Origin of the sequence: Nocardiopsis sp. NPDC050513, from assembly GCF_044457925.1 — a bacterium.
Taxonomy (GTDB): domain Bacteria; phylum Actinomycetota; class Actinomycetes; order Streptosporangiales; family Streptosporangiaceae; genus Nocardiopsis.
The window spans coordinates 1-56,251 of record NZ_JBITHK010000014.1; the positions used below are offsets into that span (position 1 = coordinate 1).

A 56,251-nucleotide genomic window follows, 5' to 3' on the forward strand; every position below is an offset into this window, starting at 1 on the left:
GGGGGGGGGGGGGGGGGGGGGGGGGGGGGGGGGGGGGGGGGGGGGGGGGGGGGGGTTTTTGGGGGGGGGGGGGGGGGGGGGGGCCCGCGGGGCCCCCCCCCCCCCCGGCCCGGGCGGCGGGCCGGGGCCCGCCGCCCGCGTCAGAGATCGATTCCGACGATGTCCTCCGGACGCACCGGAGCGTGCGTGAGCGGACGTCCGGTCGCGTTCCGGACCGCGGCCACGATCGCCGGGGTCGAGGACAGGGTCGGCGGCTCACCCGCGCCGCGCAGCCCGTACGGGGCGCGGGGGTCGGGGTGCTCCAGGACGTCGATCCGCATCGGCGGGGTGTCCAGGATCGTCGGGATCAGGTAGTCCGTGAACGAGGGGTTCCGGATCACACTGTCCTTGACCTGGATCTCCTCCATCAGCGCCAGACCCAGCCCCTGGGTGGAGGCGCCCTGGATCTGACCGGCCAGCTGCTGCGGGTGCAGCACCTTGCCGACGTCCTGCACCGCGTCCAGGGCCACGACCTTCACCAGGCCGAGTTCCACGTCCACGTCCACCACGGCGCGGTGCACGCACATGCCGAACTGGGTGTGGGAGGAGCCCTGGCCCAGGACCGGGTCGATCATCTCGGTCGGACGGTGGTGGTGCTCCCGGGTCTCCTCGACGACCCTGCCGCCGCTCGCGGACTCGCCGAGCAGGTCGGCCAGCGACGCCAGCACGCCGTCGGTCGCCGAGACCAGCTTGCCGCCCACCAGGGACAGGTCCGCGCCGTGGCGGTCGACCGGGACCACACCGCGCTCGCGGGCGATCGCGAACACCGACTCGCGCACCGCCTCGCAGGCCATCTTCACCGCGCCACCGGTCATGTACGACTGGCGGGACGCGGAGGAGGAGCCCGCCGAACCCACCTGGGTGTCGGACGGGTTGATGACCACCTTCTCCACGCCCAGCTCGCTGCGCGCGATCTGGCCCTTGACGGTGACCAGACCCTGGCCGACCTCCGCGGCCGCCGTGTGCACGAGCACCACCGGCTCCCCGGCCACGATCTCCATCCGTACGCGCGCCGTGGAGTAGTCGTCGAAGCCCTCGGAGAAGCACAGGTTCTTCAGACCCACGCCGTAGCCCACACCGCGCACGACGCCCTCGCCGTGCGTGGTCCCGGCCACCCCGCCCGGCAGGGTGCGCAGGTCCGCCGGGTCGGGCAGCTCGGAGCGGTCGACGGGCATCGGCAGGTCACGGGCGCGCTGGAGCATCTCCGCCATCGGCAGCGGGCTGTGCATCTCCTGGCCCGTGATGATCCGGGAGCCCTGCGACATGGCGTTCTTGATGCGCAGATCCACCGGGTGCATGCCCAGCTTCTCCGCGAGCTTGTCCATCTGCGACTCGTAGCCGAAGCAGGCCTGGACCGCGCCGAAACCGCGCATCGCGCCGCACGGCGGGTTGGTGGTGTACACCCCGTAGGCGTCCACGAGCACGTTCGGCACCTCGTAGGGGCCGATGCCCAGCGAGGAGGCCACACCCACCACGGCGGGCGTCGCCGAGGCGTAGGCGCCGCCGTCCACGATGATCTCCAGCGTGGCGTACAGCAGCGTTCCGTCGGCCTTGGCGCCGTGCTCGAACCGCATCTTGGCCGGGTGCCGGTGCACGTGGCCGTAGAAGGACTCCTCGCGGTTGTACACGATCTTGACCGGCTTGCCGGTGTGCAGGGCGAGCATGGCGCCGTGGATCTGCATCGACAGGTCCTCGCGACCGCCGAAGGCGCCGCCGACCCCCGCCATGGTCATCCGCACCTTGTCCTCGGGCAGGCCGAGGCAGGGAACGATCTGCCAGAGGTCGTTGTGCAGCCACTGGGTGGCGACGTAGAGGTGGACGCCGCCGTCCTCCTCGGGCACGGCCAGGCCGGACTCGGGGCCCAGGAACGCCTGGTCCTGCATGCCGACCTCGTACTCGGTCTCCACGACCGCGTCGGCCTGGGCGCGCAGCGCCTCCAGGACGCCCCGCTCCCGGTCCCCGTTCCCCGCCGCGTCCCGGAACTCTCCGGTGCGGATGGGCTGGTAGCGGACCCGGTTGCCGGACTGGTGGTACTCCTCGTGGATCTTGAGGCTGCCCTCCTCGTGGACCAGCGGGTACTCCGGGTCGAGCGCGGCCCGGCGCGAGTCGCTGACCGGGGGCAGGACCTCGTAGTCGACCTTGATCCGCTCCAGGGCGCGGCGCGCGGTCTCCGGGTGGTCGGCGGCCACGAGGGCCACGGGCTCGCCCTTGTAGCGCACCTTGCCGTAGGCCAGCACCGGCTGGTCCTTGTACTCCAGGCCGTAGCGCTTGGCTCCGGGGACGTCCTCGTGCGTGAGCACGGCCTCCACCCCGGGGACCTTGAGCGCCTCGGTGATGTCGATGCCCAGGATCCTGGCGTGCGGGTGGGGGCTGCGCAGGGTCATCCCCCACAGCATGTCCTCCATCCACATGTCCGAGGAGTAGGCGAACTCCCCGGTCACCTTCAGGGTGCCGTCGGGGCGGCGCGGGCTGGTGCCCAACCCGTCCCTGGTGGTGCTGGACAGATTCGTGACCGTCGTGGTGGTCGTCGCCATCTAGAGGCTCGCCTCCTGAACCAGGGCGCGGTGTGCCGCGCGACCGCGCGCGGCCGCGGTGTCGGCGGACAGGGTGCGGAGCTGGCCGCGGTCGACGACGGTGTTCCCGCCGACGAGGAGCCGCTCCAGGGGAGGGGTGGGGCCGAAGATCGCCGCCACCACCGGGTCGTCGATCACGTCGTGGCCGAAGCCGTCCACCCGCCACAGGGCGATGTCGGCGACCTTGCCCACAGTGATCGAACCGAGTTCGGCGTCGCGGCCGAGGACACGGGCGCCGCCCAGGGTCGCCATCTCCAGCGACTGGCGGGCGCTCAGCGCCTGCGGGCCCTTGCGGGCGCGGGCCATGAGCAGCGCCTGGTGCATCTCGCCGGCCAGGCCGGTGAGCTCGCTGGAGGCCGGGCCGTCCACGCCCAGGCCCACCCGGGCCCCCGCCTCCAGCAGCTCGGTCACCCGGCAGATCCCCGCGCCCAGACGGGCGTTGGAGGTCGGGCAGTGCGCGATGCCGGTGCCGGTGGCGGCGATGCGGGCGATCGCGGCGTCGGACAGGTGCACCGCGTGGGCGAACCACACGTCCTCACCGAGCCAGCCGAGCTTCTCCGCGTACTCGACGGGGGTGCAGCCGAACTCGGCCTGGCACTTCTCCTCCTCGTCGAGGGTCTCGGCCAGGTGGGTGTGCAGCCGTACTCCCTTGGAGCGGGCCAGCTCGGCGGCGCCGACCATCAGCTCCCGGCTCACCGAGAACGGCGAGCACGGAGCCGCTGCCACGCGGGTCATCGACTCGGGCGAGGCGTCGTGGTGGGCGTCGATCGCCGCCGCGGTGCCCTCCAGGGCGCCGTCGGTGGTCTCCACGACGCTGTCCGGCGGCAGCCCGCCCGCGCTGTGTCCGCGGTCCATCGACCCGCGGGCCAGGTCCAGCCGGATGCCCACCTCGCGGGCGGCCTCCACCTCGGCGGCCACGATGTCGCCGCGGCCCGAGGGGTAGATGTAGTGGTGGTCCGAGGCGGTCGTGCACCCGGACAGCGCCAGGTGGGCCAGGCCGGCGGCCGTCGTTCCCGCCACCACCTCGGCGTCCAGCCGGTGCCAGATCTCGTAGGAACCCACCAGCCACTCGAAGAGCGTGCCGTCGGCGAACAGCCCCTGCGTGGCCCACTGGTACAGGTGGTTGTGCGTGTTGACCAGACCCGGAGTGGCCAGGCACCCGCGGCCGTCGATCCGCTCCGCGCCCGCGGCCTCGGGGGCCGGGCCCGCGCCGACCGCGCTGATCCGGCCGTCGGCGACCACGATGTGGCCGTCGGCGTACTCCGCGCCGTCCACCGTGACGACGTGGGCGCCCTCGATGACGATCGTGCGGCTCATGCGCTGCTCCCGGAGGCCGCCCGGCGCTCGGCGGCCAGGTGCACCGCGTCGATGATCTTCTCGTAGCCCGTGCAGCGGCACAGGTTGCCCGCGAGCGCCTCGCGGATCTCGGCGTCGTTCGGGGCGGGCTTGCCCGCGCCCACCGTGCGCTCCAGCAGGTCGTCGGTCTGCACCAGCAGACCCGGCGTGCAGAAACCGCACTGGACGGCGCCCGCCTCGACGAACGCGTCCTGGACCGTCCCGAGCTTCTTGTCCGAACCCTTGCCCGACTCCTCGGCCAGGCCCTCGACGGTCCGGATCCGGCGGCCCTCGGCCTGCCCGGCGGCGATCATGCACGAGCACGCCGTGACGCCGTCGAAGTAGACCGTGCAGGAACCGCACTCGCCCTGCTCACACGCGTTCTTGCTGCCCGGGAGGCCCAGCCGCTCGCGGAGCACGTACAGCAGGCTCTCGCCCGGCCAGACGTTCTCGGCGGTCATGTCCTCGCCGTTGACGTTGAGGTTCACGCGCATCGCGTGGCTCCCTTCCGGTATTCGGTGACCGACCAGCTCAGCGCGCGACGCGCCATGACCGCCATCGAATGCTTGCGGTAGTCGGCGCTGCCCCGCTGGTCGTCGATGGGGCGGGCGGCCGAGGCGACGAGCTCGCCGAAGCGGCGCACGGTGGCCTCCGACGGAACCGACGCGTTCTCCCAGTCGAACTCGGCGGCCAGGAACTCCTCCGCCGCCTCGGAGCGCATCGGGGTCGGCCCGACCGAGCCCAGGCCCGTGCCCACCGTCCGGTTCTCCGCGTCCAGGGACAGGGAGAAGCCCGCGACCGAGATCACCATCGCGTTGCGGGTGCCGATCTTGAGGAACTGCTGCGGGCCCTTGGGCTCGGGCAGCAGGACCGCGGTGATCAGCTCGTCGGACCGCAGGGCGGTCGTACGGAACGACAGGTAGAAGTCGCGTGCGGCGACCGTGCGGCGGCCGCGCACCGACGCGAGTTCGATCACCGCGTCGGTGGCGAGCAGCGGCGGGTGGGTGTCACCGGCGGGGGAGGCGCCCCCGAGGTTGCCGCCGACCGTGCCCCGGTTGCGGATCTGCGGGGAGGCGACCGTCCGGGAGGCCTTGGCCAGGCCCGGGGCCTGCTTCTGCAGGTTCTCGATGATCCGGGTGTAGGGCACGCCCGCGCCGAGGCGGGTGTACTCGCCGTCCGGGCCCCACTCGGCCAGCTCGGGGATCCGGGCCAGGTCGATCAGGACGTCGGGACGGTGCTTGTCGAAGTTGAGTTCCACCATGACGTCGGTGCCGCCCATGATGGGCACCCCGTCAGGATGGGCGCTCTTGGCCTCGAGCGCCTCCTCCACAGTGGAGGGACTCAGGAATTCCATACTTGTCCTCGTTGCTCGCCACGGAGTTGGTTGGACGTCGGAAGGTGTGCACAACTCCTGGGTAATCCGGTAGTGATGTGAAGTACACCACCGACGCGACGCGGCCTACTAGCACGTAAAGACATGAACCGTCAGTGAAACGGGCCACTATCGTTGGGATCTTCCTACAAGTAACGTCTGCGCGAACACTTCACATCCCCCCGGTGACCGCCAGACGGTGCCACTGAGCAGGAAGATCACGTACCGTCCACTGGGACCAGCCGCCCCACAAGCAACAGAGGATCGTTCATGCAGATCAGTGAGCTGCTCGCCGTCAAGAGACTGCACCTGCGGTTCCTGACCGGAGCCGAGCACGCCCACCGCACCGTGCGGTGGTTCTACACCACCGATCTGCTCGAACCGGCCCGGTACCTGCGCGGTGGAGAGTTCATACTCACCGGCATGATGTGGCGTACCCGCCCAGAGGACTCCGAGACATTCGTGTCCTCGATCGCCAGCGCCGGGGCGGTCGCCCTCGGCGCGGGCACGGCCCTGAGCGACATCCCGCCCGACCTGGTCGAGGCCTGCCGCGCCCACGACATCCCCCTCGTCGAGGTGCCCTCCGAGACGTCCTTCGGCGCGGTCACCGAGGAGGTCCTGCGGGCCCTGACCCAGCACCGGTTCACCACCATCTCCGAGACCCGCGACCGGCACCGCCGCGTCATGGCCGAGGTGGCCGCCGGAGCCGACTTCGCCGAGGCCTTCGCCGGGGCCGCCACCCAGGCCGGGATCACCGCCTGGGTCATCTCCTCCACCGGGCGCCGCGTCGCCTCCTCCGGCACGCCGCTGTCGCCGGACGCCAGTGAGTGGCTCGCCGCCAAGGCGCTCACCTGGCCGACCTTTCCCCGCACCGTGCGCCTGCCGAGCGGCGACGGCACCGTGGTCACCGTCCTGCCGGTGCAGACCAAGGAGTCCCACCCCCTGGCCACCTGGCTGCTCGTGTGCGCGGGCGACCAGGCCGCCTGGACCGAGGAGGAGCACGAGTCGGTCGCCGAACTGGTCTCCGTCGCCGTCCTGGCGCGCAGCCGGACCGAGGAGCGCGCCCTGACCGACGCCCGCCACCTGGAGGGCCTGCCCCGGCTCCTGGCCGCCCAGCGCTTCGACGAGGCCGCCGCCCTCATGAGCGGACTCGGTCCCGAGGAGGACTTCTCCGTGCTCGGCCGCGTCGTGGTCAGGGCCGTCATGATGCCCGAACCCCGCATCCCCGACCTGACCAGGCGCGTGCTGACCGAACTCGTCGCCGACTGGCCCGGCGCCGTCGTCACCGGCGACACCGACTCCCTGGCCGTGGTCCCGGTGCCCGAGGGGGGCGACGCCCGCCGCGGCGGCGAGGAGATCCGCGCCGGCCTCGTGCGCAGGGCCCGCGTCCTGGAGGGCGGGCTGCTGGACTACCGCATCGCGATCGGCCTCAGCTCGGCCGCCCACGGCGTGTCCGAGCTGCGCGGCGGGGCCGTGGAGGCCCGCCACGCCCGACGCCTGGCCGAGCTGCGCGGCGGACGGTCCAGGGTGATCGCGGGCGCGGAGATCGACTCCCACGAACTGCTGCTCGCCTCGGTCCCCGAGGAGGTGCAGTCCTCCTACCGCGAACGCCTGCTGGGCCCGCTGCTCGCCTACGACCGCGACCACCGCTCCGAGCTCGTCTCCACCCTGGAACAGTTCCTGGAGCACTCCGGCTCCTGGCAGCGCTGCGCGGCGGCCATGCACGTGCACGTCAACACCCTGCGCTACCGGATCGGCCGCGTCGAGGAACTCACCGGACGCGATCTGAGCAGCCTGGAGCACCGCGTCGACCTGTTCCTGGCGCTCAAACTGCGCGACTGAGCGCGTCGGGTCGGGTTCTGTCACCGTGCACCGCTAGGGTCCGCGCGATGAGTACCGAACCCGCACGCACCACGATCGCCGACGCCGACCTGTCCGGCGTCGACCGCGACGGCCTCCCCGACGCGTGGACGTTCGTCCGCTGCGACCTCACCGAGGCGGACCTGCGCGACGCCGACCTCGTCGACGCCGTGTTCACCGACTGCCGGCTCGACGGCGCCCGGCTCGACCGCGCGCTCCTGGACGGAGCCCGCTTCGAGGGAGGCAGCGCCGCGGGGGCCTCGTTCGCGCACGTGGACGGCCCCGACACCCGCTTCGGGAAGGTGGACCTGGCCAACACCCGCTGGCAGGGCGCACTGCTCACCGACGCGGAGTTCACCGGGTGCCGGCTGACCGGCGCCGCGCTCACCTCCCTGCGCGGCGTCGGGTACGCCTTCGCGCACTGCAACCTCATGCTCGCCCGCTGCAAGGGCGTCGACCTGCGCGGCCGGACCCTGGAGGGGCTGCGACTGGACGAGGCCGACCTGACCGGCGCCGACCTGCGCCAGACGGTGTGGGTCGAGTCCCGGCTGCGCGGCGCCCACCTGGCCGGCGCACGGTTCGCCGGGGCCGACCTGCGCGGAGCGGACCTGGGGGAGCTCACCCTGGACCAGGCCGGAAACCTGCGCGGGGCCGCTGTCGGCCCGGCGCAGGCCGGGTCGATCCTGGCCGCCCTGGGCATCACCGTCGTCGCGGACTGAGGCGAGGTGAGCGCGTGCCCTGGAGGAAACTCCGACGGGCCGCCTCCGGACGGGTCCTCAGGCGTTGCGGTGCAGCCGCCGCAACGCCAACACGACCTGCAGACGCAGCCTCCCCGGTACGTCGCGCACCGACCAGCCGAGGATCCGTTCGGCCCGCCCCACGCCCTCCTGGAGCGTGGAGTGGTGCACCCCCAAGGCGGTCGCGGCCGCCCGCAGACTGGGCGCGCCCGCGAGCGCGTCCAGCTCCTCCAGCAACGCGACGCCCTCCCGCCCCACCCGTTCCAGGGCGACCACGTCGGGCACGGGCTTCCAGTCCCGGCCGACGGCGTCCGCGAGCAGCAGGAGGCCGCCCAACTCCTCGGCGCGGACCACCCGCGGCCCGGGATCGGCCCCCGTGCCCTCGGCGGTGAACCGCACCGCCCGCACCGCGTCCTCCCACGACTCCGGCAGATCCGCCGGGACCACGGTCGGGCCGATTCCCGCGCGATCGGGCCCGTCCGCGGACGCCTCCGACGCCACGACCCGCGCCGCGCCGCCGTGCACGGCCACCGCTCGCACCCGGGCACGGGCGTCGAACCCCAACCGCCGTGCCGCGCGCAGTCGCACCGGCTCGGCCACCCGCGGGTCGACCGCCGTCCGCGCGAGCGGCTCCCGGCCCTGCCCCACGGGCGAGGACAGCTCCAGGCGGGTGCGCAGGGCGGCCGACGCCCGCTCCAGGACCATCGCCTCGACCGGGCCCGGCGCACCGGAGCGCTCGATCCACAGCGTCGCGCCCCCCGAGCCGACACGGAGCGAGCACCAGGACGGATCGGGACCGGACGCCGTCCACTCCACGGCGCCGTCGGGCGCCACACGCAGCGCCACCCCGCGCGACCGGTCCACGAACCCGGCGGGCGCACCGGTCAGCACGGCCGCGCCGCGCACGATCGCCTCCACGCCCGCGCCCGCCAGGGCGTCGAAGTAGGAGATCACCCTGACGGCCTCACCGGCCTCGGGGTCCAGCGCCGTGACCCTGCCCACCAGCTCTCTCATACACCCATTCTGCGGGACCGGCCGCCCACGGATCAGGCGCCCATGGTCCGGCGCAGCCACGGCAGCCGCTGCGCCGCGGCGGACCGGCTGATCGCCGCCTGCGGCGCGAACGTGTCGAAGCCGTGGAAGGCGCCCGGCCACACGTGCAGCTCCGCCACCCCACCCGCCTTCCAGATCCGGGAGGCGTACTCCACGACCTCGTCGCGGAACGTCTCGGCCGAGCCCACGTCCAGGAAGGCCGGGGGCAGTCCCGACAGGTCCTCGGCACGGGCCGGAGCCGCGTGGAACGACACGTCCGGCCCGCCCGCGGCGTCGCCGAGCAGCGCGCCCCACCCCGTCGCGTTGGAGACCCGGTCCCAGACGCCCACGCCGACCATCTGGTGGGCGGAGACCGAGTCGTTGCGGTCGTCCAGCATCGGGTAGAGCAGGAGCTGACCGATCAGGCGCGGCCCGCCGCGGTCGCGCGCCAGCAGCGCGGTGGCGGCCGCCAGGCCGCCGCCCGCGCTGGCCCCGCCGACCACCACGCGCTCGGGGTCGATCCCCAGCTTCTCCGCGTTCTCGACCACCCACACCAGACCGGCGTAGCAGTCCTCCACGGGCGCGGGGTGCGGGTTCTCCGGAGCCAGACGGTAGTCCACCGACACCAGGGCCGCCCCCAGCTCGCGGGCCGCTTCCAGCAGACCGGAGATCTCCCGGCCCCGATGGGTGCCCAGCATCATCCCGCCGCCGTGGATCCAGTACAGGACACCGGTGGGGGAGGGCGATCCGGTGGGCCGCCACACGATCAGGGGCACGGCCGGAGCCCCCTCGGGCCCGGGCGCCTCATGGGCCTCCTCGCTGAAGGCCCCCTCCAGGGTCAGGTCGTCGGGAACGGAGGCGGCCGCCTCCTGGGCCGCCGCCTCCTTCAGCACGGGGACCATCTCGGGAGTGATGGTGGCGGGGACGTTCTCGTTGACCACCGTCAGGGCGGCGCCCAGCTCGGGGTCGAAGGGCGGACGGGCAGGGGACGTCATGGGGACCTCCGAACGTCGGTGCGCATGGTGTGCCGCCATTGTGTGCCGCCGGACCCGGTGGGGACAGCGCCGTGTGGCGGGGTACCGCCGCCACACGGCGGGTCACCGCTACCGGCGCAGGGCGTCGGCGATCACGACCGGAACCTCCGGCAGCCCCTCCTCACCGTCCTCCGCCCACCAGACGCACTCCTGGAGCACCCGCACCAGGGTCCACCTCCGGGCGCGGGCGCGGTCCAGGCCCGCCGCGTCGGTCAGCAGGTCGAACCGGCGGCGCGTGGCGCGGCGGACGTCACCGGAGGCCACCGCCTCCTCCCACCGGTCGTGCAGGGCGGGCATCAGTTCGAACCCCGGATCGCCCGCCAGGGGCTCGGGGTCGATCGCCAGCCACGCCCCCCGGTCCGATCCGGGCCTGGGCGCCAGCACGTTCTCGTAGTGCAGGTCCCAGTGCAGGAGCCGGTCGCCCGGCTCGGTCGCCGCCTCCCGCGCCCGAGCGGCCAGATCGGCCAGCAGCGCGCGATCGCCGCCCGAACGGGCGGACGCCAGCCGGTCCGCGCGCTCCGCCAGGTCCAGGGTCACCGGACCCAGGCCGGGCAGACCCGCCGGGGCGGGGTGGGCGTTCAACCGCGACAGCAGCGTCCCGATGACGGTCAGCGCCTCGGTGAGCTCCACCCCCAGCAGCGACCGCGAGGGGTCGAGGGCCTCCAGCAGCATCGCCCCGGTGCACGGATCGTGGTCGAGCAGCCGGACGGCGCCGTCACCGTCCCAGGCGCGCAGCGCGACCGGCTCGCCGCCGGTCTCCTCGTCCACCGGCTGCACCTTGAGCACGGCCGGAGAGCCGTCGGCGCGCCGGACGGGCAGGGCGAGCCCCACCATGCCGTGCATGGCCGCGCCGTCGGGGCGCAGCCCCCACCGGTCGCACTGGCGTGCGGTCACCCCCGGCAGGGCGGCCGTCCACTCCGGCCCGAAGTTGCGGGTGACGCTCTCGGCGAGCGCCGCGGGCACGGCGACGGGCGGTGTGGTCTCGTTCATGTCGGTCGTCTCCTTCGTCGTGGATGGGGTTCCTGGACGAAGGAGCGCGGCGGGGCACGTGCCTAGGGCATACCGAACACCTCGGGATCGTCGACGCGGTCTCCCGCCGATCCTACGCGGCGCCACCGCGGTTCGCCCGGGCCTCCGGCTCAACCGGGCTGGGGGATCGCGCCGCCTCCGTAGACCAGCGACCACGGACGCCCGTCCGTCCCGCCGCCGAGGGGCGCCACCGGATCGGCGCCACCGGCGGGCTCGGCCAGAACCCGCGCGGCCACCCGCGCGAACACCGACGCCGCCGGGTGCGCGCCCCGCTCGGGCCGCACCGCCTCCGTGCGCTGGTGCAACGGCGCCCCCGCCAGGGGACGCCACGCCAGCCGCGGCTCCCGCGCGGCCAGGGCCTCCGCCGCCAGCGCCACACCCCGGCCCGCCAGCACCAGCCCCGACAGGAACTCCGTGCCCTCGGCCTCGTGCACCCTCGGCGGCACCCACCCGTGCTCTCGGCACACCGCCAGGACCCGCTCGAACCACTCCGGGGCCTCGGCACGGGAGGCCACCACCAGATCCGATCCCGCCAGGTCCGCCAGCTCCAACCGACCCGCGCGCGCCAGCGGAGCGCCGCGCGGCACCGCCGCGCCCACCTCCACCCGGCGCACCGGCTCGCTCACCAGCCCCGACCCGTCGAAGGGGGCCGTCACCAAGCCCGTGTCCACCGACCCCTCACCCAGCGCCCGCACCACCTCGGCGCCGGTCATCGCGCCCACGTCCACGGTCACGTCGGGCACCTCCCCGGCCATCCCGTCCAACAGCCCCCGCAACGCCACCGCAGACGTCCCCGGCGGCACGCCCACCCGCAGCGTCGCCACCCCGCCGTCGCGCACCCGCCGCATCGTCTCCCGCAGCCGCGCCTCCCCGGCGACCACCTCACGCGCCTGGTCGACCAGCAACCGCCCCGCGGGGGTCAACCGCACACGGCGGCGCGACCGGTCGAACAGGGTGACCCCCAGCTCCGCCTCCAACCGCCGTACCGACTGGCTGAGGGCGGGCTGGGCGATCCCCAGCTCCACGGCCGCGTCCCCGAAATGCCCCTCCCGCGCGACCACCAGGAAGTACCGCAGATGACGTCCCAGATCCACGGAGGCGACCCTACCGGCGTCGCACGACTACCGTGAGCCGGTGAGCACCACCGACACACCCGCACCCCGCGTGCACGCCCGGGAGATCGACGGAGCCGCCGAGACGGCCCACCGCGCCGACGAGCCCGTCGTCCTCGCCTCGGTCGCCAAGATCCTCATCGTCCTGGAGTTCGCCCGCCAGGCCGCGACCGGCCGCCTCGACCCCGCCGAACGCGTCGTCGCACGCCGCGAACACCGCCTCGGCGGCACCGGCACAGCGGACTTCGCCGACGACGTCGAGCTCTCCCTGCGCGACTGCGCGTCCCTGGCCATGACCGTCAGCGACAACACCGCCGCCGACCTCATCGTCGACCGCGTCGGCGTCGAACCCGTCCAGCTGCTGGCCACCGAGCTCGGGCTCACCCGCACCCGCTTCACCGGCGGACCCCGCAGCCTTCTGCACACCCTCCTGGCCGACGACCCCGAGTCCCTCCACACCCCGCGCGACTACGACCCCGCCCGCGCCACCTCCGCCACCCCGCGCGACCTCACCCGCCTGCTGAGCCTGATCTGGACCGACCGGGCCGCCCCGCCCGACGCCTGCGCCTTCGTCCGCGCCCTCATGGCCCGCCAGCTCGTCCGCGCCCGCATCGCCTCGGGCTTCCCGCCCGCCGTCCGCGTCAGCGCCAAGTCCGGCACCCTCCCCGGCCTGCGCCAGGAGGCGGGCGTGGTCGAGTACCCCGACGGGCGGCGCTACGCGGTGGCCGTGTCCGCCACCGTCACCGACCCCGGTCTCCCACCCCTGGAGATCGACCTCGCACTCGGCCGCGCCGCGCGCCAGGCGGTCGACCGCCTCCGTGACCACCCCGTCTGACCTGTGCCGATAAGCGAACGGCTGGCACCGTGCGGGCGCCGGTTATTGGACGCCCCCGCGCGGGCCGTGGTCGACTGTGCGCCGCCGAACGACCACCACGGACGAGGAGACGGCATGACCATCGCACGACGGGGATTCCTGCGCGGCACCGTCGCGGGCACCGCCCTCACATCCCTGCTCGCCGCCCAGGGCTCCGCCCACGCGGCCGCCACGACCGCGGCGCCCGCCCGCCCCGCGTCGGGCTCCGGCCGGGGGCCGACCCTGCGCTGGCTGGGCACCAGCGGGTGGCGCGTCGACCTGCCCGAGCGCACCATCCTGGTCGACCCCTACCTCACCCGGTTCCCGACCGGCCTGTTCCAGGAGGGGCGCGAGTTCGACTCCGCCACCCCGCTCACGGTCGACGCCGCCACGGTGGACGAGCACACCGCCGGCATCGGCGAGGACGATGTCATCCTGGTCACCCACACCCACTGGGACCACTTCTCCGACGTACCGCACATCGCCACCGCCACCGGCGCCCGCGTCCTGGGCACCCTCACCACCTACCACGTCGCCCAGGCGATGGGCGTGCCCGCCGCACAGCTGTCCCCGGTCCGCGGCGGGGAGGTGCTGGACTTCGGCGGCGACGTCGTCGAGGTGGTCCGCTCCCTGCACAGCCGCAACGGCCGCTACTCCGTCCTCTTCCCCGGCATCCGCGTCGGCGTCCCGGAGGCCCCGGCCACCATCGCCGACCTGCCCGAGGGCGACACGCTGGCCTTCCAACTCAACCCCGCCTCGGGACCCTCGGTCTTCTTCATGGGCGCCAGCGACTTCGACGCCCGGGCGGTCTCCGGCCTGTCCCCGGACGTGGCCATGGTCGCCATGCCCTCGACCTCCAGCACCCACGAGTACGTGCCCCGTCTGCTGGAGGCCCTGGACCTGCCCCGCACGGTGGTGCCGATCCACTGGGACGACTTCGAGCGCGAGCTGACCAACCCGCCCGTCGACGGCACGGGGTCGGGCATGAGCGTCGCGGACTTCTCCGACCTGGTGCGCCGCGTCTCACCCCGATCCCGCGTCGTCGTGCCCGAGTACCTCGTCCCGTACACCTTCGGCTAGGGGTCTCAGGAGGCGACGGGCGCGGGACGGCGGGCCAGCGCCTCGACGATCCCCTCCAGCGCGGGCTTGGGCCGGTAGTCCTCGCCGAAGGGGGTCGCCGCCGTGTACCCGGGGAACCACTCGGGGATCCACGAGTGGCCGTCGGTGACCCCCCACACCGTCACCCCCACGCACCCGGCCACGTCCAGGCAGGCCTCGACCACGCGGCGGTACTCCGCGGCCTGGTCGGCCAGCTCCGCGTCGGTGGCCGGCTCGGGCACGCGCACGTCCAGCTCGGTGACGGCCACCTCCAGACCCAGGCCGGTGAACCGCCGCATGGTCCCGGCCAGGTCCTCGGGCACCTGGCCGTGCACGAAGTGGCTCTGGAATCCGATCCCGTGCAGCGGCACCCCCCGCTCCACCAGGTCCTCGGCCAGCGCGTACAGCGCGTCGGCCTTGGCGCCGCCGTCCTCGATCCCGAACTCGTTGATGTACAGCCGCGCCCCGGGGTCCGCCTCGTGCGCGGCCCACAGCGCCTCGGCGATGTAGTCCTGTCCCAGGACCCCGTACCAGAGGTTCTCCCGCAGCTGCGCACCCTCGTCCGCGAACGGCTCGTTGACCACGTCCCAGGCCGTGATCCGCCCCTCGTACCGCCCCACCAGCTCCCCGACGTGCTCGCGCATGATCTGCCGCAGCTCCTGCGGCCCGAACGACCCCCCCGCCAGCCACGCGGGCTGCTGGTTGTGCCACAGCAGCGTGTGGCCCCGCACGTCGAGGCCGTTGCGCTCGGCGAAGTCCATCACCGTGTCCGGACCGCTCCAGTCGAACTCGCCCCGTTCGGGCTGCACGGAGTCCCACTTCATCGTGTTCTCCGCGGTCACCGACGTGTAGTTGGCGGTGACCACGTCCCGGTAGCCGCCGTCCCACAGCAGCGGCTCGACCGCCACGGCCACGCCCAGGTCCACACCGTGCTCCGCCGCCAGGGCCGGGACCTCGCCCTGAGGCGCCTCGTCCTCGGGCAGAGCCACGGCCAGGGCCGCCGCCACCACCAGCACCGCCGAGCAGCCCGCGACCGCGGCCAGCGCCACCGCGCCTCCCCGTGAGCCGAACCGCCGCCGGACGGCCCCGCCCCCCGTGCCCCCCGGCACGGCTACCGCGAACCGGTCGTGACGGGGAAGGCCGACAGCGCCCGCACCGACAGCGTCGGCCGCCGGGTGGGCAGGGCGGCGGGTCTGAGGCCGGGCACCCGTTCGGCGAGGGCCCGCAGGGCGACCTGGCCCTCCAGGCGGGCCAGCGGCGCGCCCAGGCAGTAGTGGGCGCCGCTGGAGAAGGACAGGTGGTCGGCCGCGTCGGCCCGGGTGACGTCGAACCGGTCGGGGTCGGCGAACCGGGCCGGGTCGCGGTTGGCCGACCCGATCAGGCACACCACCTGCTCCCCGCGCGCCACCGGTTCCCCGAGGACGTCCGTGTCCTCCCGGGCCCACCGCGAGGTCACCTGGACGGGGGAGTCGAAGCGCAGGATCTCCTCGACGGCGTCCTCGGCCAGACCGGGGTCGGCGACCAGCCGCTCCCACTGGTCCCGGTGGCGCAGCAGGGCCATCACCCCGTTGCCGACGAGGTTCACCGTCGTCTCGAACCCGGCGACCAGCAGCAGGCGGCACATCGCGGACAGCTCGTCGGACGAGAGCCCGCCGCCGTCGTGCTCGGCGACCAGCGCCGACAGCACGTCCTCACGCGGGTGGGCGCGCCGCTCGTCCGCCATCCGCGCGAACATCGCGTCGAGCTCCTCGGTGGCCGCGCGGATCTCCCGGAGCTGGCGTGCCGACCGCGCCCCGTCCAGGGCGGTCCCGATCACCGTGCCGATCCGCACGAACGCGTCGTCGTCGGTCTCGGAGACCCCCAGGAGCCGGGAGATGACGGCGATCGGCAGCGGCTGGGCGTAGTCGCGCATGAGGTCGAAGTCGCTCCGCTCCAGCGCCGAGTCCAGCAGCGCCTCGGCGATCTTCTCGATCTCGGTGCGGTACCCGGCCACACGGCGCGGCGCGAACGCCGGGCGCGCCGTCTTGCGCAGGCGGGTGTGGTCGGGCGGGTCCCTCTGGAGGAAGGACAGGTCCATCACGTCGTACTGCTCCTGCGGTACGAAGCCCTCCGGGGCCTCGACGCCGAAGGCCCGGTCGGCCAGGACGTGCGCCACGGTCGCGTGCGCGTGCGCGACGCGAAAGCCCAGGCGGGTCCTGGCGAACGGGCCGCCGGCACGCAGCCGGGCGTAGGTGGGGTACGGGTTCTCCCGCCAGGGCCAGTGCAGGAGACGGCTGAAGTGGTCGCCGGTCTGCGCGGCCGACCACGACAGGGCGGTGGCGGCGCGCACACGGGCGTCGAAACGGAGGGAGTCGAGCTTGCGCATGGCAGGTTTCCTCTCGTGACGTACACGACACTAGGCGCGAGGGGCCGTGTCTCTCACCCACCCCCGGGAAAGTGGCCGAACGCGGACGCGGGGGAACTCCGCCGCCGCCCCGGTCGTTGCCGCACCAGCACGGACCGGAACCGTCGGCCGTGCCCGGTTCCCGACCCGTCCCCGGCCCTCGCGCCCCCCTCTAGACTGGGGCCTCCGTGAGCGGCAGAGTCGGAGGTTGAGGACGTTGGGTGCCTTGGACAGCAACGACCCGGAGCGCATCGGTCGCTACCGGTTGATCAGCCGCCTGGGCGCCGGAGGCATGGGGCAGGTCTACCTGGGCCGCTCCGCCGGCGGCCGGGCCGTCGCGATCAAGCGCATCCACCCCCACATGGCCGCCGACGCCTCCTTCCGCCAGCGCTTCGCCCGTGAGGTCACGGCCGCCCGGCAGGTCAGCGGCGCCTTCACCGCTCCCGTCATCGACGCCGGCCCCGAGGACGAGGTGCCCTGGCTGGTCACCTCCTACGTTCCCTCCCTGCCGCTGGACGAGGCCGTGCGCGACCACGGCCCGCTGCCCGAGGCCAGCGTCCGCGTGCTGGCCGCCGGGCTGGCCGAGGCGCTCGCCGAGATCCACCGGGTCGGCCTCATCCACCGCGACCTCAAGCCCGGCAACGTGCTGCTGGCCGAGGACGGCCCCCGGGTCATCGACTTCGGCATCGCGCGCGCCACCGACGGCACCGCCGCCACCCAGTCGGTGATCGGCACCCCGGGCTTCATGAGCCCCGAACAGGTGGAGGGCAAGCCGCTGACGCCCGCCAGCGACCTGTTCGCCTACGGCGCGGTGCTGGCCTTCGCCGCCACCGGCGCCGGACCCTTCGGCGAGGGCGGCATGCCGACGATGGTCATGCGGATCATCAGCGCCGAGCCCGACCTGTCGGCGGTCCCCGAATCGCTGCGCCACCTGGTCGCCGCCTGCCTGTCCAAGGACCCCGCGGGCCGCCCCGGCCCCGGCGAGATCCTCGACCACCTCGGCGACGTGCACGCCGGATCGACCTGGCTGCCCCCGGCCGTCGCGGCGGGGGTCCGCGACCGCGTCGGCGCCGTGAACCAGGCCCTGTCCGCGCCCGGCGGCGCCGGGGCCACCGGAGGCCACCAGCGCACCGAGGTGCTGGGCGCGGGCGGCGCCGCGGGCGCGTTCGGCGACGACCAGGCCACCCGGATCGCTCCGCCCGCGGCGTCCGACGGCGGGGACGCCACGGCCGTGTACGGACAGCAGGGCCACCAGCCCACCCAGCACCTGCCCTCCGCCCCGCCGCCCGCGAGCCCGCCGACCGCCCACTACGGCCAGGGAGCGCACGCCCAGCCGCCCACCGCCCGATTCGACCGACCCGCCGCGCCCGCCCGCGGACAGGGCGGGGCGGGAGACGACGACCCCTACGCCGACCTGTACGGCGGCCACCGCCACGGCACCGACGCCCGTCAGCTCCAGCAGGCCCACGAACGGGCCCAGCGCGAGCGCGAGCGCGCCGAGCAGGAGCACCGGCGTCAGCAGGAGCTGCAGCGGCAGCAGGTCGAGTACCACCAGCAGGAGCAGCGCCGCCAGCACGAGGAACGCCAGCGGCAGCAGCAGGAGGCGCGCCGCCAGAGGGAGGCCGAGGACGCCCACCGCGAGCGCGTGCGCGCCGAACGGCACGCCGCCCAGCGGGCCCAGACCGAGGCCCGCACCGCCAACCAGCCGGGGGTGTGGGGGTTCGTCAAGCTGCTGCCGCTGCTGGTGCTGCCGCTCGTGCAGATCCCGGTCGGCTACGGCGCGGCGCTGGCGTGGTCGTGGTTCACCACCGAGACCGACGTCTGGACGGGCGCGCCCTACTCCTTCGAGCCGCTGAGCATGGACGCGTTCTGGCACGCGACCATGCTCGGGTACTTCCTGTTCAACAACCTGATCTCCGCGGAGTACCTGGTCCGGTCGCTGCGGACGTCCTTCGTCACCGGGTCGGTGCTCGCCCTGGCCGCGATCGCGGCCACCAACGGCCTGCTGTACAGCTTCGGTTTCTGGGGCTGACCGGCCCGAGCCGGGCGGGGAGGCGGGGACCCGGGCCGGGGAAGAGGCCCGGGTCCCGCGCGGTTCAGTGCGCGGCCGTGCCGACGCGGCCCTCGGAGATCTCCGTGACGCGGTGGTGCACGGGCCTACTGGGGGCGATCGCCGAGCAGGTGGTCGCGCACTCCGGGCCCTCCTCGGCGGTCACCGACACCGTGTAGACCCCGCCGCCGTGGCCCAGAGTCACGCGCACGTCGGTGTCGGTGTACTCCTCGTCGAGGTGGGTCACCGCGTCCACGCCCACCGTCCCCAGCCGGGACCGCAGTGCGGCGTCGGCGGCCTGGACGGCGGAGGAGTCGGTGCACCGGCCGCGGTAGTTGTCGGGGACGACGTCGCCGCGCTCGAAGGCGGTCACCGTGCGCACGGCCGACTCCGGGTCCAGTCGGCCGAAGTAATGGCCCTGGGGGAGCGCCACCAGGTTGGCGGCGAACCGGTCGCCGCCGACGTGGGTGGTCTCCCACACCTCGGCGCGGCCCCCGGCCAGCGCGGCGGCCACGGGACGCCCCAGCACCGCGCAGCACGGGTCCTTCTTGGCGTGCGTGCACACCAGGTACAGCGCGTGCTCGACGGGCACGCCGAAGTCCGGCGGCTCGGGCTTCTCCACGGCGGTGACGTCGTACTCCAGCAGTTCGGCCAGGTCCTCGAACTCGACCATGCGCACCCACGGCGAGGTCCGGCTGGTGTGCACGTAGTACGCGCGGCGCGGACCCCGCTCCCCGTCCGGGCGTCGGGTGCCAGGACGCTTGATGAGCTGGGGCTTGACGTCGCGACCGACGATGCGCTCGGCGAGTTTGGAGACGACGGCCTTGTCCAGGCCGGGGCTGGAGAACGCGGGATGGCGCCAGGGGCCGGGGTGTTCGACCAGCAGCCATCCACCGGTGGTGCCCGCCGTGCCGGCGATCTGCTCGCCGGTGTAGCGGGCCAGGGCCGAGCAGCCGCGGCTGCCGTCCGGGGCGGTGGGTAGACGCACGGTCGTCGTTCCAATCGGGTGTGGGGCTCCGACGGGCACACGGGGCGGGCTGTGACGGCACGCCGGGCCGTGTACGTGAAGGTTAGGCTAGCCTATCCAATCCGCTACCCCGGTATGCAACACGGAGTCCCCGAACGTGTCGTTCCGGGGTGTTCGGCGGCCCGTCGGCTCCTCCGGTGGATGCGTCCCCGCGGGAGCGGTGCCGTCCGGACCCCCGGCCGGCGGGGCGGCGGGAGGATCCACCCGCCCTCCGGCGTGCCGAAGGCGTGCCGATCGAAGGAATCTACGTCGTAAAGGCGGCGCCCCGGGTCTCCCTCCGAGCCGAATCCGACCCGGCGTCCCACGCGGTGCGCCCGCGCGTGTGCGCAAGGTCATGTCCGAACATCCTTCTCGGGAAGCTATTTCTATGTAAGTTTTAGGCGCGCTTGACGCGGTCGCGTGCATGCTGGGGGAGTCGCCTCCGGTCGCACACCGCCCATCCGAACCATGGGCCCCGACCGCCCGGCGGCCCGGGCCCTGGCCCCGCCCGGCTCCTCCACGCGACCCCCGTCGGTCCCCTGACCCGATCGCCACCGCAAGGAGATCAGAACGATGCCACGCCCGACCCTCTTCGCCGCCCTGGCCCTCGCCCTCGGCCTCGGGCTCACCGCCTGCTCCGGCGACGGGACCGGCACCGACGCCGCCTCCCAGGACACCGCGGCACAGGAGCAGGCCCCGGCCGACGACACGGGCGCCGACGACACCGCCGCGGACGGCGGCGACGCCCAGGACGGCGACGTCGTGGAGACGGTCGCCGTCACGGCTCAGGAGATGTCCTACACCGGTTTCCCCGAGACCCTGCCCGCGGGCACGATCCGGATCGACTTCGAGAACGCCGGTCAGGCCGGGCACGACCTGGTGGTCGAGGAGCTCGGCGACCAGCAGGTCGTCCCGGTGATCGACGGCGGCACCAGCCAGAGCGCCACCGTCACCCTGGAGCCCGGCACGTACACCTTCTACTGCTCGGTGGGCAGCCACCGGGCGATGGGCATGGAGGTCACCGTCACCGTCGAGTAGGCGGCCCCGGAGACCGACGGATGCCACCCGGGCCCGGGTGGCATCCGTCGGCGCGCCTCAGGCGGAGAACCCGCCGTCGCTGTGCAGCAGCTGCCCGTTGATCCACCCGCCCCGGGGCGAGCACAGGAACTCCACCAGGTCCGCGGTGTCGGCCGGGGTGCCCAGACGGCCCAGCGGCGTGTTCTCCAGGCACGCCGCCTGTACCCGGTCGTCCATCCACCCGGTGTCGACCGGCCCCGGGTTGACGACGTTGGCGGTCACGCCCAGGTGGGCCAGCTCCCGGGCGGCCGCCAGAGTGATGCGGTCCAGGGCCCCCTTGCTCGCCCCGTAGGGCAGGTTGCCGACCGTGTGGTCGCTGGTCAGGGCGACGATCCGCCCGGACCCGTGCGCGCCCCGGAATCGCCGCGCGAACGCGCGGACGAGCAGCCAGGTGGCGCGCGCGTTCACGGCGAAGTGCCGGTCGAAGCTCTCCACGGACGTGTCCAGCAGACCCGAATCGACCGACTCGCAATGGCACATCACCAGCGCCGTGACGTGGCCCAGCCGTCGTTCGACCTCCTCCAGCAGACGGGCCGGCGCCTCGGGGTCGGCCAGGTCGGCCTCCACGGCCACGGCGGCGCCGCCCCAAGCCGCCACGGCCGAGCGGTTGGCCTCCACCGCGCCGGCCTCCACACCCCACGGCATGCGGTCGTCGTAGGAGGACAGGTAGGAGAAGCCGAGATCCCACCCGGCCTCCGCCAGCCGCCGGACGATCCCGGCGCCGATGCCCGCCGTGCGGCCCACCCCCGTGACCAGGGCGACCGGACGGGAGGGCGACGAGGGGGCGGGCACGGTCGTCATGGCTCGCCATCATGGCCCGCTCCCGTGCGGCCTCGCAACCGGATGCGCGGTCGTCCCAGCGCCACCGCCCACCGGACCACGACGCGGAGTCCCGGAAGGCCCGCCTCACCCGGCCGGGTCGAGGATGGGGCTCGGCCCCACCCACCGCGGGTACGCACGCATCAGCGCCACCGCCAGCGGTTCGTACCCACCCCGCACCCGCGCCCGACCAACCCGATCGGGCGCGCGGCGCCGGTCGTTCGTCGTCGGCCCTCTTCGCGGTCGCGGCGCTTCCCCGAAACGGGGTTTCGGGCCCGTCCCCGTGCCTGGGGCCCTGATCCCGCGGGAGTTCGCTTCACGCGCCCGCGACATCGCGAAGTCGTGTGTGATCGGCCACTTGACCAGGTGAGTTGCATCATCTAGATTCATGTTCGCCAGATGAACATTAGTTCGCCATTCGTACAAGACGTTCCGTAGCACCCTCGGCTTCCATCCCCTCCCTGGAGTCCCCATGCGTCACCGCCTGCTCGCCCTGGCCGCCGGTACGGCTCTCCTGGCCACCACCGCCTGCGGCGGCCAGGACTCGCCGTCCCAGGAGGACGGTGAGCTCACCCCACTGACCGCCGGCGTCATCCCGATCGTCGACGTCGCCCCCGTCCACCTCGGCGTCGAGCAGGGCATCTTCGAAGCGCACGGCATCGACCTGACCCTGGAGTCCAGCTCCGGCGGCGCCGCGATCGTCCCCGGCGTGGTCAGCGGCGAATTCGACCTCGGCTTCTCCAACATGGTCTCGCTGATCATCGCCCGCGAGCAGGGCCTGCCCCTGACCACCCTCACCAACGGCGTCACCAGCACCGGTGAACAGGGCGCCGACCTCGGCGGCGTCTTCGTCTCCGGCGACAGCGACATCGAGAGCGCCGCCGACCTGGAGAGCGCCAGGGTCGCCATCAACACCCTCAGCAACATCGGCGACACCACCGTCCGCCAGTCCGTGCGCGTGGCCGGCGGCGACCCCACCGGCATCGAGTTCGTCGAACTGCCCTTCCCCGACATGCCCGCCGCTCTGGAGACCGGACAGGTCGACGCCGTCTGGGCCGTGGAGCCCTTCGGCACGGTGATCCGCCAGGCCGGCGGCCGAGAGATCGCCTCCAACTTCGTCGACACCGACCCCGACCTGAGCGTGGCCGCCTACTTCACCTCCGAACAGCGCCTGGCAGAGGACCCCGAACTCTTCGCCTCCCTCACCGCCGCCCTGGAGGAGTCCCTGGCCTACGCCCAGGACCACCCCGACGCGGTGCGCGAGGTCATGACCAGCTACACCGAGATCGACCAGAGCGTCGTCGACGCGCTCATCCTGCCGCGCTTCCCCTCCGAGATCGACCGCGACTCCGTTCAGACGCTCGCCGACCTCATGCTCGAGGACGGCGTGATCGACGCCGAAGCCGACCTGGATGGCCTCTACCGCTGAGGGCCAGCCCGCACGTACCGCCTCCGGGCGGGCCGCGCATCATCATCCCCGACCCGCGCTGATCCGCTGACCACCGCACCCGCCTCCGGGACGCGGGCTTCTCGCGCCCGCCCCCACCCGATCTGGACGCACCGAATCAGATGACCAAGACAGACACCACCGACGCGCCGCGGGCACCCGGGACGCTCGACCAAGGCCCACCCCCGCGCGGCCCCGCCCGCCCCCGACCCGACCGCGCCCTCCTGGGAACCCTGGGCATCGTCTTCTTCCTTCTGCTGTGGGAGGCCGTACCGCGCCTGGGCGTGGTCTCCGACCGCTACCTGCCGCCCGCCTCCGAGGTCCTGACCGTCCTCGCCCAACGCGCGGCCACGCCCGGCTTCTGGACCGCCGTCGGCGACACGCTCCTCGGGTGGGCCCTGGGCCTGGCCATCGCCTTCGCCGCCGCGACGGTGCTCGGCCTCGCCCTGGGCTCCCTGCCCCGCGTGCGCGCCTTCACCACCTCCACGGTCGACTTCCTGCGCCCCATCCCCTCGGTGGCCCTGATCCCGCTGGCCGTCCTGCTGTACGGCACCGACATCCGGTCCACGCTGCTGCTGGTCGTGTACGCCTGCTTCTGGCTCATCTACATCCAGGTGCTCTACGGCGTCGCCGACGTCGACCCCGTCGCCGAACAGACCGCCCGCTCCTACGGGCTGGGCCGCCTGGCCCGCGTCAGGTACGTCGTGTGGCCCACCACGCTGCCCTACCTCATGACGGGTCTGCGCCTGGCGGCGGCGGTCGCCCTCATCCTGTCCATCACCGCCCAGCTGATCATCGGCTCTCCCGGCATCGGCCAGGAGATCGCCGTCGCCCAGTCCAGCAACGCCGTCGCCTACGTCTACGCCCTCATCGTCGCCACCGGTGTCCTGGGCGTGGTCATCAACACGGGCGTACGCGTCCTGGAACGACGCGTGCTGCGCTGGCACTCGTCCGTCCGCGGGGAGGCCACCCCATGAGCCAGCCCACCCAGACCGCCGCGCCCCCGACCGGGGCCACCCCGCCGCGCGGCCCCGCGCGGCCCCGCCGCGCCACCTCCTCCGCCGCCGCCCGGACGCTCCTGCGCACGGCGCACATCCTGCTGCTGCCCGCGGTCCTCATCGGCCTGTACGCCTACTCCACCGCCACCTCCGGCAGCTTCTACACGCCCACGCCCGACCTCATCGCGGGCGCCTTCGCCGAACTGTGGTTCTCCGAGCGCCTGTTCGTCGACGTCGTCCCCAGCCTCCTCCGCCTGCTGACCGGCTTCACCGTCGCCGCCGTCCTGGGCGTGTCCCTGGGCGTGGTCCTGGGCCTGTCCACCCGCGTGCGCGCCGTCCTCGAACCCGTCCTGGAATTCCTGCGCGCCATCCCGCCGCCGGTCCTCATCCCGCTGATGATCCTGCTCGTGGGCATCGACGACACCATGAAGGTCCTGGTCATCGTCTCCGGCTGCGTGTGGCCCATCCTGCTCAACACCGTCGAGGGCGTCCGCGCGGTCGACCCCGTCCTGGCCGACACCGCCCGCTGCTACGGGCTGCGCACCGGCACCCGGCTGCGCGTGCTCGTCCTGCGCTCGGCCAGTCCCCAGATCATGGCCGGACTGCGCCTCGCCCTGGCCCTGGCCGTCATCCTCATGGTCATCAGCGAGATGTTCGCCAGCTCCAGCGGCGTGGGCTTCACCATCGTCCAGTTCCAACGCACCTTCGCCATCCCCGAGATGTGGGCCGGCATGGTCCTGCTCGGACTCATCGGCTTCGCCCTGACCGCCGTCTTCGAACTCGTCGAGGGACGCGTCCTTCGCTGGTACCGCGGCCTGCGCGCCGCCCACCGCGGCGAGTAGCCCACCACCAAGGAGAACACGCCACCATGCTCAAGGTCACGGGACTGCGCAAGATCTACAACGGGGGAGGGAACGCCGTCGAGGCGGTCCGGGACCTCACCTTCGAACTCGGCGAGGGCGAACTCGCCTGCCTGGTCGGCCCCTCCGGCTGCGGCAAGACCACCCTGCTCAAGTGCATCGCCGGACTCATGCCGCCCACCAGCGGCACCGTCGAACTCGCAGGCGGGAACGTCACCGCCCCGCCGCCCGACATGGCGGTGGTCTTCCAGGAGTACGGACGCAGCCTCTTCGCCTGGATGACCGTGCGCGACAACGTCGAACTGCCCCTGAAGGAGAAGAAACTGCCCAAGCCGCGCCGCCGGGAACTCGTCGCCGAGTCCCTGGAGGCGGTCGGACTCACCGCGTTCGCCGACTCCTACCCCTGGCAGCTCTCCGGCGGCATGCAGCAGCGCGTGGCCATCGCCCGCGCCGTCGCCTACGAGCCCAAGGTCCTGCTCATGGACGAGCCCTTCGCCGCCGTCGACGCCCAGACCCGAGCCGACCTGGAGGACCTCATCCGCGACCTCTGGCAGCGCCTGGGCGTGACGGTCCTGTTCGTCACCCACGACATCGACGAGGCCGTCTACCTCGGCGAACGTGTCCTGGTGCTGTCCTCCTCGCCCACCGTCGTGCAGGACGACATCACCGTCGACCTGCCCGTGGAACGCGACCAGCTGACCACCCGCCAGGACGAGCGCTTCACCGAACTGCGCGCCCGCGTCTACGCCGAGATCCAGCGGGCCAAGAACGGCGCCGCCGCAGCCCGCTAGTCCACGCCGAAGGAGCCCTCTCGCATCACCGGCTCTCTCCCGACCCACCGTTGTCGGAGGGAACGTCCACCGGCACCGCGCGCGGGACCCCGCGTCCCTGGGACTGGAGCTCCGTGCACGCGGTGCCGGTCCGGGCGGGGCCGGACCGGCTGGTGCCGGGGACGGAGGACCGTGCGCCCAGTCGGGGCGGGCGCCCTGAGCCGGGAATCCCCGCATGTCCCCTGGCGGGAGGGAACCCGTCCGAAGGCTCCCTTTCTCCGGGGAGCGGCTCCGCCCCGCCTCAGCCGGTCAGGTCGGGGATGAGGCTCGGACCCACCCGGCGCACGTGCTCGCGGAACAACGCCACCGCCGGGGGCTCGTAGCCGCCTCCGGCCCCCTCCTCCGGCCAGACCACACCGATCGGCCGCGTGGTGTCGGCGCCGCGGATCGCCAGCTCCACCGTCCCGCCCAACGGCCCCCGGGGACGCGCGGGCAGCACCGCCACCCCGAGCCCCGCCGCGACCAGTCCCCGCGCCGTCGCGATGTCGTCGGCCTCGAACGCCACGCGGGGCGTGAACCCCGCGCGGTCGGACAACCGGTCGGTCAGATGGCGCACCCCGCGCCCGGGCTTGAGCAGGATGAACTCGTCCCCGGCCGCCTCCGACACCCGCACCCCGCCCGTCGCCGCGGACAGCGGGTGGTCCTCGGGCACCACCAGCCGCAGCGCCTGCGTGTGCAGCGTCGCCGACGCCAGCCCCGGCCCGGACGGAAGCGGCGAGGTCAGCGCCAGATCCGCGCCGCCCGAGGAGACCCGCCGCAGCGACTGCGCCCACGGCTCCTGGGTCAGCGTGAACCGCACCTCCGGATGCCGTGCACGGAAACCGCGCAGCAGCGCCGGAACCACCTCCACGCCCAGCGTCGGCAGGAAGGTCAGCGCCACCCTCCCCTCCTCGGCGTCGGTCAGCTCCGCCAACCCCGCCCGCAGGTCCTCCAGGGCGCGCCGCACGTGCGGCAGCAACAGCCGACCGGCGCGCGTCAGCCGCACCCCGCGCCCCGTGCGTTCCACCAGTGCCATCCCCAACTCCTCCTGGAGCCGGGCCAGCGCTCGGCTCAGCGTCGGCTGGGGCATGTCCAGCAGCGCGGCGGCCTGGGTGACGTGCTCGGTCTCGGCCACCGCGGCGACCAGGCGCAGCCTCGGTGCCAGAACGCTGACCAGGGCATCGGGAGTACTCATACCTTTCAGTATGGAACAACCACAACACATGCATTGGACGTATGAAACGGGTCTTCCTAGCGTGGAGCCATGTCCGCGACCCGCAGCTCCGTGCCCGTCCACGACGCCCGTCCGCGAGCGGGCACCCGTGCCTACCGGCGCACGGTCGTGGCCATGGTCGCCGCCGCCGTGGCCACCTTCGCCCAGCTGTGGTCCGTCCAGCCGATCCTGCCCGCCATCGCCGCCGGTTTCAACGCCTCCGCCGCCGAGGCGGCGCTGGTCGCGTCCCTGGCCACCGGCGGGCTGGCAGGGTTCACGCTCGTGTGGAGCGGGGCCGCCGACCGGATCGGCCGAGGCCGCGTCATCGCCCTCTCCCTGTGCGCGGCCACCCTCATTGGCGGCCTGGCGCCCCTGGCCGCCGACCTGCCGGTCCTGCTGGCCTTGCGCACCCTTCAGGGGGCGGCCCTGGGCGGCGTGCCCGCGGCCGCCGTCGCCTACCTCGCCGAGGAGATCCACCCCGTCGACGCCCCGCGCGCCACCGGGCTGTACATCGCGGGCAACCCCCTGGGCGGCATGGGCGGGCGCCTGCTGGCCGGGTTCGCGGCCGACCTGGGCGGCTGGCAGTGGGGGATCGCGGCCAACACCCTGCTCGGCGCGGTCGGACTGGTGGTGTTCGTGCTGGTCCTGCCGCGGCGGCGCGACTCCGGCGGGCCCGCGTCCGACCGCGGCGCCAGGCCCCGGCCGCGCGGACGGCTGCGCGCCGCGCTCACCACACGGGGGCTGCCCGCCCTCTACGCCCAGGCGCTGCTGCTCATGGGCGCGTTCATGACCGTCTACAACCTGCTCGGGTTCCGGCTCGTCCAGGAGCCCTTCGGGCTGTCCCAGTCGACGGCCTCCCTGCTGTTCCTCGCCTACACCGCGGGGATGCTCGGTTCGGCCGTGGCGGGCGCGGCCACCGTCCGGTGGGGCGGGTACGCGGTGCTGCTGGCCGCCACCGCGCTCATGGCGGTCGGACTGTGCGGCCTGGTCACCACGTCCCTGGCCGCGCTGGCCGCCACCCTGCTGGTGATGACCTTCGCGTTCTTCGCCGCGCACGCCACCGCCTCGGCGTGGGTCGGCCGCCGGGCGACGGCCGGGAGGGCGCAGGCCATGGCCGTGTACACGCTCGCCTACTACCTGGGAGCGAGCCTGTTCAGCTGGTGCGGCGGAGTGGTCTACGACGCCGCGGGCTGGCACGGCGCGGTGGTCTACGCGCTGGCCCTGTGCGCGCTCGCCGCGCTGGCGGGCCTGCGCCTGCGCCGTCTGCCCGACCGTCCCTGAACCCGGAGGTTTGCGGACGCCCGCGGAGGGCAGGTCCTTCCCCGGAGTTTTGTTCAAAATTCAACTACGTGTCGGAAGGCGACGGAATGAACGTGCGCCCCACGGGCCTGCACCACGTGACCGCGATCGCGACCGATCCCCGCGCCAACGCGGACTTCTACCGCGACGTGCTCGGTCTGCGCCTGGTCAAGCGCACGGTGAACTTCGACCGACCCGACACCTACCACCTGTACTACGGCGACCGGGCGGGCAACCCCGGCACCGTCCTGACCTTCTTCCCCTGGCCCGACGCCCCGCCGGGCCGCGCGGGGACGGGACAGGCCACCACCACGACGCTGTCCGTGCCCGAGGGGGCGCTGGGCTGGTGGGCCGACCACCTGGCCGCCCTGAACGTGGACGCCACCCGCCCCACCGAGCGCGCCGAGGAGGACGTCCTCACGCTGCGCGACCCCGACGGCCTGCTCATCGAACTCGCCGCCAACGCCGACCCCCACGACACCGACCCCTGGGACGGGGGCGCGGTGCCGGTCGAGCGCGCCGTCCAGGGCATCCGCTCGGTCACGCTGACCGAGCGGGACGCGGAGGAGACCGCGCGCATGCTCGGCGACCAGCTCGGCTTCCGGCTCGTCGACGAGTCCGGGGACCGCTTGCGCTTCCGCACCGGCGCGGCCGCCCCCGGAGTGGGCACCATCGTCGACGTCGTGGCCGCGCCCGGGGCCGAGCGCGGCCTGGTCGCGGCCGGAAGCGTCCACCACGTGGCCTACCGGGCTCCCGACCGTGCCGCCCAGGACGCCTGGCGGCTGGCCCTGACGCGGGAGGGGGTGGACGTCACCGAGGTCCGCGACCGCTGCTACTTCACGTCCGTCTACTTCAACGAGCCCGGCGGCGCGCTGCTGGAGATCGCCACCGACGGGCCCGGCTTCGACGTCGACGAACCGCTGCTCGAACTGGGCCGCGCCCTGCGGCTGCCGCCCTGGCTGGAGCCGGACCGCGCGAGGATCGAGCGGCACCTGCCGCGCATGGGGGAGACGCGGTGACGCCGCAGGCGCGCCCGGTCTGACCGCGTCCGCGAACCGCGGTGGCGTCCCCTGCCCCGGGCGTCACCGCTCCTGCCCGTGCCGACGGCTCAGCGGCCGGCGCCGGGCGGTTCGTCCTCGGCCCACACGTGTGCGCCCGCACCCGGTTCGCCCGTGGCAGTCAGTGAATCTACAACGTAAAGGCGGCTCGGTTCACCACCGCCGTCCTGCCCCTTCGCGTTCACCCCGCCACCAACCGTGTAGAACCCTCCCGCCACGGGAACGTCAGGCATCGAACACTCCCGCGCCGACCCCGCACGAACGGGGACGAACCCTCGACGACCCCCAGTGCGAGGCCCCATGGACACCCACCCCCAGCACCCCGACCCCGCGCGCGTCACGCACAACCAGGCCGACGCCGCCTCGCACTCCAACATCGTCCAGAGCGGCGCCATCCACGGCGGCGTCCACTTCCACGCGCCCCGCACCGGTACCGCCGTCCCCCGCCAACTGCCGCCCCCTCCCGCCGACTTCACCGACCGGACCCGCGAACTGGCCGAACTCGCCTGCGCCCCGCACCACGACACCGACCTGTCCGTCCTCGTCGGCACCGGGGGAGTGGGCAAGACCGCGCTCGCCGCGCACTTCCTCGCCCAGCACGCGGACCAGCACCCCGACGGCCAGCTCTACGCCGACCTCGCGGGCTTCACCGACGCCGCCGCGCCCGCCGACCCCGCCGCCGTGCTGGACGGATTCCTCCGCGCGCTCGGCGTCCCGGCCCGCCAGATCCCCCAGGGCCTCGAACCCCGTGCCGCCGAGTTCCGCACCCGCACCCACGGAAAGCGGCTCGCACTCCTGCTGGACAACGCCGTCTCACCCGCACAGGTCCGCACCCTCCTCCCCGGAGCGGGCGCACACCGGGTCGTCGTCACCACCCGCCTGCACCTGCTCGGCCTCGTCCCCCACGGCGCCCGCTTCGTGCACGTACACCCCCTCGACCACCAGGCCGCCGTCGAGCTTCTCCACACACTGCTCAGCGGCCACCGCGACGACCTCTCCGGATCCACCTCGCGCAGACTCGCCGACCTGTGCGGCCGCCTCCCGATCGCCCTGCGCGCCGCCGCCGGACGACTGCGCCTGCGCCCCGGCCGCTCCGCCCAACGCGTCGTCGACGAACTCTCCGACGAACACCGCCGCCTGTCCGCCCTCAGCACCGACCGGGACAGCTCCGTGACCGCCGTCTTCGACGCCTCCTACACCGCCCTGCCCGACGACGTCGCCCGCCTCTACCGCCTCCTCGGCCTCCACCCGGGACCCGCCATCACCCTGGACGCGGCGATCGCGCTGGACGGCGGCGACCCCTACGAGACCGAGGACCGCGTCGAGGCCCTCCTCGACGCCAACCTCCTCCAGGAGGACGCCGACGGCCGGCACCGTCTGCACGACCTCGTCCGCGACCACGCCCGCGCCAAGGCTCACAGCGACGAACCCGAGCCCCGGCGCGCGGCGGCCCTCGACCGGCTCGTGGACCGCTACCTGCGCACGGCCACCGCCGCCGACCTGGCCCTCAACCCCCACCGGTGGCACCTGGGACCCCTGTTCGCCGAGGCCGCGAACACCCCCTCGCCCTTCCCCGACCGCGACGGCGCACTGGCCTGGCTGGAGGCCGAACTCCCCGTCCTGCGGTCCCTGGTCCGGCTGTGCCACGACACCGGTCGGCACCAGGCCGCGTGGCAGCTGTGCGAAGCCCTGTGGGCCCTGTTCACCCTCCGCCAGCACTTCGAGGCCTGGACCGAGACGCACGGTCTGGCCCTGGCTTCGGCCGAGGCGGCCGGAGACCCGGCCCCGATCGCCCGGACTCTGCTCGCCCTCGCCAACGCCCACCTCAAGCTCCACCGCACCGACCAGGCCCTCGACGAGTACACGCGCGCGCTCGAACTGTGGGAGGCGATCGGCCACCGGCTCGGCCAGGGCACCTCCCTGGAGAACCTGGGCACCCTCGCCCTCATCGCCGGGGACCACCGACGGGCGGTCGCCCACTACGGCCGGGCCCGGCGGATCTTCGCCGAGGAGGGCGTGGAGCGGGGCGTCGCACTGATGGACCGCCACCTCGGCGACGCCCACCGCGAACTCGGCGCCCCTGACACCGCCCTGGACCACTTCGCCCGCGCCCACCGGTACTTCACCGGCACCGGCGACGACTACATGACCCTGCGCACCCTCATCGGCCAGGGCATGACGCACCTGCGCGAGGAAGACGAACCTCGCGCACGCGCGTCGCTCGTCGAGGCGCTGGCGGTCGCGCGGCGCTGCGGCGCGCGCCTGGAGGAGGCGCGCGCCCACACACTGCTCGCCGACCTCGCCCGGCTCAGGCGGCACGACCCGGACGAGCGCGACCATCTGCGGCGCGCACTCGCCATCCATACCGAACTGGGCGCCCCCCAAGCCGCAGAGACAACACTCCGTCTGCGGCGGGCGGGCGGTCCCACGCCCTGACCGCCGCCCGCACCACCGCCGCCGGGCCCTCTCCGACCCCGCCGAGCACGCCCACCGTGTGCAGCAGGGACAGAACGAGGGCCACCCGCTCCTCGGGGACCGCGGCCGGCACGGCGGCCCCACCGCCCTCCGCGACGGCGACCTCCCAGACCCGCTCACCCCGCACCGCCGCCGCACGGCATCCGGGGAAACGGGCCAGCAGAGCGGTCGCACCGCCGGGCACCGTCCCCGACCCGTCGGTGACGACGTCCGCCAGACCCCTCGCGTGGTCGTCGGCGCCCGTCGCCGCCCACACGAGGTCGTCTGTGGCCACCGTGGCCGGACGTCCCGGCGTGGACAGCCGCGCGCGCACGAACCGGACGCCTACCACCGCTGCTCCCGCACGAGCAGGGACGGCGACAGGACCGGAGGCGGCACGGGCGGCGCGACGGCGGGCCGCTCCGGCTCGGGCAGGTCCATGAGCCGGTACACCGCCTCGCGCAGCAGCCGGGCCGCGTCCCCGGGCGCGGAGGTGAGCATCGAGGCGAACCACTCCCCGCGCTCGGGCACGTGCTCCTCCGCGCAGGCGCGCACCTGCGGCAGGAACGGGCGCCCGGCGTCCAGCCGGGGCACGGCCCTGCCGAGCAGGTCGGTGTGCGAGGCCGGTACGACGTCCTCGTCCGGGAACTGCGCGAGCAGGACCGGCCGCCCGGCCGCCGCCGCGTAGTAGGTCACGCTGCCGTGGTCCCCGATGACCGTGTCGCACGCGGCGATCGCCGCGTGCCAGCCGCCCTCCGGCGGCAGGAGTCCGACCGCGTCGCCCATCCACGCCCGCACCTGCCGGTGTCCGTGCACGGCGTGCACCCCCGGATGCACCGCCGTGACCACACGCGCGCCGTGCGGGGCGAGTTCCGCCGCGAGCCGGCCCGGGAGATCGGGCATGCGGCCCAGGAGCGAGTGCGACCACCACGTGGACGAGACGAACACCAGCGTCTGCCCCTCCGCCACGCCCAGCGCGCGACGGTAACCCTCGCGCTCGGGCAGGCCCGCCAGGACGCGGTCGAAGGTGGGGTCGCCGACCACGTGGGCGACCTCCACTGCCTGGGGGACGTGCCGGGCCAGGACCGACCGCTGCCGGTGGTGGGGGACGCCGATCATCGCGGGCACGACCCTGCCCTGGAAGACCAGCCCGGACAGGGACGACCCGATGACCTCCCGCGGCGCCTCGGGGCCGTCACCGGAGTGTCGCGCGCGCAGCTTGCCCGGGCCGGCGCCGTGTTCGAGGGTCAGGACGGGGGCGTCGAGCTGTTCGAGGCCGCCCAGGCTCGCGGCGACGGCCAGGTCGAAGCGGCGCGACGTCGCCCGCTCCCAGTCGAGCACGGCCGCGCCCAGCCGGTCGACGTACTGGGCGCCGCTCCGCGCCGCGCGGGAGAACGGGGGAACGGTGAAGACGACCTGCACCCGGGGGTCGGACTCGAACAGGGGCAGCACGTCGGCCAGGCGGGTCGCGGCGGTCAGGTGGTGGACGACGACCAGGACGGTGCGGTCGGTGCGCCAGGTGGCCTGGAAGTCGGCCCTCCGGTCGCGCTGACGGATGCCGTTCATCCGTGCTCCTCTCTTCAGAGATCGGAGCACGAGCGTCACCCGGAGGACGTGACGAACCGCCTGCACGGGACCTGACATCGGCCTGCGATTCGTATGACGCATCGCCTGCACCCGACAGGTCCCTGGTCGGGTCAGCCGACGAGGACGCCGCGCGGGTGGCCGCTGTGGAGTTCACCGGCGTCGACGCCGAGTTTGAAGGCGTCCCATTCGGGCTGGGTGAAGACGAGCACGGGGGAGTGGGGAGTGGTGGTGTCGGTGAGGGTGAAGCCGCCGTGGGGAAGGAAGGTGGGGCGCAGGCGTCTGTAGTCGGTTCGGCCGGTGGCGACCTGGGTGAGGAAGTGGTCCCAGTCGGTGTCGGGGACGGTGAGGGTGGGTCCGTCGGGGTTCTTGGTGTCACCGATCTCGACCATGCCCGCGCGCGGAACCCGCACCTGGACGCAGCCCTGGGCGCTGGTACTCGCGCTCGACTTCACCCATCGTGTCGCTGTCTGCTCGTAGGACTGGGTATTGGGAGCGTCGTCTTCAGGATGCACGGGTGTCCTCCAGAGCGGCCTCGACGAGCCGGGTCGACTCCCTCTTCGAGAGCGCGTCGGCGACGAGATTGTCGTAGAGGAGCTTACAGCGGCGTAGATCCCGGGTTTTCTCCAGTGTCAGGTTGCCTCCGTGGCTGTCCACGTAGATCACTTCGGGGGAGGAGGGTTCGAACTCCAGGATGCTGAACGAGCCCGCGAGCCCCGCGTGGGCTCCCACGGCGGTCGGGATGATCTGGACGGTGACGTTGGGCAGGTCCGCGGCGACCGTGAGCAGGTGGCGCAGCTGTTCGGTGAGAACCTGAGCGCCGCCTACGGGTCGGTGCAGCACGACCTCTTCGAGGACCACCCAGAACCGCAACGGATCGTGTTCCCGGGTGAGAAGTTCCTGGCGGCGCATACGCAGGTCGACGAGGAGTTCGATGTCATCGGGGTGCTCGGCCGGGTTTCCGGCGGTCAGGACGGCGTGGGCGTAGTCCCGTGTCTGGAGGAGGCCGTGGACGAGGCTGGGCTCGTACGCCCGCAGGGCCGTGGCGTCGGACTCCAGACCCACGTAGGTCTCGAACTTGGGCGGTAGGACGCTCTCGTAGGACTCGTACCACCCCTTGCGCCGCGCTTCGTCAGCGAGCTGGAGCAGGACCTCCCGGTGCTCGTCGGTCACCTGGTAGAGATCCATGAGCATCGTCAGCTCAGGGTGGGTGGGGACGACCTTGCCGCCCTCCACCCGGTAGATCTTCGGCGAGCGCACACGAAGCTGCTTGGCGACCTGCTCACCAGTGAGGTCACAGCCCTCCCGGAGCTGGCGGAGCAGTATCCCCAGCTTGCGGCGGCTGGCCGCCGGGGCGTGGCGTTCGGGCATGGGCGCCCTCCCATCCTCATTGGCTCGGGCCTGGCTCAGGTCGACGTTCATTGTCTCGCACACTCTACGCATCTTCTCAAAAATATTTCTGAGAGAAGGTTGCAGAAAATATTCTACGCGCTCATCATGGTGGCAACCGCGATCGTGCTCATCCCTTGACCCAGAGTCACGATGCCCTGAGCTGTCCTTGCCCGCCGCGACGGGGCATCCGCGCGTTCGCAGCCCGGGTGAGCCCTCGGCTGGTGATCAGTGCGTTCGCGGTAGCCGGATGAACTCCAACCCCTGTGCGGAGGTACCTGATGCGCGACTTCGACATCCCGCCACCGAGGCGGTCGCGAGACGAGCGGCCGACCACCCCGGTGGACCTGCCCCGTAGGGTCCCCGAGCAGCGCGCGGGCGTGCGCACCGCCTACTTCGGCGGGACCCGCGACCAGGTGGCCCGGGTGCGCAGTTGGTGCCGGTGCGGCATGCGCATGCCCGCGCACCGGGCGTTCCCCATCCTGCTGGTGGTCAGCGAACTGGTCACCAACGCGGTGGTGCACACCGCCTCGGGCGGCCCTTGCGGACGGGTCAGGGTCTCGATGGAGACGCTGCCGGGTCAGGTCGTCCTGGTCGGAGTGACCGACGACGGCCCTCGCGCTCAGTTCCCGGTCACGGTTCCCGCCCCCGCAGACCGCGTCGACGACGCGGACCCGAACGGGCGCGGGCTGCGTCTGGTGGCCGCGCTGGCGGAGAAGTGGTGGTGGACCGGATGCCCTGGCGGCCCGCTGACCGTGTGGGCGCTGGTCGACCCCCACCGCGACCCGGCCGCCTGACGGCGGCGGACACGAAAACGCCCCGATCGGTGCTCGGATCCACCGAGCCGGGGCGGGATCAACCACCTGAACAGGCAGGAGGACGATCGTGCAACACACCGTCGGCCGCCACCGCAGGCCGCACCGAACCGTCGCCGGCCGACTCCGGTCCGTCCTCGCCGCGGTCCTGGCCCAGGCGCTGGCGTTCGTGTTCCTTCCGGACCCGCCCAGGCGCGCACCGGTCGCGACCGCTCCGCCGCCCGACCCTCCTCGGCCCCCGGTACCGCCTGCCGCGACGGGCGAGTCCACGGCCTGGGACACGGGCGACCCCGACGAGGTCGGCGGCGCGCTCGTCCGGCCCTACCTGTCACGGTCGCCGGTGCCCCGGCCCCGGCTCCCGGAAGGTGACCTGCTGGCGCGGTCCCCGGGCGGGCCCACCGGCGACCTGGGCGACCTGGCCGCGGCCGTCCGCGCCTACCTCGACACCGTCGGCTGATGCTCCGGGGGCAGGACCACCGATCGGGAGGAGTGGACCGTTCACCGGTCGACCCCGGCGTGGGGGGGGGGGGGGGGCCGCGCGCCCCCCCCCCCCCCCCCCCCCCCCCCCCCCCCCCCCCCCCCCCCCCCCCCCCCCCACCCCCCCCGCGGGGGTGTGTGGGGGGGGGGGGGGGGCCCGCGGGGGGGGGGTGGGGGGGGGCCCCCGCCCCGCCCGGGGGGGGGGGCGCCCCCCCCCCCGCCCCCCCCCCCCACGACCGGTTCAGCAGACGACGCCCACGACTGCTGCGACCACTCCATGGACGTCCGGTCCTTCTGACGCCATGTGGCGGTACCACCCCTGGATCAGGAACCAGAAGGTGACGATCGTAGAGATTTCGGGCATGGGTGACTCTCTGGTGGCTGGGCACTTCGATGGGGATCACGACGTCGAGCGGCCCGGACGCTGACGTCCGAGGCCGCTCTGGTCAGTCCGAATCCTAGATGTGTCGGGTGCTCCGTGTGGGGCTAGTGCGAAGAATGTTGGAGGAAGTCCAACTCGGCCGCATACGCGGTGATCTCCTCCTGGTCGAGAAGGTGACTCAGCGGCCGGTAGCCGCGCCGCAACTCCTCGGCCTTGGCGTCGTCGCCGCGCGCCCGCGCCAGCCGCTCCCACGCCAGGAGTGCCAGGGCGCGACCGCGTACCGTTCCCACGCGCGCGGCCTCGGCCTCCGACTCCTCGTAGCGCGCCATGGCCCGCGCGCCGTCGCCCGCCATCGCGTGCGCGTGCCCGAGCGTGAGGAGCAGTTCGTACCGGCGCGCGGACAGCCGCTGCTCCGACCTCGCCAGAGCCTCCTCCAACGGTGCCGTCGCGTCCCCGGCACGGCCCAGGCGCACCAGCGCCGCGCCGATGTTGCCCAGGGCCACGACGACCCCCTCCGGGTCCCCGATCGTGTGGAAGGTGGCCAGAGCCGATCGCGCGTGGCGCAGCGCGCCCCCGTGGTCGCCCTGGGCGTGCGCGATCTCCCCGAGGTTGATCGTCGCTCCCGCCACCTGGCGCTGGTCCCCGGCCGACCGGAACACGTCGCGCACTCTCTCCTCGAGGCGGGTCGCCTCCTGGAAGTGGCCGAGATAGCAGTAGGACCCCGCCAGATCTCCCATCGTCCGCGCGATCCCGCGCCAGTTGTCGATCTGGCCGTAGTACTCCAGCGCCTCCAGGAACGGCGGCACGGACTCGCGCATGCGCCCCGTCTCACGGGCGCAGTTGCCGATCCCGTTGAGCGCGTCGGCCATGCCCGCGCGGTTGCCCTCGCCCTCGGCCATGCCGAAGGCCTCGCGGTGCAACCGCTCCGACTCGGTGAAACGCCCCTGTACGTACCGGATCGTTCCCAGCTCGTTGAGGGTGATCGCACTGCCCTTCGCGTCGCCGATCAGGGACCAGAGCCGATGGGCCTCCGTGACGGACGCGTAGGCTTTCGGCAGCAGGCCCAGGCGCCACTGCGCCTGACCCAGGTCGTACAGTGCGTGGGCCGCGCCGTGCGGATCGCGGTGCCCCCGCACATGGGCGGCACGCGCGTGGACAGCCGCCGCGTCCTCCCAGCCGACGGACGCGTCCAACAGCGCGGCGCAGGCGTGTGCGATGTCGGCCTCGGCCGCCTCGTGGCCGCCGTGCGACCGCGCCCAGGCGAGCGCGTCGAGCACACACTGCTGAGCACCGTCCCACCACTGGTACGCCTCCCACAGGGACCGCATCGGCGGGAGGTCGCAGGGTGCGTCGGCCAGGGGCCGCCGGTACCGGTCGGGGGCATAGCGCCGGTCCGCCAGGTCGCAGGCGTGGAGGTAGTAGGTGAACAGGCAGTGGAGCGCACCGTGCCGTTGACCCGCCGAAAGATCGGGGGAGCGTCGCGCGAACGCGGACAGCAGCCGGTGCATCGCGAACTGGCCGGCTCTCGGTTCCTCGATGAGGGACGCCTCCAGCAGGCGCTCCAGGACCGCCTCCGCCCCACGGGCCGACACCCCCACCAGCGCGGCCGCGGCGTGGGCGTCGAACCTGTCGCCCGGGTGCAGGGCGAGGCGGAGCAGGGCCTGCCGTACGGGCGGGTCCAGATCACGGGTGCTGACCTGGAACACCGATTCCAGGGAACGGTCGCCCGACCGGATGTGGTCGAGTCCCTCGCACACGTCCCCGAGCCGGGCGAGCAGGTCCTCCGGACTCCAGGCGGAACGCGACCGGAGCCGTCCGCCCGCCAGCCGGATCGCCAACGGGTGGCCGCCGCAGAACCGCGCGATCCCCTCGATCGCCTCCGAGGACTCGTGCCGTTCCAGGACGCTGAGGAGCAGGGCGGTGCCCTCCTCGTCGCTCAGCCACGACAGACGCAGTCGGCGCGCGCCGTCCAGCTCCGACAGGCCCCAGCGGCTGGTGATCAGCACCGCGCAGTCCGGACCACCGGGGATGAGCGGGCGGACCTGCGCGATGTCCGCCGCGTCGTCGAGGACGACCAGGATCCGGGCCCGCGCGGTGTGGTCCCGCCACAGAGCCATGAGCTCGGCTTCGGAGGAGGGCTGCTGCGCCTGGTGCACGCCGAGCATCGAGAGCAGTTCGCGCAGCGCCTCCGTCGGGGCCTTGCGCGGATGCGGTTCGCCCCGCCCGTGCAGTTCCACGTGGAATCGGCCGTCGGGGAAGTGCCCGCTCAGGAGGGCGGCCACCCGCACGGCCAGCGTCGACTTGCCGATGCCGGTCAGCCCGTGGATGACGTGGACCCCCGTCGCGCCCGGCGGATGGGTGGTCACGGAGGCGACCAGTCCCTCGATCTCCCGGGCGCGACCGGTGAAGTCCGGCAGGTCGCGGGGCAGCGTGTTGTACTGGCGGCGGGGGAGGGGGGCGACGTGCGCGAGGTCGGGCTGGGAGGGCCCGGTGGGCTCCGCGCCCAGGACCAGGCGCAGCGTCCGCTCGGTGGAGGAGCGGGGCACGGCCTCGTGCTCCTCCAGGTGCCCGCGCAGCCGTTCGTACACCTCCACGGCGTCCCCCGGCCGTCCCGACGCGTGCAGGGACCGCATCAGCAGCTCGGCCAGCGCCTCGTTGGCCGGGTAGGCGTGCACGTAGTCCGCCAGGGCGTCCACGACGCCGTGGGCGCCGGTGGCCAGACCGGTCCGCGCCCACAGCTCCACGACGCTCTGGTGCCGCGTCTGCATCGTGTGCCGAAGACTCGACGCCCACCGGCTCGTCAGACCGGGCAGGGGCGGCCCCCGCCACAGGTCGAGGGCGGCGCGGGCGCGGACGTGCGCCTCGGGGTCGTCACCGGCGCGCCGGGCCCGGTCCGCCTGATCGCGCAGACGCAGGAACCGCTGCCAGTCGACTGCCTCGGGCAGGATCTGGAAGCGGTAGACCCCGGCCTTGGACCGCAGCGCCGCCGGGGCCGCGCCGACCGTGCGCAGGCGGTTGCGCAGGCGCGTCAGCGTCGCGTCGAGCGTGGACCGTTCGACGAACTCGCCGTCCCAGACCCGTTGGATGAGGGTGTCCCGGTCGACGGGGTGACCGGGTTCGACTCCGAGTGCCACCGCCAGGTCTCGCGCACGCCCGGCGAGTTCCAGGGGACGGCCGCCGACGCGCAGTTCGACGGTCCCCAGTACGTCCAGCTCCACCATCCGCTCCCGACCCCCGGGACCGCGATCATTCCCCTGTTCGCGCGCGGGCTATCCGGGGCGGTCCGGCCGGAACCGGCGGGCACGTGCATCGTGCGGTGCATGCCGGGCGGGCGGTTCCTGACGTGCGAGGATCGTGGTTCTGGTGGCTGGTCGCCGGGACAGTGACATTTCCTTGTCCTGATGGACAGGTGGGCACGGGGATCGCGGGTGCGCTGTCCCACTGGCCCCACACCGCGGGCCACCGGCGCCCCGAGTGCGTGCGCGACAGCCCAGGACGTGCGCTCCAGGCCAGAGGCGACACGTTCCCGGCCCGGGTGACGGACGGGTGGCCGATCCCTACGAGGCGCGGGGCGGACCCGTGCTGCCCCGGACGACGAGGGCGGGTTCGAGGACGATGTCCCTGTCGGCGGTCCGCCCTCCGTCGAGCCGCTCGACGGCCGCCTGGACGGCGAGTTCGGCCACCTCGTCGGCGTTCTGGCGCACGGAGGTGAGGTCGATGAAGGACAGGCGCGCGAGCTGGCTGTCGTCGTAGCCGACGATGGACACGTCCTCGGGCACGCGCACGCCCGCGCGCAGGAACGCGGTGAGCAGACCGTGGGCGCACCGGTCGTTGCCCGCGATGACCGCGGTGGGAAGCTCGTCGTCCGCGAGTAGGTCCCGGGCGGCCCGGGCGCCGGACTCCTCGGTGTAGTCGCCGGGGTGGACCTGGATGTGCGCGGCCAGTCCGTGGCGGCGCATGGCGGTGCGGTAGCCGTTCCGCCGCTCGCGGGCGCCGGGCATGGTGCCGCCGTCGACGTGTGCGATGGCGCGGTGCCCGAGCCGGGTGAGGTGGTCGACCGCCTGGCGCACCCCCTTGCCGTCGGCGGTTCGGACGACGTCCACACCGGCGGCTCTCGTGCGCGGGTTGATCTCCACGACGGGTGTCCGGCCGGCGACCGCGGTCAGGTGCCGCGGGTCGGACTCGGTGCCGATGACGATGACGGCCTCGCTGCGCAGCCCGAGTAGCGCTTCCGCGGCCTGACGCTCGTCGCGTGTCGCGGCCATGGCACTGAGGACGATGTCGTAGCCCCGCCTCTCGGCGGCCGGGTAGAGCGCCTCGACGATGTCCACGTCGTGCGGTTGGCGCATGGTGAACAGCACGCCGAGCTGTCGGCTGCGGGTGCGTCTGAGCAGTCGGGCGGCGGTGTCGGGGCGGTACCCGAGCTCCTCGGCGGCCTTGAAGACGCGCTCCCGCGTCCGGGGGCTCGCTCCGGGCTGGCCGCGGAACACCAGGGACACGAGCGCCTGTGAGACTCCGACGCGCGCGGCCACATCGGACATCGTGGGTCGCTTGGTCCGCTTCGCCGAGGATGGTCGATCAGCGCCCTCTGGATCGCGCATGCGCACCCTTCGTCGTTGTGTGCCGGTGTTGACAGTCTTACCAGCACGGATACATAGTACGTAGTACTTGTACGTACTAGTTTTACGAAACAGTGCACAGGCCCGGCAAGGCTGCGGGGGCTGTGCCGTCGGTCGTCGAAACACCGAAGGACCCGCCATGCAGATCGGCCTGATCACCGACTCCGTCAGCCACCTGACCTTCGAGGAGGCGCTGGACCTCGCCAAGGGCCTCGGCCTGAGTTCGGTGGAGGTGGCCACCGGAAACTGGTCGGAGAGCCCGCACGCGGACCTGCCCTCGCTCGTGTCCTCGGCCGAGGCCCGTGCCGAGTTCGCGGGCAGGATCGCCGACCGGGGCCTGGGCCTCAGCGCCCTGACGGCGAACGGCAACCAGCTCCACCCGGTCTCCGGACCGGAGCAGGACGAGGTCGTGCGCGACACGATCGAGGTGGCCAGCGCCCTCGGCGTTCCCACCGTCGTCATGATGTCCGGCCTTCCGGGAGGAAGGGGCGACTCCCACCCGAACTGGATCACGACCTCCTGGCCCCCGGAGAACCTGGACATCCTCGCCCACCAGTGGGACGAGGTCGCCGTCCCCTACTGGAGGGAGCTGGCCGCCTTCGCCCGGGACAAGGGCGTGCGCCTGGCCGTCGAAGCCTGCGGCGGGCAGTTGGTGCACAGCGTCTCCAGCATGGTCCGGCTGATCGAGAGCGTCGGGGACCCCGAGGTCGTCGGAGCGAACCTGGACCCCTCGCACCTGATGTGGATGGGCGCGGACATCCCCACCGTCATCCGTGAACTGGGCGGTTCCATCTTCCACGTCCACGCCAAGGACATCCGTGTGAACGGGCCGCGGGCCGCGCGTGACGGACTGCTCGACACCGTCGCGATCACCGACCCCGGTGACCGCGCCTGGAACTACGTCACGCTCGGGCTCGGCCACCCCGGGGGAGAGACCTTCTGGGCCGACTTCGTCTACACGCTGCGCTCGGTCGGCTACGACGGCACCCTCAACATCGAGCACGAGGACACGCTGGTCAACTCGGTCGAGGGCGTGGGCAGGGCGGCCGACCTGCTCAGGCGGGTCACGCTCGTCGAGGCTCCGGACTGGAGGCCCGCCGACATCTGAGGGAGCGTCACCGCAGCGGCGGTGTCCCTCCCGAAGGGGACCGGACCACGTGTCGAGGGCGTCGCCCGGCCCCTCCCGGCGTTCACGGGTCCCGCACGCCTCCGGCGGTGCGACGGCGCGCGGATCGTGTGCGTGCGGCCGATCCGGCAGAGGGGTGACCCTTCCTTGTCCTGGAAGACAGGTGGGCCGCTGGATCGTGGGCGAGGGGATGTGTGGTGCGGGTGAGAGCGCATACCACCCGTAAGGAACAAACCCCGGCTCGTCTAGACTCGGCGAACATGAACCCCGAAGGCCCCATCACCCTCTCTTCCCCCCACAGCACGAGTTGACCGTGGACCCCGAGATCCTCGGCCTCCTCTTGCTGGTGGCCCTCGGCGCGGGCTGGGTCGACGCCGTGGTCGGCGGGGGAGGACTCGTCCTCCTGCCCGCGCTGCTGGTCGCCTCGCCCACCTCGCCGCTGGCCACCCTGCTGGGCACCAACAAGCTCGGCGCGGTCTTCGGCACCGCCTCGGCCGCCGTCGCCTACGCCCGCCGGATCAAGCTCGAACCCCGGATCGTGTGGCCCACGGCGGGCCTGGCCCTGCTCGGCTCCGGGACGGGCGCGCTCCTGGCCACCGCGCTCACGGCGGACGTCCTCAAACCCGTCATCATGCTCGTCCTGGCGGGCGTGGCCCTCATGGTCTACTTCCGGCCCGCCATGGGCACCGCCCCCGACCCCCGACTGCGCACCCGCAACCGGGCCCTGGCCGCCGTCGCCCTGGCCGGGCTCGGCGTCAGCTTCTACGACGGACTCATCGGCCCCGGCACCGGCGTCTTCCTCATCATCGCCTTCACCGCCGTGCTGGGGATGGACTTCGTCGCGGCCTCCGCCTCGGCCAAGATCGTCAACACCGCCACCAACGTGGGCGCCCTGGTCGTCTTCGCCGCGGGCGGCCACGTCCTGTGGTGGCTGGGCCTGGCCCTGGGGGCGTGCACGATCGTCGGCGCCCAGATCGGCTCGCGCATGGCACTGAACCGCGGCGCGGGGTTCGTGCGCACGGTCCTGCTCGTGGTCGTCCTGGCGCTGCTGGTGCGGATGGGCTGGGACCTGTTCGCCTGACTCGGTCCTCGGTCCCCGGTCACGGATTCGGGGACCGCGGCCTCCGACGGCGCTACGGCCCCCCACTCCGGCAGCGGTGCGGGTTCCCCGGCCGGATCAAGGTTTCGGCAAGGAACGCTCATGGTCGTGCTGAGACGCTGCTCCGACACCACGTGACGGCCGGACCCCGGCCCGGAGCCGGCAAGCACCGTGCTGACCGATTCCCGGGACACGTCCGGCCACCACCCTGGACACCCGTAGGAATCGGAGCTCTCCATGAACGTGACCCCTCTTGTCCGGCTCAGCGACATGATCCTCGAACGCCTCGCCCCGAGGGCCACCGCCAAGGCCATGGCGGAGCGTTGCTACTTCCAGTACCGGTGCGTGTACCGCGCCTCGACCTGCGCCGGCACGCGGGACTCCAGGCAGCGCCGCCGCGTCTGCCACGACAGCGGCGACATCTACTACGGCGCCTGGGTGACCGTCGGCTGCTGCTGACCCGACCTCCCGCCCGTGGCACCGAGCCGCTGGCGGGACCACCCCCGCCGTCCTTCCCCCAGCCCGGTCCGCGAAGGATCCAGCCCCTTGCTCACACTCGCCACCTTCTTCCTCCAGACGGCGGTCGCAGGCGTGCTCCTCGCGTCCGGGCTGTCCAAGGTCCGGGGTGAGGACCATCAGGAGACCTGGGCGGTCCTCGCCGCACGCCTGCCCCTGCGCCGGTTCCCCGTGCGCGCCGCCTCCCGCGCCCACACCGCGGTCGAGATCGCGACCGGAGCGGCCCTGCTCGCCGGCGCGTGGGCGCGGATTCCCGCCCTGGCCGCGGCCACCCTGCTGCTGGCCGCGTTCACCCTGCTGGCCCTGTACTCGGCGTGCGCCGACGACGCCGTCCCCTGCTCCTGCTTCGGCAGGTCCCGGTCATCCCTGGGATGGCCGCACGTAGGGCGCAACCTGGCACTGACCTGCCTTTCGGGGGCGGGTCTGGTCTGCGCGCACGTGGTCGGCGCGCAGCTGCCCCCATCGTTGGCGGAGGCGGGCCTGGCTGTGTCCGCGGCGCTGGTGGTCACCGCCGTGGCGTACTACTTCGACGACCTCGTCGACCTCTTCGGCCCCCTCAGGGGGGCCGCGCCGAGCCCACCGCCGTCCCGTCCGCGGACCGGGCGGGACCGCTCCGCGGCCTAGCGAGGCGACGGCGCCGCCGGGCGTCGGCGTCGAGGCGCGATGCGGCGGACCACGACCCCGCGCACACCCTCGAGGGAGACGGGGCCCCAGTCCCGTGAGTCGGTGCTGCGGGCCGCGTTGTCACCGAGCAGGACCAACCGCTCCGGGGGGACCGTGGTACCGCGGCCCCTCCCGGGAACGGTGTCGGGCAACGGGTCGCCCGGCAGCGCGGCCACGCGTTTGACCACCAAGGAGGGCGCACCCGACCGGAGGGACGGGCGCCCGCCGTCGCGCGCAGGCCCGCCGAACACGACCACGTCACCCACGCGCAGAGCCTCGGTCCGGCCTCTGCGCACAAGGACCCGGTCGCCGCTCCCGAACGTCGGGACCATGCTCTCCCCGACCACGTCCACCACCAGCCACGTGCGCCGCAACCACAGCAGCCAGCCACCGCCCGCCACGGCCACAGCGGTCAGGGCGAGCCCCAGCGCGGAGGCCTCCGACACCGTCACCCCTCTCCCGCCTGGGCCGGTACGGCGTCCTCGGCGTCCTGGTAGCCGCGCGCCTGGATTCCGTACAGGTGGGCGTACAAGCCGCCTTCCGCGAGGAGGCGGTCGTGGCTTCCGACCTCCACCACCCGGCCCCCGTCCAGGACCGCGATCCGCTCCGCCTCGCGCACCGTGCCCAGCCGGTGGGAGATGAGCAGGCTGGTGCGCCCCCGCCGGTGGGCGCGCAGCCCGGCGTGGATCTCGTGCTCGGCCTCCGCGTCCAATCCGGAGCTGGGCTCGTCCAGGATGAGCAGGTCGCGCTGTCCGCGCAGGTAGGCGCGGGCCAGAGCGAGACGCTGCCACTGCCCGCCGGAGAGGGGGATCCCGAGCCGTGCGTCGTCCTCGCCGTCGGAGTCATCGAAGAACATGCGCGTCAGCAGGGTGTCGTAGCCGCGGGGCAGGTTCTCCACGATCCGGTCGGCTCCGGCGTGTCCGGCCGCGGAACGAATCCGCTCCCGTCCGGCGCCGGAGTCCGCCCCGGAACCCGGCACGGGATCGGCGCCGGTGAGGACGCCAACGTCGCCGAGCCCGATGTTCTCCGCCGCCGTCAGGTCGTACTCCATGTAGTCCTGGAACACCGCGCCGACGCGGCGCCTCAGCTCGGCCGGATCCATGTCCCTCAGGTCCACCCCGTCCCACAGGACGGCCCCGCGCTCGGGGTCGTACATCCGGCACAGCAGTTTCACGAACGTGCTCTTGCCCGCCCCGTTGCGTCCCACCAGGCCCAGCGACCCCCCGTGCGGAATCACCAGGTTCACGTCGCGCAGTACCCAGGGATGCTCGGGCGCGTAGCGGAACCACACCCCTCGGAACTCGACGCCCCTGCGGAGCGCGGGAACGGGGCGGGGGCGCGCGGGGACGGCGAGATCGGGTCCGGTCCGAACGACCTTGAGATAGTGGTCGAACATCAGGAGCTGGTTGTGGGCGAACATGATGTCCTGCACCAGCTGGACCAGGGCGCCCTGCACCCCGCCCACGGCCGCGACGAACAGGGTGAGGTCCCCCACCGTCAGCCTGCCCTCCACCGCCGCCAGGACGGCCCACACCAGCCCCCCTCCCGCCACCGCGGCGGACAGGATCCCCAGAAGGGTCTGCGCGCGGAGCGCCCGTTGGTCCAACCGCCGGTTCTGGGCGTTGGACTCGCGCCGGTCGTCGGCCATCCGTCCGCGAAGGTAGGGTCCCGCCCCGAACAGGCGGATCTCCTTGGCGGCCCGCACGTTCGACAACAGGTCGCGGAAGAAGAACTCGCGTCGCTCGACGGGCCCCAGATTCCACATCATCCCCGCCCGCGCCCTGGACAGGCGCAGTTCCACGAACAGCGACGGCAGGGCGGCCAGCAGCACCACCAGGGCCATCACCGGGCTGATCACCAGCAGGGAGGCCAGGAACCCGGAGATGGTGACGACGGCGCCGATCAGGGAGAAGACCGACGAGGTCACGCCACTGGGTGTCGCGCCGCCCGACTGATGCGCCAGTCGGATCCGGTCCAGGAACGCGGGATCCTCGAAGCGGGCCAGTCCGGTGAACCGCTCCACCGCTGAGAACAGGCGGTCCTGGGAGGCGAGGCCGACCCGGCGGGACATCTCGTCGACGACGTACCGGGACGCGAACGGGGCCAGGGCCGTCATGAGCCCCGCGGCGGCCAGACCCAGCCCCGGACCGAGCACGTGCCCGGTCCCGGAGGTGCCCGTGACCGCGTCCAGGACCACCTTGGTCAGCCACGCGGCCACGACCGGCGTCACGGCCTGGAGCAGGGTGAGCAGGCCGAGGGCGGCGGGCAGGTACCACCCCGTGGTCCACGCCAGGCCCAGGGCCGCGACCACACCGCGCAGCGACGTCCGGACACCGCCGGCCGTGTGTTCGGTCAGGTCAGACATCAGCGGCGTTCTCCAGGTCCCTCACCTGGGTTCCACTGGCCACCACGCGTCCCTCGGGGCCGACGCGGGCGATGGCGGGGAAGGAGCGCACGCCCAGTGCCCGCGCGAGGGCGCCGTCGTGGTCCTCCCGTACCAGTCGCGCGACGGGTGCCAGCCGCGCGATCTCGCCGGCCGATTCCTCCGGACCGCCGACGACCAGGGCCAGGACACCGTCCCTGCCCCCGGGGGAGCTCTTCGCCAGTTCCACGAAGTGGGGCATCTGCTGCTCACAGCCCGGACAGCCCGGTGCGAAGACCCCGATCAGGGTCTGGCCGTCCAGGTCGTCACGGGTCAGCACGGCGCCGTCCAGCGTCTCGGCGGAGAAGGCCCCGATCCGCTCACCCGCGGCGAGCATGGCCTCTGGGAAGTCCTGCGCGCCGCCCATGGCGCCGATGAGCGCGGTGTGCTCCCTCAGACGCCGGATCACGCCGATGGTGAGCAGCAGGTTCAGCAGGCACAGTCCGGTGAGGAGGACGACTGCGGCGATGAGGACGGTCATGGAGGTCGGCACTCCTCGGGGGGTGGGAACGGGTGCGCGGGGCCGTCCGGGGAGCAGGACGGGCGAGGACGCGACCGCTCCACGCTAGGGACGCCGCCTTGCCGGAACCTTGAAAGAGCCTTGAGGCGGTACCCGGACCGCTCGCGCCGCCGCCCGCCGACCGTGTTTGACGGCACCGCGCCCCCGGGTAGGGTCCGGGGATCCGCACCGAGGGGGCGCACATGTCCACGCTGATCGAGCTGCACGCCACGGCGATGGGGGAGTTCGACCGCCGGGTGCGCGACGTGGGTACCGACGACTGGACGCGGCCGACCCCGTGCACCGAGTGGACCGTGCGCGACCTGGTCGGCCACCTGGTCACCGAACAGCTGTGGGTCCCCCACCTGCTCGGCGGCGCCCGCGTCAAGGACGTGGGGGACCGCTACGACGGCGACCAGCTCGGCGACGACCCCGTGGCGGCCTGGTCCGCCGCGGCGCACGCGGCCCGGGAGGCGTGGCTGGCCCCCGCGGCCCTGGCCCGCACCGTGCACCTGTCCTACGGCGACGTGCCCGGCCGGACCTACCTGTGGGAGATGACCTTCGACCTGGCCGTGCACGCCTGGGACCTGGCCACCGCCCTGGGCGCGCCGACCCGGCTGGACCCCGTCCTCGCGTCCGCGTTGAGGGCCTGGACCGACGACCGGCCGCCGGGCCCCGGAGCGATGTTCGACGCCCCCGTCCAGGTCGCCGACGGCGCCGACGACACCGACCGGCTGGTCGCGCTCACCGGCCGCCGCCCCCGGGGGCGCTGACCGGTCGGCGGGGGAGCGGTCAGGCCGCGCTGGAGGCCCGCTCCTCCAGGGCCTTCTCGTCGAAGGACATCTCTGGCGGGGCCTGGCGGAACCCGCGCGTGACGTAGGCCAGCTGGACGAGGCCGACCGCGGCCCACACACCGCCGATGACGAACGCCAGGCCGCTGAGGTTGGTCCACAGGTACACGGTCAGGCACAGTCCGACCCCCGGGACCAGCCCGTACCTGAGCAGGTCGGCGCCGGTGCGCATGCGCTCGCGGACCACGAAGTGGATGATCACCGACAGGTTCACGGCCGCGAAGGCGACCAGCGCGCCGAAGGAGATGAACGAGGCGACGGTCTCGATGTCGAGGAAGACCGCGCCGACCGCCACACCGCCGACCAGCAGGATGTTCGCGGCGGGGGTGTTGTACCGCCTGCTGAGACGGCCGAAGACGCCCTTGGGCAGGCTGCCGTCGCGGCCCATGGCGTACAGGACGCGCGAGACGCTGGCCTGGGAGCTGAGCGCGGAGCCGAAGGAGCCGATGATCAGCGCGGTGGTCAGCAGCGCGGCCAGGACGTCACCGCCCACGGCGCGCATGATGTCCAGCGCGGCGGAGTCGACGTCGGTGAAGCGGGTGTGGTCGGGGAAGACCATGTGCCCGAACCAGGAGGCGGCCAGGAAGATGAGGCCGCCGCACAGGGTGACCAGGATGATCGCGCGGGGGACGTCGCGCTTGGGGTTCTCGGCCTCCTCCGACAGGGTGGTGACCGCGTCGAAGCCCAGGAAGGACTCGGTCAGGATGGCGGCGGCGCTCAGGACCGGCAGCAGTTCCAGGCCGCCGCCGACGAACGGGGCCAGGGGGTGGATGTCGGTCGTGCCGACCAGGTGGCGGGCGCTCATCGCGAAGAACAGCAGCAGGAACGCCACCTGCGCGCCGACGATGACGGTGTTGGCCCTGGCGACCAGGGCGATGCCGCGCACGTTGAGCGTGGTGACGACGGCGAGGAAGCCGACGATCCACACCCAGTCGGGCACCGCGGGGAACTGGGCGTTGAGGTAGAGCCCGATGGTGATGTAGTTGATCAGCGGCAGGAACAGGTAGTCGAGCATCATCGTCCAGCCGACCATGAACCCGGTGCGCGGGCCCAGCGACCTCTGGGCGTAGACGTAGGCCGATCCGGTCGAGGTGTAGACCCGTGAGAGACGCCCGTAGGAGTAGGCGGTGAAGAGCATCGCGACCATGGCCACGAGCACCGCGGTCGGCAGGTGCCCGTTCGACATCGCCGTGGCGACCCCGTAGACGGTGAGGATCGTGGTCGGGACCAGGTAGGCCAGGCCGAACAGCACCAGGTGGGGCAGCTTGAGGACGCGCGCAAGCTTCGGGGTCGCCTCGGACAACAGACCGACCTTCTTCCTGAGGGGTGTGCCGACGATTCGTATGCTCCGGGTCTTCTGTGAGCAAACCCACCATGACAGGCGTCACTCCACGATGCAAGCGAATCCATCGCAAAATCTGGCCTGGGCAACTGATTTGTGACATCTGACGCCTGTGGGCGATGAAATCCGTTGAGACTCGTGTGTTGTGCCATCTACGCCACACCCGCGCGCGCCCCGTCGGCCCGCAGCCCCCACGGCACGGGCCGTCCGTCCCCGCGCACGACGGCGCCGCCGACCCCGCGGGGCCGACGGCGCCACCACCGTCTCTGAGTCGCCGCGCCCTCAGGCTCCGGACAACTCCCAACGCAGCACCAACTCGACCAACTCCACCACCACCTCCTTGGCCGACTGCCGGCTCCGCGCGTCGCACAGCAGCAACGGCACCGGATCCTCCAGGTCCAACGCCACCCGCACGTCCTCCGCCCGGTGCGTGCGCTGCCCGTCGAAACAGTTGACCGCCACCACGAACGGCACCCGCCGCTCCTCGAAGAAGTCGATCACGTCGAAGGAGTCCGTCAGGCGACGCGTGTCCGCCAGCACCACCGCCCCCAGAGCGCCCCGCGCCAACTCCTCCCACATGTAGGAGAACCGGCGCTGCCCCGGCGTCCCGAACAGGTACACCACCGTCGACTCGTCCAGCGTGATCCGGCCGAAGTCCAACGCCACCGTCGTCGTGGTCTTGTCCTCGACCCCCACCAGGTCGTCCATCCCCTCGCTCTCGGCCGTCATCACCTCCTCGGTGTGCAGCGACTCCACCTCGCTCAGAGCCGACACCAACGTCGTCTTGCCCGCCCCGAAACCTCCGGCCACCACGATCTTCAACGTGTCCGGCACCGGTCCCGCCACCTCAGCGGTCATCCACTCCACCTCTACAACTCCCGGATCCGCTCCAGAACCGAACGCAACGTGGCCGCGTCGGGGCGGGCGCGCTCCCAGTCCGAGGTCCGCACCACCACACGCCCCTCATCCGCCAGATCCGCCACCAGGATCCGCACCACACCCAGCGCGAAACCCGACCGCGACGCCACCTCCGCCACCGACAGCGGCCGCGCGCACAGCGCCAGGATCAACTCCACCTCCGGGTCGACGTCCGGCCCGCCCACCACCGGAACCGCCACCACCTGCGTCGTCACCGTCAGATCCGCCCGGGACGGACGGGTACGTCCCCCCGTCAACGCGTACGGCCGGATCAGATTCGACTCCTCGCCGTCCTCCCCGGACGGCGCCGGACTCACGTCCCGCCCCTGCGACCGCGCGGCAGCGCCGACAGATGCGGCCCCACCTGCCGGACCAGCCGGTTCAGCTCGAACGCCGCCTGACCCATGTCGCACGAGGCCTCCGCGACCAGCGCCAGCGACGCCCCGCGACCGGCCGCCAACACGAACAGGAACACGTTGTCCATCTCCACGACCGTCTGGCGCACCTCACTGGCCCCCAGTTCCCTCCTGGCCCCGCGCGCCAGACTCGCGAACCCCGACGCGATCGCCGCCAGCCGCTCGCCCTCCTCCCGCACCACCTCCGGCGACGCCGACAACAGCAGCCCGTCGGCCGACAGCAGCAGCGCGTGCCGCGCCCCCGCCACCCGCTCCACCAGGTCACCCAGCAGCCAGTCCAACGACCTGACCGCCGACCCGCCGTTGAGCCCGCCACCGACCATCCGCCCGCCACCAGCCACGTCCGCCGACATCCCCATCACCCTTCCGTCTCCTCACCGGGACGCGCACCGCGCACGCCCTCCGCACCCCCGCCGCCGGGCGCCGCGCGCCCGCGCGTCGTCCCCGACTGGAACGCGCTCATCATCGACCGAATCTCGGACAGCGGCCGCTGATCACCGCTCCCGCCGGGTTCCCCGCCCCCGTGGGCCCCGGCGCCCTCCGGCGCCGCCTCGCCCACGGCCACACCACCGGACACCCCCGCCGCGCGCGTACGCCGGCGCCGCCGCGGCAACCCCATGTAGGTGTCCTCCTCCGGAGCGGACCCCGGCCCCCCCGAGGACACGACCGCCGACCCCCGCGTCGGCGCACCGGACGGCTCCGACGGCGCCCGCCGCACCACCGGGCCCGGGTACGGCCCCGTGTCCTCGACCGCGCGCCCCTCCTCCCGCCGCTCGGCCAGCACGGCGGCGGGGATCTCCACCACCGCCCGTGTCCCGGCGTACGCACCGGCCCGCAACGTCACACCGAACCCGTGCCGCGCCGCGATCGTCGCCGCCACGAACAGCCCCAGGTGCGAGTCCTCCCGCATCCGCGCCAGATCGAACCGCGGCGGATCGGCCAACAGGGCGTTGGCCGACACCCGCTGCACCTCCGTCATCCCGAGCCCGCGGTCCTCCACCTCCACCACGCAGCCTCCGCCGTCGCCGTCCCGGCCGCGCACCGTCACCGACGTCCCCGGCGGCGAGAACGCCGCGGCGTTCTCCAGCAGCTCGGCCAGCAACCGGACCGTGTCCGCGCCCACGTCACCGCGCAGCCACACCCGGGGAACCTCCAGCACGCGCACCCGCGTGTAGTCCTCGATCTCGCTGGCCGCCGCCCGCACAGCCTCGTGCAGACCCACCGGACCCAACCCCGCGCGTACCGGCGCGTCACCGCTGAGCAGCACGAGGTTCTCCGCGTTGCGCCGCATCTGGGTGCTGAAGTGGTCGATCCGGAACAGCGACGCCAGCGTCTCGGGGTCGGTCTCACCGCGCTCCAACGAGTCCAGCAACCGCAACTGGCGGTGCACCAGCGACTGCGTACGCCGCGCCAGGTTGCGGAACATCGCCCGCACGCCCGCACGGACCTGCGCCTCCTCCACGGCCGCGCTCACCGCCGCGCGCTGGGCGTCGTTGAACGCCTCGGCCACCTCACCGATCTCGTCCCGCCGCTCCACGCTCAGCCGCGGCGCCTCGGCGTCCACGTCCACGCTCTCTCCCGCGCGCAGCCGCGCCGTCACCTCCGGCAGACGCACCCGGGCGTGCTCCAGCGTCAGCGTGCGCAACTCCTGGAGCCGGCGCCCCAGCCGCTGGGTCCCGCTCACCGCGACCGCGGTCGAGGCCAGGGCCGCGATGAGCACGAGCACGCTGCTGACCGCCACGACGCGGGTCAACTCGGCGGCCTGTTCGTTGCTCAGGGTCACCACGCGCTCCATCTGGGCCTGTTCGGCCTCGCGCATCCGCAGGTCCACGGCCTCGGCCGCACCGCGCCAGGCGGAGGCGTTGACGGGCACGGTGTCGTCGTCGCCCGGCGGCCTGCCGACGATGTTGTCCTGGAGCAGGTGCACCGTGGCCAGCCCCGTGAAGGAGCTGACGCGGGCGTACTCCGTCAGGTCGGCTTCGCTGAGCTCGGCGCCGGCCCTGTTCCAGGTGAACTGCTGGGCCCCGGCCGCCGCGGAGAAGCGGGCGTGGTCGCTCGCGGTGAAGGAGTCGCTGGCCACGGCGTGGGCCACCACCGCGTCCTGCTGGTTGAGCAGCTCCCGGGTGAGCATGAGCGAGGTCAGCGAGCGCAGGTGGGGGACCTGTTCGGGATCGGCCCGGGTCACCTGGCCGTCCCAGAACCGCAGGCCCGTCTCGATCGCCTGGTCGTAGAAGGTCCCCGCCGCCAGGGGGGTGCGCCCGGAGCGGGGGAGCCCGTCCACCAGCTCCCGGTGCCCGTCGAGCCCGTCGAGGAGGTCGTCGAGGCCCTGGGCCTGGCGGGACAGGTCCGCGGAGTCGAAGCCGTCCATCCTGCGGCGGTAGAGGGCCAGGGCCTCGTCGGTGTCCTCCCGGGCCCTCTCCAGACGCAGCAGGCTCGCCTGGGAGGGGCTGGCGGTGTCCATGGTGGCGCGGCGTTCGCGCTGGAGTTGTCCCACGACGCTCACGACGGGTCCGCCGAGTTCCTCGGTCAGGGCCGCGGTCGTGTGCAGGTCCCGGATGTCCACCAGCATGACGGTGGTCATCACGGCCCACAGTGCGAGGAGGGCGGTGCTGGGGACCAGGACCAGCGTGATCATGCGTGCGCGAAGCGAGCGGCGCTTCTCATGGGGCATGGGTTCGCTTCCATGGGGGGAGGGGAGCGTGGACGTCGAAGCCCGCGGGCTGGGGGAGCGGCCGGACTCAGAGTGAATCGGTTCACGGGGGATCGCGCAAGGTCTGGCGTCCGCCCACGGCGCCGGAGAACCCAGATGCGCGCTGGTCAGAGCCGGTGTTGCCGAATCCGGCCAAGCACAAAATCTACACTGTAAAGGTGGCGGGTTCGGTCACTCGACGCACACACACCACCACCATCGCGCGGCTTCGCCGCACCGACCACCCCCAGCCCGCCCGGCGCCGCGAACGGTGCGTGAAACCGACCGCACACCGGGGTACGGTTCCCCTGCGCCGCCCGCGCCGCCACGGCGCGGCACCGTACGGTCACCGATGGGCACCGACACTGGCACTGGCACCACCACCGGGGGAGAGGACACCATGAAGCTCAGCGACGACCAGATCCGCGAGGGCCTGGAACGACTCACCGACTGGGAGTGGGACCCCGAGGCGCCCGACATCCACCGCACCGTCCGCCTGCCCGACTTCCTCGCCGCGATGGCCCTGGTCAACGAGATCGCCCAGGCCGCCGAACAGGCCGGACACCACCCCGACATCGACATCCGCTACAACCGGGTGCGCCTGTCCCTGTGCACCCACGCGGTCGGCGCCCTCACCGAGAACGACATGGCCCTGGCCGCCCGCATCGACGAGCTCGTCCCGTCCCGTCCCTGATGCGTCGCGGGCCGGTGGGGGACCGCGACGCGGTCCCCCGTGGAAGCCCGACGTCGGTCTCAGGCCCCGTTGTTCATGAGCATGCGAGCGCGCGGCCGGGTCGCGTCGCAGATCGGGTCCGGGAGCCCGTCCGTGGTGCAGACGGCCACCACGCTGCGCCGGCCGTCCGTGTTGTCCTTGGCCGGGACGGTCGCGGTCCCCGACCCCACCCAGGAATCACCCCTGTCGGTCGTGATCTCCCAGGTCCCGTTCATCGTCTTCATCAGTTGGGCCCGGGCCACCCATCCCGTCTCACCGGGCTGGACGGGGTAGGTGACGCTGTCCGACACCGCGTTCTCCTGCCCCCACTGCCGGTCGTAGTGCACTTCGATGCCCACGGTGACCGACGCCTGGACCGGCGAGGCCTCACCCGTGCCGATCGTCGTGGACACCGACAGGGAACCACCGACGGTGTTGGTGTAGCTCGTGGTGTGCGTCCAGGAGAATGCATGGGACATCTCCCTCGAGGATCCGTTCCGCCACACCTGACTGACGATCTCCGGATCGCTGGGTGTGGCCGGTGCGTCCGATCCGACCTTGAATTTCGCGTCCCTGATGACACCGGAACCGTCGTCCCACATCGACAGCGCGCGGAACGTCGCCAACTCCATCCGCCGCTGGTGGGTGAGCTCCGTACCCGGTTCCGTCTCGATGACCCAGCTGTCGTTGAGCTCGCTGGGGCTGTGGCACCCGTACAGTCCGACGTGTGCGAAGTTGCTGAAGTTCTCCCGGTAGATGTTGACGCACTTGTCGTCGTCGGCGTGCCGCAGTCGCCACCGGCTGGCCTGCTGACCGCCGATCGTTGCCGTGGTCGGCTGGAGATACCACTCCTGCGATTCGGAGTCGTCGCAGTGATCGAGGTAGAGGCGGTCGGACTTGGTTCCCATCTGTGCGTCGACGCAGAGTCCGGTGTCCTGGTTGACGATCGAGAACGTCCCATCCCGATCAGTCACGAACGTGTACTTCTGCCGGTGTGTGTCGGTGTCGTACAGGACCATTTCCGTTCCCGGATTGCCGTCGCTGGGGCTGATCTGGAAGAACGAACCGTCCCGACTGTCGCGGTTCAACAGCTGGATGTCACAGTAGACGCCCTCCTGCGAGCAGTCCGCCGCGATCTGGGCAGCCGACGCCTGGACCGGTGCCAGCACGGCGCCCGTCGCCGCCACGCCGATCCCGATCAGCGCCGCCGCCGTGCGCGTCAGCACCCGGTTCGATCCCGTACCGTTCATTCCGCGCTCCCTGGCTTCCATCCGAGAAGTTCGGTGTTCCTGTCCGCCGCCGTCTGGGTCCTGGGGGGTGCGTCCCCCGTGCCGCACTCCGCTCATTCGCACGAGTATCCGATGAGGTACTCGGGAACATTCGAATATCCGCCGCCCAGGCAGGTGTACCTGACTGTCTGGTCGGACGACTCCAGCGTGAATGCATGGATGACGTCGCCGACCTCCGGGCCGACGCAATTCGTCTGTCCGGTCGCGGAGCCCATGCCTTCCACCGGGCCGGTGACCTCGTCGCAGACGTACGTCGGCGTGACGAAGGCGGCCACGGGTGTGGACCACGCGACGAGCACCGCCCCTGCCGCCACGCCGATCAGTGTGGACATATGGCGCATGCGCGTTTTCCTTTCGTGAGTGTCGATGATCCGTTCACCCACGGCAGGCGGAAAACGAGGCCGTCACCGCAAGAAGAGAATTCATGTTCGGATCGACCGGGATCTCGGACTCCGGGGAAGAACGGACATCGAGATGGGTATCACGGTCAGAACCCGCCGTCCCGGATCGTGCGCGGCGGAGTGTCGGGCGCGGACCCTATTTCCTTAGTACCGAAAGGGGCGATTCGCCCACTCTTTCGAACGCCGTTCTCCGCGCGGAAGGGGGGAGGCGCCAAGGGGAGCCGACGGTGACGAGCGGACCCGACCGGAGGCGTTCACCGATCCCGTGTCCTGTCGGCGTGCATCCGAGTAGGGGTATCGGCGCTGACGTCGAACGTGGTGACCATGACCGAATATCCGGCTTGCCGCGCGTTCTCAGTTCGGTCCGCGGCACACCCCCACCGGGCTCAGCGCAGCCGCGCCCGCCGCATCTTGCCCGAGGCCGTGCGCGGCAGCTCCGCCACGAAGTCCACGGTCCTGGGCGCGGCGTGCGTGGCGTACCGCGTCCGCACCCAC

51 protein-coding genes (1 of these 51 cut by a window edge) are annotated in these 56,251 nt (G+C 73.0%); 21 read left to right on the forward strand and 30 right to left on the reverse strand.

Features of this window, described 5'->3' with window-relative positions; genetic code table 11:
- Positions 1–140: 140 nt before the first annotated feature.
- The 4 genes from ACIBFB_RS22215 to ACIBFB_RS22230 are packed head-to-tail and all read right to left on the reverse strand — an operon-like array spanning position 141 to position 5,301.
- Positions 141–2,573, reverse strand: coding sequence for a xanthine dehydrogenase family protein molybdopterin-binding subunit (locus tag ACIBFB_RS22215; protein WP_397233079.1), 2,433 nt, complete (start codon positions 2,571–2,573; stop codon positions 141–143).
- Positions 2,574–3,929 (reverse strand): 8-oxoguanine deaminase, encoded by a 1,356-nt coding sequence (locus ACIBFB_RS22220; RefSeq protein ID WP_397233081.1) that lies wholly within the window; start codon positions 3,927–3,929, stop codon positions 2,574–2,576.
- Positions 3,926–4,441: a (2Fe-2S)-binding protein gene (locus ACIBFB_RS22225; RefSeq protein ID WP_397233083.1), complete on the reverse strand. Its 516-nt coding sequence runs from the start codon at positions 4,439–4,441 to the stop codon at positions 3,926–3,928. The genes ACIBFB_RS22220 and ACIBFB_RS22225 overlap by 4 nt, the downstream gene beginning before the upstream one ends.
- Positions 4,432–5,301: an FAD binding domain-containing protein gene (locus tag ACIBFB_RS22230; protein ID WP_397233085.1), complete on the reverse strand. Its 870-nt coding sequence runs from the start codon at positions 5,299–5,301 to the stop codon at positions 4,432–4,434. The genes ACIBFB_RS22225 and ACIBFB_RS22230 overlap by 10 nt, the downstream gene beginning before the upstream one ends.
- A gap of 288 nt (positions 5,302–5,589) precedes the next feature.
- Between ACIBFB_RS22230 and ACIBFB_RS22235 the strand changes: the two genes are divergently transcribed.
- A complete protein-coding gene (locus ACIBFB_RS22235; protein ID WP_397233087.1) occupies positions 5,590–7,161 on the forward strand; it encodes a PucR family transcriptional regulator in 1,572 nt (523 codons plus the stop codon).
- A gap of 47 nt (positions 7,162–7,208) precedes the next feature.
- A complete protein-coding gene (locus ACIBFB_RS22240; protein WP_397233089.1) occupies positions 7,209–7,898 on the forward strand; it encodes a pentapeptide repeat-containing protein in 690 nt (229 codons plus the stop codon).
- A 57-nt stretch (positions 7,899–7,955) separates the two neighbouring features.
- Here the strand turns inward: ACIBFB_RS22240 and ACIBFB_RS22245 are convergent, their stop codons facing one another.
- The 4 genes from ACIBFB_RS22245 to ACIBFB_RS22260 form a co-directional block, all read right to left on the reverse strand.
- Positions 7,956–8,930 carry a helix-turn-helix domain-containing protein gene (locus tag ACIBFB_RS22245; RefSeq protein WP_397233091.1) on the reverse strand — a complete coding sequence of 325 codons (975 nt, stop codon included), beginning with the start codon at positions 8,928–8,930 and terminating at the stop codon, positions 7,956–7,958.
- Positions 8,931–8,962: 32 nt separating this feature from the next.
- Positions 8,963–9,943 (reverse strand): alpha/beta hydrolase, encoded by a 981-nt coding sequence (locus ACIBFB_RS22250; RefSeq protein WP_397233093.1) that lies wholly within the window; start codon positions 9,941–9,943, stop codon positions 8,963–8,965.
- A 108-nt stretch (positions 9,944–10,051) separates the two neighbouring features.
- On the reverse strand, positions 10,052–10,972 hold the full coding sequence (locus ACIBFB_RS22255) for an aminoglycoside phosphotransferase family protein (protein ID WP_397233095.1): 921 nt from the start codon (positions 10,970–10,972) through the stop codon (positions 10,052–10,054).
- A 149-nt stretch (positions 10,973–11,121) separates the two neighbouring features.
- Positions 11,122–12,105 carry a LysR family transcriptional regulator gene (locus tag ACIBFB_RS22260; protein ID WP_397233097.1) on the reverse strand — a complete coding sequence of 328 codons (984 nt, stop codon included), beginning with the start codon at positions 12,103–12,105 and terminating at the stop codon, positions 11,122–11,124.
- A 40-nt stretch (positions 12,106–12,145) separates the two neighbouring features.
- Here ACIBFB_RS22260 and ACIBFB_RS22265 point away from each other — a divergent pair, with 40 nt between their 5' ends.
- Positions 12,146–12,958 (forward strand): serine hydrolase, encoded by an 813-nt coding sequence (locus ACIBFB_RS22265; protein WP_397233099.1) that lies wholly within the window; start codon positions 12,146–12,148, stop codon positions 12,956–12,958.
- A 114-nt stretch (positions 12,959–13,072) separates the two neighbouring features.
- The gene (locus ACIBFB_RS22270) at positions 13,073–14,056 is read left to right on the forward strand and encodes an MBL fold metallo-hydrolase (RefSeq protein WP_397233101.1); all 984 of its coding nucleotides are present in this window, start codon (positions 13,073–13,075) and stop codon (positions 14,054–14,056) included.
- Between the two features lie 5 nt (positions 14,057–14,061).
- Here ACIBFB_RS22270 and ACIBFB_RS22275 read toward each other — a convergent pair whose 3' ends face one another.
- Together ACIBFB_RS22275 and ACIBFB_RS22280 are read right to left on the reverse strand one after the other, a co-directional pair.
- Positions 14,062–15,123, reverse strand: a complete 1,062-nt coding sequence (locus ACIBFB_RS22275; RefSeq protein ID WP_397233103.1) for an endo-1,4-beta-xylanase — start codon at positions 15,121–15,123, stop codon at positions 14,062–14,064.
- A gap of 62 nt (positions 15,124–15,185) precedes the next feature.
- Positions 15,186–16,439 carry a cytochrome P450 gene (locus tag ACIBFB_RS22280; RefSeq protein WP_397233105.1) on the reverse strand — a complete coding sequence of 418 codons (1,254 nt, stop codon included), beginning with the start codon at positions 16,437–16,439 and terminating at the stop codon, positions 15,186–15,188.
- 244 nt (positions 16,440–16,683) lie between these two features.
- On the opposite strand from ACIBFB_RS22280, the gene ACIBFB_RS22285 reads away from it, so the two are divergent.
- Positions 16,684–18,489, forward strand: coding sequence for a serine/threonine protein kinase (locus ACIBFB_RS22285; protein ID WP_397233107.1), 1,806 nt, complete (start codon positions 16,684–16,686; stop codon positions 18,487–18,489).
- A 64-nt stretch (positions 18,490–18,553) separates the two neighbouring features.
- Here ACIBFB_RS22285 and ACIBFB_RS22290 read toward each other — a convergent pair whose 3' ends face one another.
- Entirely contained in the window at positions 18,554–19,495 is a 942-nt protein-coding gene (locus ACIBFB_RS22290) for a sucrase ferredoxin (protein ID WP_397233109.1), read from the reverse strand.
- 591 nt (positions 19,496–20,086) lie between these two features.
- Here ACIBFB_RS22290 and ACIBFB_RS22295 point away from each other — a divergent pair.
- Positions 20,087–20,551 carry a cupredoxin domain-containing protein gene (locus ACIBFB_RS22295; protein ID WP_397233111.1) on the forward strand — a complete coding sequence of 155 codons (465 nt, stop codon included), beginning with the start codon at positions 20,087–20,089 and terminating at the stop codon, positions 20,549–20,551.
- Between the two features lie 57 nt (positions 20,552–20,608).
- Here the strand turns inward: ACIBFB_RS22295 and ACIBFB_RS22300 are convergent, their stop codons facing one another.
- Positions 20,609–21,391 (reverse strand): SDR family oxidoreductase, encoded by a 783-nt coding sequence (locus ACIBFB_RS22300; RefSeq protein WP_397233113.1) that lies wholly within the window; start codon positions 21,389–21,391, stop codon positions 20,609–20,611.
- 490 nt (positions 21,392–21,881) lie between these two features.
- Between ACIBFB_RS22300 and ACIBFB_RS22305 the strand changes: the two genes are divergently transcribed.
- The 4 genes from ACIBFB_RS22305 (at position 21,882) to ACIBFB_RS22320 (ending at position 25,505) form a co-directional block, all read left to right on the forward strand.
- A complete protein-coding gene (locus ACIBFB_RS22305; protein ID WP_397233115.1) occupies positions 21,882–22,838 on the forward strand; it encodes an ABC transporter substrate-binding protein in 957 nt (318 codons plus the stop codon).
- 140 nt (positions 22,839–22,978) lie between these two features.
- A complete protein-coding gene (locus tag ACIBFB_RS22310) occupies positions 22,979–23,833 on the forward strand; it encodes an ABC transporter permease (RefSeq protein WP_397233117.1) in 855 nt (284 codons plus the stop codon).
- Entirely contained in the window at positions 23,830–24,696 is an 867-nt protein-coding gene (locus tag ACIBFB_RS22315; protein ID WP_397233119.1) for an ABC transporter permease, read from the forward strand. Before ACIBFB_RS22310 ends, ACIBFB_RS22315 begins: the two co-directional genes overlap by 4 nt.
- A gap of 26 nt (positions 24,697–24,722) precedes the next feature.
- Entirely contained in the window at positions 24,723–25,505 is a 783-nt protein-coding gene (locus ACIBFB_RS22320; protein WP_397233121.1) for an ABC transporter ATP-binding protein, read from the forward strand.
- Positions 25,506–25,785: 280 nt separating this feature from the next.
- On the opposite strand, the gene ACIBFB_RS22325 is transcribed toward ACIBFB_RS22320, so the two are convergent.
- Positions 25,786–26,718 (reverse strand): LysR family transcriptional regulator, encoded by a 933-nt coding sequence (locus ACIBFB_RS22325; RefSeq protein WP_397233123.1) that lies wholly within the window; start codon positions 26,716–26,718, stop codon positions 25,786–25,788.
- A 69-nt stretch (positions 26,719–26,787) separates the two neighbouring features.
- Here ACIBFB_RS22325 and ACIBFB_RS22330 point away from each other — a divergent pair, with 69 nt between their 5' ends.
- The 3 genes from ACIBFB_RS22330 (at position 26,788) to ACIBFB_RS22340 (ending at position 31,529) form a co-directional block, all read left to right on the forward strand.
- Complete coding sequence (locus ACIBFB_RS22330; protein WP_397233125.1) at positions 26,788–28,017, forward strand: MFS transporter; 1,230 nt, start codon at positions 26,788–26,790, stop codon at positions 28,015–28,017.
- Positions 28,018–28,103: 86 nt separating this feature from the next.
- Positions 28,104–29,054 carry a ring-cleaving dioxygenase gene (locus tag ACIBFB_RS22335; protein WP_397233127.1) on the forward strand — a complete coding sequence of 317 codons (951 nt, stop codon included), beginning with the start codon at positions 28,104–28,106 and terminating at the stop codon, positions 29,052–29,054.
- Positions 29,055–29,393: 339 nt separating this feature from the next.
- Positions 29,394–31,529, forward strand: coding sequence for an ATP-binding protein (locus tag ACIBFB_RS22340; protein ID WP_397233129.1), 2,136 nt, complete (start codon positions 29,394–29,396; stop codon positions 31,527–31,529).
- Between the two features lie 363 nt (positions 31,530–31,892).
- Here ACIBFB_RS22340 and ACIBFB_RS22345 read toward each other — a convergent pair whose 3' ends face one another.
- The 3 genes from ACIBFB_RS22345 to ACIBFB_RS22355 form a co-directional block, all read right to left on the reverse strand.
- Positions 31,893–33,113, reverse strand: coding sequence for a hypothetical protein (locus ACIBFB_RS22345; protein WP_397233131.1), 1,221 nt, complete (start codon positions 33,111–33,113; stop codon positions 31,893–31,895).
- A gap of 131 nt (positions 33,114–33,244) precedes the next feature.
- Entirely contained in the window at positions 33,245–33,646 is a 402-nt protein-coding gene (locus tag ACIBFB_RS22350) for a DUF397 domain-containing protein (protein WP_397233133.1), read from the reverse strand.
- Positions 33,636–34,502 carry a helix-turn-helix domain-containing protein gene (locus ACIBFB_RS22355; protein WP_397233135.1) on the reverse strand — a complete coding sequence of 289 codons (867 nt, stop codon included), beginning with the start codon at positions 34,500–34,502 and terminating at the stop codon, positions 33,636–33,638. The genes ACIBFB_RS22350 and ACIBFB_RS22355 overlap by 11 nt, the downstream gene beginning before the upstream one ends.
- Positions 34,503–34,801: 299 nt before the next feature.
- Here ACIBFB_RS22355 and ACIBFB_RS22360 point away from each other — a divergent pair, with 299 nt between their 5' ends.
- Both ACIBFB_RS22360 and ACIBFB_RS22365 read left to right on the forward strand, forming a co-directional pair.
- Positions 34,802–35,317, forward strand: a complete 516-nt coding sequence (locus ACIBFB_RS22360; protein ID WP_397233138.1) for an ATP-binding protein — start codon at positions 34,802–34,804, stop codon at positions 35,315–35,317.
- Positions 35,318–35,405: 88 nt separating this feature from the next.
- Positions 35,406–35,792 carry a hypothetical protein gene (locus ACIBFB_RS22365; RefSeq protein ID WP_397233140.1) on the forward strand — a complete coding sequence of 129 codons (387 nt, stop codon included), beginning with the start codon at positions 35,406–35,408 and terminating at the stop codon, positions 35,790–35,792.
- Between the two features lie 261 nt (positions 35,793–36,053).
- Here the strand turns inward: ACIBFB_RS22365 and ACIBFB_RS22370 are convergent, their stop codons facing one another.
- From ACIBFB_RS22370 to ACIBFB_RS22380, 3 genes are all read right to left on the reverse strand, one after another.
- A complete protein-coding gene (locus ACIBFB_RS22370) occupies positions 36,054–36,176 on the reverse strand; it encodes a hypothetical protein (RefSeq protein WP_397233142.1) in 123 nt (40 codons plus the stop codon).
- A 122-nt stretch (positions 36,177–36,298) separates the two neighbouring features.
- Positions 36,299–39,415, reverse strand: a complete 3,117-nt coding sequence (locus ACIBFB_RS22375; RefSeq protein WP_397233144.1) for an AfsR/SARP family transcriptional regulator — start codon at positions 39,413–39,415, stop codon at positions 36,299–36,301.
- A 336-nt stretch (positions 39,416–39,751) separates the two neighbouring features.
- Positions 39,752–40,735: a LacI family DNA-binding transcriptional regulator gene (locus ACIBFB_RS22380; protein WP_397233146.1), complete on the reverse strand. Its 984-nt coding sequence runs from the start codon at positions 40,733–40,735 to the stop codon at positions 39,752–39,754.
- Between the two features lie 217 nt (positions 40,736–40,952).
- Here ACIBFB_RS22380 and ACIBFB_RS22385 point away from each other — a divergent pair, with 217 nt between their 5' ends.
- From ACIBFB_RS22385 to ACIBFB_RS22400, 4 genes are all read left to right on the forward strand, one after another.
- A complete protein-coding gene (locus tag ACIBFB_RS22385) occupies positions 40,953–41,921 on the forward strand; it encodes a sugar phosphate isomerase/epimerase family protein (RefSeq protein WP_397233148.1) in 969 nt (322 codons plus the stop codon).
- Between the two features lie 331 nt (positions 41,922–42,252).
- The gene (locus ACIBFB_RS22390) at positions 42,253–43,020 is read left to right on the forward strand and encodes a sulfite exporter TauE/SafE family protein (RefSeq protein ID WP_397233150.1); all 768 of its coding nucleotides are present in this window, start codon (positions 42,253–42,255) and stop codon (positions 43,018–43,020) included.
- Positions 43,021–43,275: 255 nt separating this feature from the next.
- Positions 43,276–43,497, forward strand: coding sequence for a hypothetical protein (locus ACIBFB_RS22395; RefSeq protein ID WP_397233152.1), 222 nt, complete (start codon positions 43,276–43,278; stop codon positions 43,495–43,497).
- A gap of 87 nt (positions 43,498–43,584) precedes the next feature.
- Positions 43,585–44,178 carry a MauE/DoxX family redox-associated membrane protein gene (locus ACIBFB_RS22400; RefSeq protein ID WP_397233154.1) on the forward strand — a complete coding sequence of 198 codons (594 nt, stop codon included), beginning with the start codon at positions 43,585–43,587 and terminating at the stop codon, positions 44,176–44,178.
- Here the strand turns inward: ACIBFB_RS22400 and ACIBFB_RS22405 are convergent.
- Genes ACIBFB_RS22405 through ACIBFB_RS22415 form a run of 3 tightly spaced genes read right to left on the reverse strand, consistent with a single transcriptional unit; the run spans position 44,175 to position 47,120 of the window.
- Positions 44,175–44,663 (reverse strand): S26 family signal peptidase, encoded by a 489-nt coding sequence (locus ACIBFB_RS22405; protein ID WP_397233156.1) that lies wholly within the window; start codon positions 44,661–44,663, stop codon positions 44,175–44,177. The genes ACIBFB_RS22400 and ACIBFB_RS22405 overlap by 4 nt on opposite strands.
- A gap of 2 nt (positions 44,664–44,665) precedes the next feature.
- Positions 44,666–46,582, reverse strand: a complete 1,917-nt coding sequence (locus tag ACIBFB_RS22410) for an ABC transporter ATP-binding protein (protein ID WP_397233158.1) — start codon at positions 46,580–46,582, stop codon at positions 44,666–44,668.
- On the reverse strand, positions 46,575–47,120 hold the full coding sequence (locus ACIBFB_RS22415) for a TlpA family protein disulfide reductase (RefSeq protein ID WP_397233160.1): 546 nt from the start codon (positions 47,118–47,120) through the stop codon (positions 46,575–46,577). The genes ACIBFB_RS22410 and ACIBFB_RS22415 overlap by 8 nt, the downstream gene beginning before the upstream one ends.
- 221 nt (positions 47,121–47,341) lie before the next feature.
- Between ACIBFB_RS22415 and ACIBFB_RS22420 the strand changes: the two genes are divergently transcribed.
- Positions 47,342–47,911 carry a TIGR03086 family metal-binding protein gene (locus ACIBFB_RS22420; RefSeq protein WP_397233162.1) on the forward strand — a complete coding sequence of 190 codons (570 nt, stop codon included), beginning with the start codon at positions 47,342–47,344 and terminating at the stop codon, positions 47,909–47,911.
- A 19-nt stretch (positions 47,912–47,930) separates the two neighbouring features.
- Here the strand turns inward: ACIBFB_RS22420 and ACIBFB_RS22425 are convergent, their stop codons facing one another.
- From ACIBFB_RS22425 to ACIBFB_RS22445, 5 genes are all read right to left on the reverse strand, one after another.
- Complete coding sequence (locus ACIBFB_RS22425; RefSeq protein WP_397233164.1) at positions 47,931–49,292, reverse strand: APC family permease; 1,362 nt, start codon at positions 49,290–49,292, stop codon at positions 47,931–47,933.
- 321 nt (positions 49,293–49,613) lie between these two features.
- Positions 49,614–50,189: a GTP-binding protein gene (locus ACIBFB_RS22430; RefSeq protein WP_397233166.1), complete on the reverse strand. Its 576-nt coding sequence runs from the start codon at positions 50,187–50,189 to the stop codon at positions 49,614–49,616.
- Positions 50,190–50,200: 11 nt separating this feature from the next.
- On the reverse strand, positions 50,201–50,566 hold the full coding sequence (locus tag ACIBFB_RS22435) for a DUF742 domain-containing protein (RefSeq protein ID WP_397233168.1): 366 nt from the start codon (positions 50,564–50,566) through the stop codon (positions 50,201–50,203).
- Positions 50,563–51,024, reverse strand: coding sequence for a roadblock/LC7 domain-containing protein (locus tag ACIBFB_RS22440; RefSeq protein ID WP_397233170.1), 462 nt, complete (start codon positions 51,022–51,024; stop codon positions 50,563–50,565). The genes ACIBFB_RS22435 and ACIBFB_RS22440 overlap by 4 nt, the downstream gene beginning before the upstream one ends.
- Positions 51,024–53,336, reverse strand: a complete 2,313-nt coding sequence (locus ACIBFB_RS22445) for a nitrate- and nitrite sensing domain-containing protein (protein ID WP_397233172.1) — start codon at positions 53,334–53,336, stop codon at positions 51,024–51,026. Before ACIBFB_RS22445 ends, ACIBFB_RS22440 begins: the two co-directional genes overlap by 1 nt.
- A gap of 418 nt (positions 53,337–53,754) precedes the next feature.
- On the opposite strand from ACIBFB_RS22445, the gene ACIBFB_RS22450 reads away from it, so the two are divergent.
- Positions 53,755–54,048, forward strand: coding sequence for a 4a-hydroxytetrahydrobiopterin dehydratase (locus tag ACIBFB_RS22450; protein ID WP_397233335.1), 294 nt, complete (start codon positions 53,755–53,757; stop codon positions 54,046–54,048).
- A 59-nt stretch (positions 54,049–54,107) separates the two neighbouring features.
- Here ACIBFB_RS22450 and ACIBFB_RS22455 read toward each other — a convergent pair whose 3' ends face one another.
- The 3 genes from ACIBFB_RS22455 to ACIBFB_RS22465 all read right to left on the reverse strand — a co-directional run.
- A complete protein-coding gene (locus tag ACIBFB_RS22455; RefSeq protein ID WP_397233174.1) occupies positions 54,108–55,316 on the reverse strand; it encodes a ricin-type beta-trefoil lectin domain protein in 1,209 nt (402 codons plus the stop codon).
- A gap of 92 nt (positions 55,317–55,408) precedes the next feature.
- Complete coding sequence (locus ACIBFB_RS22460) at positions 55,409–55,696, reverse strand: hypothetical protein (protein ID WP_397233176.1); 288 nt, start codon at positions 55,694–55,696, stop codon at positions 55,409–55,411.
- A 446-nt stretch (positions 55,697–56,142) separates the two neighbouring features.
- Positions 56,143–56,251, reverse strand: partial view of an AMP-binding protein gene (locus ACIBFB_RS22465; protein WP_397233178.1) — the 3' portion only. It continues 1,508 nt past the right edge of the window; the window shows 109 of its 1,617 coding nt (coding positions 1,509–1,617); the start codon falls outside the window, past its right edge — the gene reads right to left on this strand; the stop codon is at positions 56,143–56,145.

Bases quoted from the DNA above. Each gene is read 5' to 3' on its own strand.
- ACIBFB_RS22215 (WP_397233079.1), bottom strand. From the start codon at position 2,573: ATGGCGACGACCACCACGACGGTCACGAATCTGTCCAGCACCACCAGG.
- ACIBFB_RS22220 (WP_397233081.1), bottom strand. From the start codon at position 3,929: ATGAGCCGCACGATCGTCATCGAGGGCGCCCACGTCGTCACGGTGGAC.
- ACIBFB_RS22225 (WP_397233083.1), bottom strand. From the start codon at position 4,441: ATGCGCGTGAACCTCAACGTCAACGGCGAGGACATGACCGCCGAGAAC.
- ACIBFB_RS22230 (WP_397233085.1), bottom strand. From the start codon at position 5,301: ATGGAATTCCTGAGTCCCTCCACTGTGGAGGAGGCGCTCGAGGCCAAG.
- ACIBFB_RS22235 (WP_397233087.1), top strand. From the start codon at position 5,590: ATGCAGATCAGTGAGCTGCTCGCCGTCAAGAGACTGCACCTGCGGTTC.
- ACIBFB_RS22240 (WP_397233089.1), top strand. From the start codon at position 7,209: ATGAGTACCGAACCCGCACGCACCACGATCGCCGACGCCGACCTGTCC.
- ACIBFB_RS22245 (WP_397233091.1), bottom strand. From the start codon at position 8,930: ATGAGAGAGCTGGTGGGCAGGGTCACGGCGCTGGACCCCGAGGCCGGT.
- ACIBFB_RS22250 (WP_397233093.1), bottom strand. From the start codon at position 9,943: ATGACGTCCCCTGCCCGTCCGCCCTTCGACCCCGAGCTGGGCGCCGCC.
- ACIBFB_RS22255 (WP_397233095.1), bottom strand. From the start codon at position 10,972: ATGAACGAGACCACACCGCCCGTCGCCGTGCCCGCGGCGCTCGCCGAG.
- ACIBFB_RS22270 (WP_397233101.1), top strand. From the start codon at position 13,073: ATGACCATCGCACGACGGGGATTCCTGCGCGGCACCGTCGCGGGCACC.
- ACIBFB_RS22280 (WP_397233105.1), bottom strand. From the start codon at position 16,439: ATGCGCAAGCTCGACTCCCTCCGTTTCGACGCCCGTGTGCGCGCCGCC.
- ACIBFB_RS22295 (WP_397233111.1), top strand. From the start codon at position 20,087: ATGCCACGCCCGACCCTCTTCGCCGCCCTGGCCCTCGCCCTCGGCCTC.
- ACIBFB_RS22300 (WP_397233113.1), bottom strand. From the start codon at position 21,391: ATGACGACCGTGCCCGCCCCCTCGTCGCCCTCCCGTCCGGTCGCCCTG.
- ACIBFB_RS22305 (WP_397233115.1), top strand. From the start codon at position 21,882: ATGCGTCACCGCCTGCTCGCCCTGGCCGCCGGTACGGCTCTCCTGGCC.
- ACIBFB_RS22310 (WP_397233117.1), top strand. From the start codon at position 22,979: ATGACCAAGACAGACACCACCGACGCGCCGCGGGCACCCGGGACGCTC.
- ACIBFB_RS22315 (WP_397233119.1), top strand. From the start codon at position 23,830: ATGAGCCAGCCCACCCAGACCGCCGCGCCCCCGACCGGGGCCACCCCG.
- ACIBFB_RS22320 (WP_397233121.1), top strand. From the start codon at position 24,723: ATGCTCAAGGTCACGGGACTGCGCAAGATCTACAACGGGGGAGGGAAC.
- ACIBFB_RS22325 (WP_397233123.1), bottom strand. From the start codon at position 26,718: ATGAGTACTCCCGATGCCCTGGTCAGCGTTCTGGCACCGAGGCTGCGC.
- ACIBFB_RS22330 (WP_397233125.1), top strand. From the start codon at position 26,788: ATGTCCGCGACCCGCAGCTCCGTGCCCGTCCACGACGCCCGTCCGCGA.
- ACIBFB_RS22335 (WP_397233127.1), top strand. From the start codon at position 28,104: ATGAACGTGCGCCCCACGGGCCTGCACCACGTGACCGCGATCGCGACC.
- ACIBFB_RS22340 (WP_397233129.1), top strand. From the start codon at position 29,394: ATGGACACCCACCCCCAGCACCCCGACCCCGCGCGCGTCACGCACAAC.
- ACIBFB_RS22345 (WP_397233131.1), bottom strand. From the start codon at position 33,113: ATGAACGGCATCCGTCAGCGCGACCGGAGGGCCGACTTCCAGGCCACC.
- ACIBFB_RS22355 (WP_397233135.1), bottom strand. From the start codon at position 34,502: ATGCCCGAACGCCACGCCCCGGCGGCCAGCCGCCGCAAGCTGGGGATA.
- ACIBFB_RS22360 (WP_397233138.1), top strand. From the start codon at position 34,802: ATGCGCGACTTCGACATCCCGCCACCGAGGCGGTCGCGAGACGAGCGG.
- ACIBFB_RS22370 (WP_397233142.1), bottom strand. From the start codon at position 36,176: ATGCCCGAAATCTCTACGATCGTCACCTTCTGGTTCCTGATCCAGGGG.
- ACIBFB_RS22375 (WP_397233144.1), bottom strand. From the start codon at position 39,415: ATGGTGGAGCTGGACGTACTGGGGACCGTCGAACTGCGCGTCGGCGGC.
- ACIBFB_RS22380 (WP_397233146.1), bottom strand. From the start codon at position 40,735: ATGTCCGATGTGGCCGCGCGCGTCGGAGTCTCACAGGCGCTCGTGTCC.
- ACIBFB_RS22385 (WP_397233148.1), top strand. From the start codon at position 40,953: ATGCAGATCGGCCTGATCACCGACTCCGTCAGCCACCTGACCTTCGAG.
- ACIBFB_RS22395 (WP_397233152.1), top strand. From the start codon at position 43,276: ATGAACGTGACCCCTCTTGTCCGGCTCAGCGACATGATCCTCGAACGC.
- ACIBFB_RS22410 (WP_397233158.1), bottom strand. From the start codon at position 46,582: ATGTCTGACCTGACCGAACACACGGCCGGCGGTGTCCGGACGTCGCTG.
- ACIBFB_RS22415 (WP_397233160.1), bottom strand. From the start codon at position 47,120: ATGACCGTCCTCATCGCCGCAGTCGTCCTCCTCACCGGACTGTGCCTG.
- ACIBFB_RS22420 (WP_397233162.1), top strand. From the start codon at position 47,342: ATGTCCACGCTGATCGAGCTGCACGCCACGGCGATGGGGGAGTTCGAC.
- ACIBFB_RS22430 (WP_397233166.1), bottom strand. From the start codon at position 50,189: ATGACCGCTGAGGTGGCGGGACCGGTGCCGGACACGTTGAAGATCGTG.
- ACIBFB_RS22440 (WP_397233170.1), bottom strand. From the start codon at position 51,024: ATGGGGATGTCGGCGGACGTGGCTGGTGGCGGGCGGATGGTCGGTGGC.
- ACIBFB_RS22445 (WP_397233172.1), bottom strand. From the start codon at position 53,336: ATGCCCCATGAGAAGCGCCGCTCGCTTCGCGCACGCATGATCACGCTG.
- ACIBFB_RS22450 (WP_397233335.1), top strand. From the start codon at position 53,755: ATGAAGCTCAGCGACGACCAGATCCGCGAGGGCCTGGAACGACTCACC.
- ACIBFB_RS22455 (WP_397233174.1), bottom strand. From the start codon at position 55,316: ATGAACGGTACGGGATCGAACCGGGTGCTGACGCGCACGGCGGCGGCG.
- ACIBFB_RS22460 (WP_397233176.1), bottom strand. From the start codon at position 55,696: ATGCGCCATATGTCCACACTGATCGGCGTGGCGGCAGGGGCGGTGCTC.